The organism is Streptomyces sp. WG5, from assembly GCF_049974565.1.
Lineage (GTDB): Bacteria > Actinomycetota > Actinomycetes > Streptomycetales > Streptomycetaceae > Streptomyces.
In genome coordinates this window covers 1-56,359 of the sequence record NZ_JBNGGC010000022.1, presented here as the reverse complement: position 1 = coordinate 56,359, position 56,359 = coordinate 1, and the positions used below count along the sequence as shown (strand labels likewise).

Here is a 56,359-nt window from a genome sequence, read left to right as displayed (position 1 = left end):
ATCCGGCTCACCGTCATCGCCATCCTCATCGAGATCGTCCTCGGCATCGTCCTCGGCGTCGTCACCGGCCTGCGCCGCGGCCGCCCCGTCGACACCGGGGTCCTGCTGCTCACCCTGGTCGTCATCTCCGTCCCGACCTTCGTCACCGGCCTGCTGCTCCAGCTGCTGCTCGGCGTCAAGTGGGGCTGGATCGACCCGGCGGTCTCCACCGACGCCCGCGTCGGCGAGCTGATCGTCCCCGGCCTGGTCCTCGCCTCGGTCTCGCTGGCGTACGTCACCCGGCTGACCCGCACCTCCATCGCGGAGAACCGGAGCTCCGACTACGTCCGCACCGCCATCGCCAAGGGCCTGCCCCGCCACCGGGTCATCACCCGGCACCTGCTGCGCAACTCCCTGATCCCGGTCGTCACCTTCATCGGCACCGACATCGGCGCCCTGATGGGCGGCGCCATCGTCACCGAGCGGATCTTCAACATCCACGGTGTCGGCTACCAGCTCTACCAGGGCATCCTCCGGCAGAACACGCAGACCGTCGTCGGCTTCGTCACCGTGCTGGTCCTCGTCTTCCTCGTCGCGAACCTCCTCGTCGACCTCCTGTACGCCGTACTCGACCCGAGGATCCGCTATGCCTGAGCAGCAGCAGCCGTACGAGCCCGAACGCGCCGTCGCCGGCACCGGCATGGGCGGGACGATGGACCTCGGCGCCAGCGAGGCGGTGACGCTGGAGAAGACACCCGGCGGCCCGGACGGTCATGAGGGGACCGGATCGCGGGACAAGCCTCGCAGCCTCTGGTCCGACGCCTGGCACGACCTGCGCCGCAACCCGGTCTTCATCATCTCCGCCCTGGTGATCCTCTTCCTGTTCGTCATCTCGATCTGGCCGTCCCTGATCACCTCAGGCAGCCCCCTCACGTGCGACCTGGCCAAGGCCCAGGAGGGCTCCCAGTCCGGCCACCCCTTCGGCTTCAACGGCCAGGGCTGCGACGTCTACACCCGTACCGTCTACGGCGCCCGTACGTCGGTGGCGGTCGGCGTCCTCGCCACGCTCGGCGTCGCCGTCCTCGGCAGCGTCCTCGGCGGCCTCGCCGGCTTCTTCGGCGGTGCGTGGGACGCGATCCTGTCCCGGATCACCGACGTCTTCTTCGCGATCCCGGTCGTCCTCGGCGGTCTGGTGCTGCTCTCCGTCATCACCAGCAACACCGTCTGGCCGGTCATCGGCTTCATCGTGCTGCTCGGCTGGCCGCAGATCTCCCGCATCGCCCGCGGCTCCGTCATCACCGCCAAGCAGAACGACTACGTCCAGGCCGCGCGGGCGCTGGGCGCCTCCCACTCCCGCCTCCTGCTGCGCCACATCGCGCCCAACGCCGTCGCCCCCGTCATCGTCGTCGCCACCATCGCGCTCGGCACCTACATCTCCCTGGAGGCGACCTTGTCCTTCCTCGGCGTCGGCCTCAAGCCGCCCAGCGTCTCCTGGGGCATCGACATCTCCGCCGCCGCCCCCTACGTGCGCAACGCACCGCACGCCCTGCTCTGGCCCTCCGGGGCCCTCGCCGTCACCGTCCTCGCGTTCATCATGCTCGGCGACGCGGTGCGCGACGCCCTCGACCCGAAGCTGAGGTGAGCCGCCGCATGCTGCTCGAAGTGCGCGACCTGCACGTGGAGTTCCGCACCCGGGACGGCGTCGCCAAGGCCGTCAACGGCGTCAGCTACGGCGTCGACGCGGGCGAGACCCTGGCCGTCCTCGGCGAGTCCGGCTCCGGCAAGTCCGTCACCGCCCAGACGGTCATGGGCATCCTCGACACGCCGCCGGGCCGGATCACCGCCGGCGAGGTCCTCTTCGAGGGCCGGGACCTGCTGAAGCTGAAGGAGGAGGAACGCCGGAAGGTCCGCGGCGCCGAGATGGCGATGATCTTCCAGGACGCGCTGTCGGCGCTGAACCCCGTCCTCACCGTCGGCGACCAGCTCGGCGAGATGTTCACCGTGCACCGCGGCATGTCCCGCAAGGACGCCCGGGCCAGGGCCGTCGAGCTGATGGACCGCGTCCGCATCCCGGCCGCGAAGGAGCGGGTGCGGCAGTACCCGCACCAGTTCTCCGGCGGCATGCGCCAGCGCATCATGATCGCCATGGCGATGGCCCTGGAACCGAAGCTCATCATCGCCGACGAACCGACCACCGCCCTCGACGTCACCGTCCAGGCCCAGGTCATGGACCTCCTCGCGGAACTCCAGCGCGAGCTGCACATGGGCCTGATCCTCATCACCCACGACCTGGGCGTGGTCGCCGACGTCGCCGACAAGATCGCCGTGATGTACGCGGGCCGGATCGTGGAGACGGCGCCGGTCCACGACATCTACAAGGCGCCGGCCCACCCGTACACCCGCGGCCTGCTGGAGTCGATCCCGCGCCTGGACCAGAAGGGCCGGGAGCTCTACGCCATCAGGGGCCTGCCGCCCAACCTCACCCGCATCCCGCCCGGCTGCGCCTTCCACCCCCGCTGCCCGATGGTCCAGGACGTCTGCCGCACCGACGTACCGCCCCTCTACGACGTGACGGAGTCCGACGCTGAACGGGGCAGCGCCTGCCACTTCTGGAGGGAGTGCCTGCATGGCTGAGCCGATCCTCGAGGTCAGGGGGCTGGTCAAGCACTACCCGCTGACCTCCGGCATCCTCTTCAAGAAGCAGGTCGGCGCGGTGAAGGCCGTCGACGGCGTCGACTTCGAACTGGCCCGCGGCGAGACCCTGGGCATCGTCGGCGAGTCCGGCTGCGGCAAGTCCACGGTCGCGAAGATGCTGGTGAACCTGGAGCGGCCGACGGCGGGGGAGATCCGCTACAAGGGCGAGGACATCACCAAGCTCTCGGGCAGGGCCCTCAAGGCCGTACGCCGCAACATCCAGATGGTCTTCCAGGACCCGTACACCTCCCTCAACCCCCGCATGACGGTCGGCGACATCATCGGGGAGGCGTACGACATCCACCCGGAGGTGGCCCCGAAGGGCGACCGGCGCGGAAGGGTGCAGCACCTGCTGGACGTCGTCGGCCTCAACCCGGAGTACATCAACCGCTATCCCCACCAGTTCTCCGGCGGCCAGCGCCAGCGCATCGGCATCGCGCGGGGCCTCGCCCTGCGCCCGGAGATCATCGTCGCCGACGAGCCGGTCTCGGCCCTCGACGTGTCCGTCCAGGCCCAGGTGATCAACCTGATGGGCCGGCTCCAGGACGAGTTCGACCTCTCCTACATCTTCATCGCCCACGACCTGTCGATCGTCCGGCACATCTCGGACCGGGTCGGCGTGATGTACCTGGGCCGCATCGTGGAGACCGGCCGGGACGCCGAGATCTACGACCACCCGACCCACCCGTACACCCAGGCACTGCTGTCCGCGGTGCCCGTGCCCGACCCCGAGGCCCGGGAGCGCCGCGAGCGGATCATCCTGGCCGGCGACGTCCCGTCCCCGACCGACATCCCCTCCGGCTGCCGCTTCCGCACCCGCTGCTGGAAGGCCCGGGAACGGTGCGCCCTGGAGGTACCGGCGCTCGCCGTGCCCGCCGAGTTCCGTGCGGTCCCCGGCCCCGCGGCCCACGACTCGGCGTGCCACTTCGCGGAGGAGAAGCGGGTGGTGCCCCCCGAGGGGGAAGCGGAAGGCGGCGGAGGCGGTGGGCGCGGCAGCGGGCCGGGGTGACATGGCTCCCCGGCCCGCTCACGGCACCCGCACGGCCGCACGCCGACCAGCGTCGCGCGTCCGTATATCGGTGCCGATTCGGCGAAGTTGCCCGCGTGTTAAGTGGTGGGCGCATCCGTGCGGCGCTGTGCCAGCGACCGCTTGAGGAAGTCCACCTGGAGCAGCAGCAGGTTCTCGGCGACCGACTCCTGCGGGGTCATGTGCGTGACGCCGGACAGCGGGAGCACCTCGTGCGGGCGGCCGGCGGCCAGCAGGGCCGAGGACAGGCGCAGGGAGTGGGCGACCACCACGTTGTCGTCCGCCAGCCCGTGGATGATCATCATGGGGCGGTGCGGCTCGGCGGCGTCGACCAGGCCCCCGTCGTCGATCACCGAGTTGCGGCGGTAGACCTCCGGCTGCTCGTCCGGGTGGCCGACGTAGCGCTCCTGGTAGTGGGTGTCGTAGAGGCGCAGGTCGGTGACGGGGGCGCCCACGACGGCGGCGTGGAAGACGTCCGGACGGCGCACGGCCGCCAGGGCTGCCAGATAGCCGCCGAAGGACCAGCCGCGGATGGCGACGCGGTCCAGGTCGAGCGGGAAGTCGGCGGCGAGCGCCTGGAGTGTGTCCACCTGGTCCTGGAGAACGACGGCGGCGATGTCGTCCTTGACGGCCTTCTCCCAGGCGGGGGAGCGCCCCGGAGTACCCCGCCCGTCCGCGACGACCACCGCGAACCCCTGGTCGGCGAACCACTGCGAGGTGAGGTGGGCGTTGTGCGCGGCCACCACGCGCTGGCCGTGCGGGCCACCGTACGGGTCCAGGAGGACGGGGAGGGGGGTGTCACCGTGGTAGTCCCTTGGCATAAGCACGGCGCACGGGACACGGCGTGCGCCCCCCTGGGTGAGGGTCACGCGCGGGGACAGACCGGGGTCTTCGGCGTAAGAGGCGACGGTCGCCGCCGGCTTCCCGTCCCGCAGGACCTGGACCCGGGCGCCCGGCCGGTCGAGAGTGGCGGAGACGAGAACGGTCACGCCCCCGGCACGCACCGCCGCGTGCACGCCGGGCTCCTGCGAGACGCGCTCCACACCGAGCTCGTTCACCCGGTACACGTGCACTTCGCCCGTCTCCGGCTCGGCCGCCTCCTCGCCGGCCGAAGCGGAAACCAGCACGTCGTCGCCGGAGACGTCCAGTACGGCCCGCAGATGCAACTGGGCTCCGGTGAGCAGTCGTTCACCGACTGCCAGGACGCGCGCGCCGCCCTCGTCGGCGATCCGCACGAGCTGCCCGGAGGGGCTCCAGCAGGGGACGCCGGGGAAGAGTTCCAGCCAAATCGGATCTTCGTCGGCGTGCACCATCCGGGTCGCCCCGGACTCGGTGTCCACGGCCAGGAACAGCTGGCTGCGCTGGTCGCGCGCCTGTACGAGGAGGAGCGGCGCACCCGCCGCTGACCAGTGCACGCGCGCCAGATACGGATACCGCGCCCGGTCCCAGAGAACCTCCGTGCGCCCCCCGTCGAGCCCGATCGCGAACAGCCGCACGTCCGCGTTGGCGGTGCCCGCCGCCGGGTACCGCACGTGTTGTGGATCACGCTCGGGGTGGGCCGGGTCGGAGATCCACCAGCGGCTCACCGGCGTGTCGTCCACGCGCGCCACCAGCAGCCGGTCCGACTCCGGACCCCACCAGAAGCCCCGGCCGCGCCCCATCTCCTCGGCGGCGACGAACTCGGCGAGCCCGTAGGCGACGCCCTCCGCGTCCGGCTCGGCCAGTGCCCTGTCGCCGTCCCCCTCGGCCCCCACGACCCGCAGCGCCCCCTGGGCGACGTAGGCGATGTGCCGGCCGTCGGGGGAGGGGCGCGGGTCGATCACCGGGCCGGGGGTGGACAGTTCGCGTGCCGTACCGGCCCGCAGCTCGGCCGCGAAGAGCCGCCCTGACAATGCGAAAGAGGCCAGCTCGACGGCCGCGTCGGTGGCGTAGCCGACGATGCCGGCGCCGCCTTCGCGGCTGCGCTCGCGCCGTGCCCGCTCCTCGGGCGAGAGATGTTCCTCGGCGCCGCCCAGGAGGGCGCGCGGGTCGGCGGCGACGCGCTCGCCGCCCTCCTCGACATCGAGGACCCACAGCGAGTTGGCCCGGTCCGTGCCGGTGCCGGAGCGCAGGAAGGCGACCCGCGAACCATCGGGCGCCACAGTGAACGAACGCGGCGCGCCGAGCGTGAACCGCTGGGTGCGGGCGTGCCGTTTGGGGAAGGAGTCGGACTCGGTCGTCATGCCCTGACCATATTGGCCATGCGCCCCCTTGTGCGGCTGTGCGCCGAGAGATGCGCGCGCATGGATAGTTATGATCACTGGCGCATGGTGGGTATCAACCAGGTGCCCGCTGCGTGGATTTATCTGTCCCAAGGTTTCCTGCGTTCGACTGCGTCCGACCCCCCCATGTCCCTGGGCTTATTGGAGGTGAGCCGCCGTGGCACTCTCGATTTCGGCGGTTGTGCTGCTGGCGATCATCGTCTTCCTGCTGGTCAAGAAGTCGGGGTTGAAGGCGGGGCACGCCGTCGTGTGCATGCTCCTCGGCTTCTACCTGGCCTCGTCGACGATCGCTCCCACGATCAGTGAGCTGACGACGAACATCGCGGGGATGATCGGCAGCATCAACTTCTGAGGAGGCGGCCCACTCCCCTGAAGCGTGAACACTTCGGCATCTCTGTCCTTGAGTCGCTCATTTGAGCGCCTGGAGGACATTCGGCGGAATGCGTTCACGCTCTGAGCGGAGTGCGCCCTCCTCCGGGCCGGCAGTCGCCGGATCAGTTCTCGACCGCGTACGGCACCCCGACTGCCGTCCCACCGACTACGGATAGTGCCCGGTCACCGTCGGCGTCCACCTCCCGGCCCACCGGCATGCTCGCCCCTCCGTCACGCCGTGCCGTACCGCTGAACCCCGCGCCGGGGGAGCCGCTCGGCGGTCCGTCGCGGTCTCCGCCTCGCGCCGTACGTCATCGGCAGCACCCTCCGCGGCGAGGGCACCGACGCGCGCGGTGACCGGCTGCCCGCGCCGCGACCGCCGGATGCCCACCCGCCGCGGCCCGCGTCTGCGGCGAGGAGGTCACCGTCGCGAAGTGGACGATTCGCACGGACGGTCTCCCGCGTTACAGGGACGGGGCCGACGCCTCTTAGGGTGGAGCCCATGACGGAACTCCCCGCCCGGCGTCTGCTGCTGGTGCACGCGCACCCGGACGACGAGTCGATCAACAACGGCGTCACCATGGCCAGGTACGCCGCCGAAGGCGCCCACGTGACGCTGGTGACCTGCACCCTCGGTGAGCGTGGCGAGGTCATCCCGCCCGAGCTGGCACACCTGTCCGGAGCGGCCCTGGGCGGGCACCGCAGAGGGGAGCTGGCGGCCGCGATGCGCGCGCTCGGCGTCGACGACTTCCGGCTGCTCGGCGGGCCGGGCCGGTTCGCCGACTCCGGGATGCTGGGACTGCCCGACAACGACGACCCCGGCTGCCTGTGGCAGGCCGACGTCGACCGGGCCGCCGAGCTCCTCGTCGAGGTGATCCGCGAGGTGCGTCCGCAGGTCCTCGTCACCTACGACCCCGAGGGCGGATACGGCCACCCCGACCACATCCAGGCCCACCGCATCGCCATGCGCGCCGCCGAGCTGGCCGCCGAGGCGGGCTGCCCGGTCGCCAAGGTCTACTGGAACCGCGTGCCGCGCACCGTCGCCGAGGACGCCTTCGCCCGCCTCCGCGACGAGCTGCCCGGCCTGCCCTTCGAGAAGGCGGCCGGCGTCGAGGACGTACCGGGCGTCGTCGACGACGAACGGATCACCACCGAGATCCGCGGCGAGGGCAGCGCGAACGCCGCCAAGACCGCCGCCATGCGCGCCCACGCCACGCAGATCACCGTGGCCGGACCGTACTTCGTCCTCTCCAACGAACTGGCCCAGCCGGTCTTCACCACCGAGTACTACGAACTGGTCCGCGGCGAGCGGGCCGACGACGGCCACGGGCGCGAGAGCGACCTGTTCGCCGGAATCGAGACCGGGGAGGCGCCGTGAGCGGGCGTACCGAGCCGGCGACCTCCGCCCTGGCCCGGCCGCTGCACGCGCCGTCCCTCGGGCGGATCGCCCTCTACCTGGGGCTCTTCGTGCTCGGCGCCGTCGTCGGAGCGGCGGGGGCGCTGGTGCAGCCGGGATGGTTCCCGGGCGGGCTGCTGCTCGCGCTGGCCGCCGAGGCGGGACTCTGCCTCGGCGCGGGCCGGGCCGTCGGGCGCCGGGGCGGGGCCGTCGCGCCCGCCGTCGGATGGGGCCTCGCCGTGATCCTGCTGACCACCAGCCGTCCCGAGGGCGACTTCCTCTTCGCCGCCGGCGGCGGCACCTATCTTTTCCTGCTCGGCGGGATCGCTCTCGCTGTGATCTGCGCCACCCTCGCGCCGGTGCGGCAACCGGACGGCGACGCCGTCCGACTTCGCAAATGACGTACTACTTCGCCATGACGCGGGCGTGCGAGTCCGGTGTGGGTTTCCCCAACGGTCACGGGATACGCGTCAGAAGTGGCCAGTATGGTGGTGCGCGCCGCCGAGCCGCCCGCTGTGAAGGTGTGACGGGCGGCGGAGCCAACCGGGAGAACCTGCCTTGAGTCGTGAAACTGACAGTTCGTCCTCCGGGCCCCACGGGCGCGGCGGAGCCGCATACCCCTCGGGCACCCCGCCCTACGGGACACCCATGGCTTCCGACGCCGGTGCGGACGCGGGCCGTTCGGCCTCGCGGCCGGAGGACCGCAAGACCGAGACGACGGTGACGACCCGCATCCGGATCAACATCCCCGGATCACGGCCCATTCCGCCGGTCGTCGTGCGCAAGCCCGTCGCGGACGCCGAGGACGCCCCCGGTGACACGGAGACGACGGCCGAGTGGCCCGCGCCGGCGCCGAGCGCCGCCGCGCCGCCCCCGGGCGCCGTCGAGACGTCCGCCGAGCCCGAGCAGCACGCCCGGCCCGGCGAGGACAAGCCGACCAGCGACTGGTTCGCGCCGCGCAAGTCCGGCCCCGGCAAGGGCACTCCGGGTGGCGGCTCCACCAACGGCGCCGGTCTGCGCGCCGGTTCGGGTGTGACGACCGGTACGCCGGGTGCCGCTTCCGCGGGCCCGGGTGCCGGTGCGTCCGGTACCGGTAACGGTGCGCACCCGGGCGGCGGGAGTGCCCGTCCCGGTGGCGTCGTCGGCTCCATGAACGTGCCGGGCGGTTCCCGCCCCGGCTCCGCCAAGGGCGCCGGCCTCTCCGGGGCGACCGGCGGACCCGTGGCGCCCGGCCACGGCGGCGGCACCGGCTCCTTCGACGTCACCGAGGCACTGGCGGCGGGGCCGCTGGGCAACGGCAACGGCAGCCGCCCGGGTGCCGACAGCGGCACCGAACCGCGCCGCGACGACCCGTCGTTCTTCTCCGGGAACGGTCAGGGCGGCCGAGGCTCCGGTTCCGGCAGTGCGCACAGCGGCCCGACCGGGCAGTCCCCGTACGGCGACACCCGGGGCCCCGCGGGCCCGACCAGCGGCCCGGTCACCGGGGACAGCACGCTGGCGCCGCCCCCGGCCGGCGGTCTCGGCGGCCCCGGCGCGTCCGACGGACAGCGCGGGCCCGCATTCCACGGCCTGGGCGGTCCGGGTGGCCCTGGCGGCCCCGGTGGTCCCGGCGGCCCCGGTGGTCCCGGCGGTCCGGGTGGTCCCGGCAGGCCCCAAGGCCCCGGTGCCGGTCCCGATGCCGCCCGGCGCGGCCCCGGCGGCGGCCCGAGCGGCTCACACAGCGGCGGTCTCAGCGGCGGTCTCAGCGATGACACCGCGATCCTCACCCCGCAGAAGCCGGCCCCCGAGCCGGCCACCCCCGGCTACGGCAACCCGGACCACGTCTCCGGCAACACCGTCACCAGCGGCATCCCCGTCGTGCCGACCGACCGGAACGTTCCGTTCCAGGGCGCGTCCGCCGACGGACCGCGGCCGCACACGCCCCCGAAGCTGCCGGAGCCGGTCTCCGCGCCCCCGGCGGGCTCCGCCAAGCCGGCCAAGAAGAAGGGGCGCGGCAAGCTCTCCCTGCTCGTCGGCGGCCTGGTCGTGATCGCCGGCGTCACCTACGGCGCCGGCCTGCTCATGAACCGCTCCGACGTGCCGAAGGGCACCACCGTGCTCGGCGTCGACATCGGCGGCAGTACCCGCGACGACGCCGTCGAGAAGCTGGACGACGTCCTCGCCGCCCGCGCGAGCAAGCCGCTCAAGCTCACGGTGGGCGGCGAGACCGTCTCCCTGAAGCCGGACCAGGCGGGACTCCAGCTCGACACGCAGGCCACGGCCAGCGCCGCGGCGACGAGCGACTACAACCCGGTCTCCGTGATCGGCTCCCTCTTCGGGCAGCAGCGGGTCGTCGACCCGGTCATGCCCGTCGACGAGGAGAAGCTGCACGCCGCCCTGGAGGACGCCGCCGGCGGGGCCGGGTCGGTGACCGAGGGCACCATCGCGTTCGAGGCGGGCAAGGCCGTCCCGGTCTACGGCAAGGCCGGCAAGGGCATAGACGTCGGCAAGTCGACCGAGGCCGTGCAGGCGGCGTACCGCGCCCAGGTGGAGACGGGCACCGCCACCCCCGTGAACGTGCCGACCACCACCCAGCAGCCCACGGTCTCCAAGGCCGAGGTCGACCGGATGATGAAGGAGTTCGCCGAGCCGGCGATGTCGGCCAAGGTGACCGTGCGGACCGACGCCGCGCACTCCGTCCCGATGAGTCCGGAGAAGTCCCTGTGGAAGTTCCTCCGGGTCACCGCCGTCGACGGCAAGCTGGTCGACAAGCCCGACCTGAAGGCCCTCGAGGACCTCTACGGCGGAGCGTTCGACGGTGTGCTCATCACCCGCGCCAACGGTGAGAAGACGCCCGTCACCCCCGAGGACGTCTACGGCGCCCTGCGCCAGGCCCTGAAGAGCAAGACCGACCGCGTCGCGGTCATCGAGACCGACCCCAGCTGACGTCACTCACGAGGGGGCGCCCGGCGAGTGCCGGGCGCCCCCTCGGCGCAGGCAGGCGTTCGGTCCGTCGGTGGTCAGTTCAGCATCGCCCGGGCCGCCCGCGCCTCCCCCCGCACCTGCTCCGCGACCGCCTCGTCCACCGCCCCCACGACGTCCGCGTACGCCTCCAGCTCCCCGGCCCCCGCCGAGAACTCCCCCCGCTGCACCAGCAACCGGGCCCGCTCGTACCGCAATCGCGCCGCGTGCGCCGGCAGCAGCAACGCCAGCTCGATCGCCCACAGGGCGACGTCCGACCGCTCCGGCCGGGCCGCCGCCCACGCCCGGACGTTGTTCAGGATGCGCGACACCACCTCCAGCGGCGCCGCGGGCTCCAGCATCGACGGTTGCAGGGCGGCCCCCGTCGCCCCCGCTACCAGCACCTCCGCGTCGTTCCCGCTGAGCACCCGGCCCCCGTCGAACGGATCGGCGAGCACCCGCTCCTCCTCCGGCCTGAACTCCGGCCCGAACCCGACCACGAAGTGCCCCGGCAGCGCGACCCCGTACACCGGCGCCCCCGCCCGCCGGGCGACCTCCAGCCACACCACCGACAGCAGGATCGGCAGCCCGCGCCGGCGCCGCAGCACCTCGTGCAGCAACGACGACTCCAGCCGCCGGTAGTCCGCGGCGGCCCCGTGGAACCCATACCGCCCGCCGAGCAGGTCCCGCAGCGCCGCCGCCCAGGCCCGCGGCGTGCCCGGCCGGAACGGCAGCTGTCCGGCGAGCCGGTCGAGCTCCATCTGCGCCGCGTCCAGCCCCGCCTCGTCCAGCGCCCCGTCCGCCTCCGCGCCCACCAGCAGGCACAGCGTGGCCAGGTCGGGCCGCTCGGACCGCGCCTCTTCGGCGAACCGCCGCCGCAGCTCGGCGGAGCGTTCCGGGGACGGGGGACGGGGATGACGCATGGCTGGCTCGTGCCCTTTCACGGCGATCGGTTACCGGTCCGCCCCGGAATCCGTGGGCTCCCGGTAGTGGTGGTAGGCGTGGTGCGCGGCGAAGCCCATCCCGGCGTACAGCGCCCGCGCCCCCGCGTTGTCCGTCTCCACCTGGAGGCAGGCCGCCGACGCCCCCTCGTCGAGCGCCCGCCGGGCCAGGGCGGCCATGACGGTGGTCGCGAGTCCCCGGCGCCGCTGCGCGGGGTCGACCTCGACGGCCGCGAAGGAGGCCCACCGCCCGTCCACGGCACACCGCCCGATCGCCGCCGGGACGTCCGCCCCGGGCACCGTCGCGAACCACACCGATTCCCCACCGCCCAGTACCCTCAGGGCCACGTCACTCACGCCCTTGCGCCGGTACCGCGCCAGCCACGCCTCGTCCGCCTCCCGGGACAGGACCGCGCCGGTCCCCTCCGCCAGGTCGGCGACCGGAGCCAGAGCACCGGTCCACACCTCGGCCGTCACCTCCCGCACCCAGCCGCGCCGCTCCAGCTCCGCGCACAGCAGCTCCTGCGTGCCCGCGGCCCCGGTGGCGGTCTGGACGTACGCCGGCAGGCCGCGTGCGCCGTACCAGCGGCGTACGGCGGTCAGTGCCTCGTCGAGCGGCAGCCCCGGATCGCCGAGCGGCAGGACGGAGTTGGCCCGCCGGGTGAAGCCGGCGGCGGCCCGCAGCTCCCACTCGCCGAGCCGCTCGCTCTCCACCGGCCGCCAGGCCCGCGCGGCGACCCGCGCCAGCTCCTCGTAGGAGGCGGCGGGCCCGCGCCGGCGCGCGGGCGCGGGCGGCACGACCTTCCCGGCGACCAGCGCCGCCTCCGCGACACGCACGGACTCCCCGCTCTTCTTTGTGATCAGCAGCACACCGTCGTCCCATGATGTGAGAACGCCCACGGTGTCGGTGAACTTCTCACCCGGGGCACCAGCATCGCTCAAGCGCCGGACGGAGACTCGTTTGCCCACGTCAGAAGCGGTGATGCGGACCTCGAGGCGTCCTGCGGCAGAGATTTCCACGGGTCGGTTCACCCCTCCTGTTCGGATCATGCCCAAGAACGGAGATACTAGAGGCGGGCATCGACGACGCCGCGCTCCCGCGCGCCAGGCGGCGGAGCCTGAGGAGGCCCGCCAGCGCCCAATCGAGGAGGAACGACAGCGTGACCTACGTCATCGCGCAGCCTTGTGTCGACGTGAAGGACAAGGCGTGCATCGAGGAGTGCCCGGTCGACTGCATCTACGAGGGCCAGCGGTCCTTGTACATCCACCCGGACGAATGCGTCGACTGTGGTGCCTGTGAGCCGGTCTGCCCGGTCGAGGCGATTTTCTACGAGGACGACACTCCGGAGGAGTGGAAGGACTACTACAAGGCGAACGTCGAGTTCTTCGACGAGCTCGGCTCGCCCGGTGGTGCCAGCAAGCTGGGGCTGATCGAGCGCGACCACCCCTTCGTCGCCGCACTGCCGCCGCAGAACCAGTAGGAGCGGCCCGCGCCGCACCACCTCGGTCCCGTACGGCTGATCGCTCCCGATCGGTGCCGTGCGGGACCGAGGCGTTTCCCCGTGCCGACCGCGCAGGCCGCATCGAGAAAGTGAGCCAGTAACCGTGTCCGCAGTCTCCGACCCCCCGCCCGTCGCCCGCCGCCACCCTTCCACGGAGTCGCTGCGCGACCGCCTTCCGGCCTTCCCCTGGGACAGGCTGGAGCCGTACAAGAAGACGGCCGCCGCGCATCCGGACGGCATCGTCGACCTCTCCGTCGGCACCCCGGTCGACCCGGTCCCCGAGCTGATCCAGAAGGCCCTGATCGACGCGGCGGACTCCCCCGGCTACCCGACCGTCTGGGGCACCCCGGCACTGCGCGACGCGATCACCGGCTGGGTCGGGCGCCGCCTCGGCGCCCGCGACGTCACCCACCGCCACGTCCTGCCCGTCGTCGGCTCCAAGGAACTCGTCGCCTGGCTCCCGACCCAGCTGGGCCTCGGCCCCGGTGACAGGGTCGCGTTCCCCCGCCTGGCCTACCCGACGTACGAGGTCGGCGCGCGCCTGGCCCGCGCGGAGTACGAGGCGTACGACGACCCCACCGAGCTGGACCCGGCGGGCCTGAGGCTGCTGTGGCTCAACTCCCCGTCGAACCCGACCGGCAAGGTGCTGTCCCAGGCCGAACTGACCCGGATCGTGGCCTGGGCCCGCGAGCACGGCGTCCTCGTGGTCTCCGACGAGTGCTACCTCGAGCTGGGCTGGGAGGCCGACCCCGTCTCCGTCCTGCACCCGGACGTCAACGGCGGCTCGTACGACGGCCTGGTCGCCGTCCACTCGCTCTCCAAGCGCTCCAACCTCGCCGGCTACCGGGCGGCCTTCCTGGCGGGCGACCCGGACGTCCTGGGCCCCCTGCTGGAGATCCGCAAGCACGGCGGCATGATGACCTCGGCACCGACCCAGGCGGCCGTGGTGGCGGCCCTCGGCGACGACGAGCACGTCCGCGTCCAGCGCGAGCGCTACGCGGCCCGCCGCACGGCCCTGCGCGAGGCGCTCCTCGGCCACGGTTTCCGCGTCGAGCACAGCGAGGCCAGCCTCTACCTCTGGGCGACCCGCGACGAGTCCTGCTGGGACACGGTGGCCCACCTGGCGGAACGCGGCATCCTGGTGGCTCCCGGGGACTTCTACGGCCCGGCGGGCGGGAACTTCGTCCGCGTGGCCTTCACGGCGACGGACGACCGCGTCCGCGCCGCAGTCCGACGCCTGGGGGCCTGACGGCTGACGCCCGGCTGCCCGGCCAGGGCGCCGGGCAGCCCCGCCCACCGCACCGGCGCAGGCACGCGAAACGCCGGGGCCCAGGAAACGAACCCTGGGCCCCGGCGCCGTACGGACAGGCGATCAGCCGAGCGGCAGTCCCTGCACGGGCAGCCCGCCGTTGCCCAGCGCGCCCTTGCCCAGCGCGTCCGTCGGCAGTCCGCCCTTCGTGGCCGTCTGCGCCGTGTCGCCGATGATGTCCCCGGTGGAGCCCGCCGCGTCCCCGGCGGCCTTCTGCGCCACCGGCGTGGCCTTCTTGACGACCGAGCCACCGGCCTTGCCCGCGGCCGGCACGCCCTTCTGGACGGCCTTGCCGCCGGTCTCGCCCGCGGTCTCGGTGACGTTCTGGGCCGCGGAGTCGACGGTGTTGCCGACGTTCGCCCCGTCCAGGGCGGTCAGTCCCCCGAGGTTCGGGGTGGCCGGCAGTTCGGCAGCCGCGCTGGCGGAGCCGGCCGCACCGACCCCGGCAGCCGCTCCCGCTGCGACGAGCAGCGCGGCACGGGCGATCCGGCGGGTCAGGGGGAGGGACATGATGCTCCTTCGACGGAAGTCAGTGGTGAGGAAATCGACCGTGTCCGGTTGGTGATCGACCGGCTCGGACGCAGTGACTACCGCTCGAAGGCCCCGAAGGTTGCGGCGACCCGACGTAAAGAATTGGTAACGCGTCGCATTATCAGGTGCCCCGAAAAACGGGCAAAAAGGCTGCTGCCGGAAAGTCTGACGAATCCTTACAGCCCTTGATCCTCCTGGGCTCCGGCGGATTCCGGAGTGAGGGGGCGAAGGTGGCGCACCGCGTCGACGTGACGCCCCTGCGGGTAATTCCCCGGAGTGAAGGCTCGTACGGGTGAGCACTACCGTGCGGACGTGATCCTGACCGATCCCGCGGCCCGTTCCGCGCCCCGCGCACCGTCGGCGTCCGTCGGGTACCACTTGCTGTCGGTGTTCCCCGCGGTCCACTCCCGGCCCGCGTACGAGACCCGCTCGATGCGCAGTTGCGAGGCGTTGGCCACCGCCCAGTGCGCCAACTGCCAGCCGCGCCGCTCGGGATGCTCCTCCGCACCCGGGCCGGCGGTCACGGGCAGCGTCACGGTCCGCCCGCCGGAGCCGCCCGCGTCACCGGCGGGTCCCGAGGCGCCCGCGGACCGCGACGGCGAGGCCGGGGACGCCGCCGAGGCGCCGTCCACCGCCGCGCCGGCCGGCCGGAGCACGTCCTGCCCGAAGTCCCGCACGAGCGCCGCCCGGACCGCGCCCGGTCCCTGCGCCCGGGCCGCGGCCGGACGTCCCTCGCAGGTCAGCGTCGCCGCGGACCGCCCGGTCAGCGCGGCGGCGAGCAGCGTGGCGTCCGGTTCGTGCTTGGCGTACGCCTGGGGGAACCCGCTGCGCTGCACACGCTGGGCGGCGACGGTCAGCGGGAGGCGCGTGTAGCCGGGCACCTCGACCAGATGCTCGTAGAACAGGCCCGCCGAGTACGCCGGGTCCATGATCTCCTCCGGTGTGCCCCAGCCCTGCGAGGGGCGCTGCTGGAACAGGCCGAGCGAGTCGCGGTCGCCGTGGTCGATGTTGCGCAGCGACGACTCCTGCAGCGCGGTCGCCAGCGCGATCGTCACCGCCCGCTCCGGCAGGTTGCGCGCGGTGCCCACGGCGGTGATCGTCGCCGCGTTCGCCGCCTGCTCCGGCGTGAACTCGTAGGCGGCGCCGCCGTCCTCGCTCGAGACGACCTTGCAGCCCGGAGCGCCCGCGCCTCCGGTGACGTACTGCACCGCGAGGTAACCGGCGACCGCGAGCAGGGCCACCAAGGACGCCCCGGAACGGAGCAGGCGGCCACGGCGTTTACGGGTGGGTGACGGCTGAAGCACGCGTACAAGGTACTGGAGGGCAGGGTGTGGTGGACGCCGGGCACGAACCCTGCCCGAAAGGGCGATGGCGTTAGGGTCGGGGCCATGGCCGATACCCCGCTTGACCTCACGCTGGACGCCGCGGAGCTGACCGCGCGACTCGTCGACTTCCCCTCCGAGAGCGGCACCGAGGAGCCGCTCGCGGACGCCATCGAGAGCGCCCTGCGCGCCCTGCCGCACCTGACGGTCCGGCGGTACGGCAACAACGTGCTGGCCCGCACGGAACTGGGCCGGGCGGAACGCGTGATCCTGGCCGGTCACATCGACACCGTCCCGATCGCCGGCAACGTACCGTCCCGGCTGGACGAGGACGGGGTCCTGTGGGGCTGCGGCACCTGCGACATGAAGGCGGGCGTCGCGGTGCAGCTGCGCATCGCGGCGACCGTCCCGGCCCCCAACCGCGACCTCACCTTCGTCTTCTACGACAACGAGGAGGTCGCCGCCGAGCTGAACGGGCTGAAGCACGTCGCGGAGGCGCACCCCGAGTGGCTGGAGGGCGACTTCGCGGTGCTCCTCGAACCGTCGGACGGCCAGGTGGAGGGCGGCTGCCAGGGCACGCTGCGGGTGCTGCTGAAGACGACGGGGGAGCGGGCGCACTCCGCGCGTTCCTGGATGGGCTCCAACGCGATCCACGCCGCCGCCCCGATCCTCGCGCGCCTGGCCGCGTACGAGCCGCGCTACCCGGTGATCGACGGCCTGGAGTACCGCGAGGGCCTGAACGCGGTCGGCATCACGGGCGGGGTGGCGGGCAACGTCATCCCCGACGCGTGCGTCGTCACGGTCAACTTCCGCTACGCCCCGGACCGCAGCCCCGAGGACGCCCTCGCCCACGTGCGGGAGGTCTTCGCGGACTGCGGGGTGGCGGAGTTCGTGGTCGACGACCACAGCGGCGCGGCCCTGCCGGGGCTCTCCCACCCGGCCGCCGCCGCCTTCATCGAGGCGGTGGGCGGCACCCCGCAGCCCAAGTACGGCTGGACGGACGTGTCCCGTTTCTCGGCACTCGGCGTCCCGGCGGTCAACTACGGGCCGGGCAACCCGCACTTGGCGCACAAGCGCGACGAGCGGGTGGAGGTGGCGAAGGTCCTCGCGGGGGAGGAGCGCCTGCGGTCCTGGCTGACGGCGTGATCCGAACCGGGTTTGCGCCGCTGCGTGGCGGACATGCTGAGGTCCCTCGCACGTAACCCGCGTGGATCTACGCTGAGGTGGAAGAACCTGCAACTGGAGGGAGCGCGCATGGCTACTGGCAACCCCGAGGGCAAGAAGCGGCCACCGGAGGAGCAGCGCCTGGGCCCTGTCCTCCGGCGGCGGGGCCAGGTCCAGAAGAGCACCACGGACCAGCGCCTGCTGGACGAGCGTGCCCCGACCGACTGGGTCCACACCGACCCGTGGCGCGTCCTGCGCATCCAGTCGGAGTTCATCGAGGGCTTCGGCACGCTCGCCGAACTCCCGCCCGCGATCAGTGTGTTCGGCTCCGCCCGTACGGCGGTGGACTCACCGGAGTACGAGGCGGGCGTGCGGCTCGGGCGCGGCCTGGTGGAGGCCGGCTTCGCGGTCATCACCGGCGGTGGCCCCGGCGCCATGGAGGCGGCCAACAAGGGCGCCCTGGAGGCGAAGGGCACCTCGGTCGGTCTCGGTATCGAGCTGCCCTTCGAGCAGGGGCTCAACCCGTACGTCGACATCGGCCTGAACTTCCGCTACTTCTTCGTCCGCAAGATGATGTTCGTGAAGTACGCGCAGGGCTTCGTGGTCCTGCCCGGCGGACTCGGCACCCTCGACGAACTCTTCGAGGCGCTCACCCTGGTGCAGACCCAGAAGGTGACCCGCTTCCCCATCGTCCTGTTCGGCTCCGAGTACTGGGGCGGGCTGGTCGACTGGCTGCGCAACACCCTGGTCGCCCAGGGCAAGGCCGCGGAGAAGGACCTCCTGCTCTTCCACGTCACGGACGACGTGGACGAGGCGGTGGCCCTGGTCTCCAAGGAGGCGGGCCGCTAGCGCCGCTCGCACCGGGGCGCTGCCGACGCCGCCCGCCCGACGCCGCTCGCCCGGCGTCGGCCAGGGCGGCGCGGCGGGGCGTGGCGGGGCGACGGGGCGGGGTCCACCGGGCTCCGGCCCGCCCTGTCCCCGCCGGCCCCGCGTCCTGTCCGCGCCGCCCTCGCCCCGCCTACGCCAGCCCCCGCCGAGCCACCGCCGGCTCCCGGTGCCCGGCGATCGTCGCCACCATGTCCAGCACCTGCCGCGTCTCCGCGACCTCGTGCACCCGGTACACCCGCGCCCCCAGCCACGCCGACACCGCCGTCGTCGCCAGCGTCCCGAGCAGCCGCTCCTTCACCGGCCGGTCCAGCGTCTCCCCGACGAAGTCCTTGTTGGACAGGGACACCAGCACCGGCCACCCCGTCTCCACCATCTCCCCGAGCCGGCGCGTCGCCTCCAGGCTGTGCCGCGTGTTCTTCCCGAAGTCGTGGCCGGGATCGATCAGCACCGACTCCCGCGGCACACCCAGCGCCACCGCCCGCTCGGCCAGCCCCAGAGTCACCTTCAGGATGTCGGCCACGACGTCGTCGTACGTCACCCGGTGCGGCCGGGTCCGCGGTTCCGCGCCGCCGGCGTGCGTGCAGACCAGTCCGGCCCCGTACCGCGCGGCGACCTCCGCGAGCTTGGGGTCGACGCCGCCCCACGCGTCGTTCAGCACGTCCGCCCCCGCCTCGCACACGGCCTCGCCGACCTCGTGCCGCCAGGTGTCCACGCTGATCACGACGTCCGGGAAGCGCCGCCGGACCTCCGCGACGAACCCCACGGTCCGCCGCGCCTCCTCCTCGGCCGACACCTCGTCACCCGGCCCGGCCTTCACCCCGCCGATGTCGATGATCGCGGCGCCCTCGGCCACCGCCTGCTCCACGCGCGCGAGGGCGGGCTCGTCGTGGAAGGTCGCCCCCCGGTCGTAGAAGGAGTCCGGGGTCCGGTTCACGATCGCCATGACGACCGGCTCGTGCGCCGCGAATTCACGCCTGCCCAGCCTGAGCATCCCCTGTGACATCTCCTCGTCCATACCGTTCTCACGTCCCGCTCTCGGCCTGGGGGCCGGCCCCCGGACTCGGCCTCCGAATCCGGTCCTCGTGTGCGGCTTCGACCGCCTGCGGCCCCGACTGCCAGACTCGCATGGCACGATCGGACCCGACACAACCGACTCCGACTCCGATCCAACCAGCCACGCGATCCGCCGAAGCCTCGAGTCCTCGAAGCCTCGAAGCCGCGCGATCGCCACGCCCGACCCGACCATGGGGGCCCCAGCGATGGTCATGTTCCTGTTCCTCGTCATCGCGCTGGCCGTCGTGGTCGCCGCGGTGACGCTCGCCGTGGTGAGCGGCGGCGACAGCGGGCCGTTGCCCGACGCCGCCCCCGAGCGGCTGCCGGACTCCCTGCCCCCGGACCGCCCACTGGGCCGCGCGGACGTGGAACGCCTCCGCTTCCCGCTCGCCGCCCGCGGCTACCGCATGGCGGACGTCGACGACGCCCTCGGCCGCCTCGGCGCCGAGCTGGCCGAGCGCGACGCCCGCATCGCCGACCTGGAGTCCGCGCTGGCCGGCGCCCGGGCCGCCGCCCCTCAGCACGTCTCCCTGGAGAAGCCGGCCCAGGAGGAGGAGCAGTGAGCGCCGGGGAGGCCGTCGCGGGACCGGACGGCGCGCCGCGCTGCCCCTGGGCCCTGTCCACCGCGGACTACGTGACCTACCACGACCAGGAGTGGGGGCGCCCGGTCCACGGCGACGACGCCCTGTTCGAACGCCTCAGCCTGGAGGCCTTCCAGTCCGGCCTGTCCTGGATCACCATCCTGCGCCGCCGCCCGGGCTTCCGGACCGCCTTCGCCGCATTCGAGATCACCAAGGTGGCGGCCTTCACCGACGAGGACCGCGAGCGCCTGCTCGCCGACGCGGGCATCATCCGCAACCGCGCCAAGATCGACGCGACCCTCGCCAACGCGCGCGTGCTGACCGAGTGGGCCCCCGGCGAGCTGGACGAGCTGATCTGGTCCCACGCCCCGGACCCCGCCGGCCGCCCGGTCCCGAGGACCCTCGCCGACGTACCGGCCGTCACACCGGAGTCCACGGCGCTGTCCAAGGCGCTGAAGAAGCGGGGCCTGCGTTTCGTCGGCCCGACGACGGCGTACGCGCTGATGCAGGCCTGCGGACTGGTCGACGACCACCTGGAGACATGCGTGGCGCGCAGAAGCCCGTCCGGGGTCACCCTCTCCGGGCGGGCCTGAGGACGAGGCCGTTCAGGCGGGAGCGGGGCCCGGGCCGGCCGGCCCGGCGGTCCCGGGCCGGCCGCCGCAGCCGGCGGTCACCGGCTCACTTGCCGAGGTAGCGCGGCTTCTCCTTCTCGACGAACGCCCGCACCGCGATCGCGTGGTCCTCCGAGGAGCCGGCCCGGGACTGCAGCTCGTCCTCCTTCTCCAGCGTCTCGGAGAGCGAGTGCGTCAGCCCGTACGCCATCGCCTCCTTGAGCGCCGCGTACGCCACCGTCGGTCCCGCGGCCAGCGCCCGCGCCGTCTGCTCGGCCTCGGCGCGCAGGTCGGCGGCGGGTACCACCCGGTTGGCGATGCCCAGCTCGTACGCCTCCCGGGCGCCGATGCTGCGCGGGAAGAGCAGCAGGTCGGCGGCGCGTCCGGGGCCGACGACGCGCGGCAGCGTCCAGGAGACGCCCGAGTCGGCGGTGAGCGCGACCCCCGCGAAGGACGTGTTGAAGGCGGCGGTGTCCGCGACGATCCGGTAGTCCGCCGCGAGCGCGAAACCGAGGCCCGCCCCGGCCGCCACGCCGTTCACGGCGGCCACCACCGGCTTCCGGGCCCCGGCGAGCGCCCGCACGATCGGGTTGTAGTGCTCGCGCACCGTGCTCATGGTCCGGCCCGAGCCCGTCTCCCGGTCGGCGGCCAGCAGCCCGATGTGCTCCTTGAGGTCCTGGCCGACGCAGAACGCCCGCTCGCCCGCCGCGGTCAGCAGCACCGCCCGCACGGCGTCGTCCGCGGCCGCGGAGCGTGCGGCCTCCCGGAAGGCGACCTTGGTCTCGGTGTTCAGCGCGTTCATCGCCTCGGGGCGGTTCAGCGTGATCGTCGCGAGCCCGTCGCTCACCTCGTAGAGCACGGTGTCGGCCATGGAGATCCCCTCCGCGTCGTGGTGTGGGTCCTGGAGCGCGTCAGCCGGTCACCGCGGCGGTGCGTCCGGGCAGTGCGTCCTGGCGCGTCCGGAAGACAGCATGACGGAGATCACCGGCATCGGATCACTTCCGAGATGTGACCTGCGTCAAAGGATTACGGTCCCTCTTCATTCGGCCCACGTGGGCCGGGGCGCGCAGTATCGCAGTCACATCGCCGAATTGAGTGGTTTTGCTCGCGTGCGTTGCCCAAGCGATGCCGACCGATGTTGGTCATCGGGTCCTGGGATGCGGGATAATGGCTGGGAAGCAATGTGTTCGATGCCGGTGTCGCGCGTCCATGCCGGACTGCGCGTGCCCTCACGGGCCGTCGGCGGTGACGGTGAGCTGGTATCAGGAAGGGGAACGAGCATGGCGGCCATGAAGCCGCGGACGGGCGATGGCCCGCTCGAGGTGACCAAGGAGGGGCGGGGCATCGTCATGCGCGTTCCGCTCGAAGGCGGCGGTCGACTCGTCGTCGAGCTGACCCCCGACGAGGCCGACGCGCTCGGCGACGCCCTCAAGAAGGTCGTCGGCTGACGCGCGAGCGACCATACCCGTTCAGTCGCCCCGGTACCGAACATGGTGCCGGGGCGATTGTCCTCCCCGTTCCGCGTGCGGATCCGGGCTTCTCCGGGTGGCCCCGTGCCGGGGAGTCACCGCTTGACGGCACACAGCAGTCCGTCGCCCACCGGCAGCAGTGACGGCACCAGCTCCTGGCTCTCCCGCACCGCGCGCAGGACCTCCCGCAGCCGCAGCACCTCGGTGGGCTGCGGACCCGAGTCGATCGTCCGGCCGGCGCCGAAGACGCCTTCGAAGGCGACGAGGCCTCCGGGGCGCAGCAGACGCAACGATTCAGCGAGATAGTCCAGGTATTCCAGGCGGTCCCCGTCGCAGAAGACGAGGTCGTAACCGGCGTCCGCGAGCCGGGGCAGCACGTCCAGCGCCCGCCCCGGGATGAAGCGGGCCCGGTTGCTGGCGAAGCCCGCGGCGCGGAAGGCCTGGCGGGCGAACTGCTGGTGTTCCGGCTCCGGGTCGACCGTGGTCAGTACCCCGTCCGGCCGCATGCCCTGCAGGAGGTGGATCCCGGAGACGCCGCAGCCGGTGCCGATCTCCGCGACCGCCTTGGCGTCCACGGCGGCGGCGAGCAACCCCAGCGCGGAGCCCGTGCCCGGGGCCACCGAGCGCAGGCCCGCGTCACGGGCCCGGTCGCGTGCCCAGAGCAGCGCGTCGTCCTCGGCGACAAAGGCGTCGGCGAACGCCCAGCTCGTCTGCCGGTTGCCGGTAATGACCCTCTCCTGTCCCCGTCGTTGCCTCGGCGTGACTGTATCCGTTGGCGCCGGGAACCCGCAGATGGGACCAGTCGTTTGAAGGGGGGAGCAGAGAGACGACTGAGCGGCCGGGCAGAGACGGGGGCGGCGGATGGTCCAGTGCGCCGAGCAAGTGCTGACGCAGCCGTACGAGCCGTGCCGGTCCAGATCAAATTCTCGTAAAACCGCTTATCCGGAGCTAACGGGCGAGGTGGCTATGGTAGGGGCTCCACTGGACACCACCAGAGCCGACAGGGGAGGTGCGGCCGCACCCGCGGATCGCGGAGGAGTGCTGCGGCGCTTCCTCGGATCGGCAGGCAGGCCGAAATCCGTGAACGACACCGCTGCTGACCCCAGCCACGCAGGCGGTCCCACCACGGGACACACCCAGACCGCGACCTTCTCCAGCGACGCGGACGGGCAGGCGTGGACTCCGCCCACCTGGGAGGAGATCGTCAGCACCCACAGCGGCCGGGTCTACCGCCTCGCCTACCGCCTCACCGGGAACCAGCACGACGCCGAGGACCTGACCCAGGAGGTCTTCGTCCGCGTCTTCCGGTCGCTGTCGACCTACACGCCGGGCACCTTCGAGGGCTGGCTGCACCGCATCACCACCAACCTCTTCCTGGACATGGTGCGCCGCAAGCAGCGCATCCGCTTCGACGCACTCGGCGACGACGCGGCCGAGCGGCTGCCCAGCAAGGAGCCCAACCCGCAGCAGGTCTTCCACGACGCCCACTTCGACGCGGACGTCCAGCAGGCCCTCGACACCCTCGCGCCCGAGTTCCGCGCCGCCGTCGTCCTGTGCGACATCGAGGGTCTGTCGTACGAGGAGATCGCCGCGACCCTCGGCGTCAAGCTCGGCACCGTCCGCTCCCGGATCCACCGCGGTCGTTCCCAGCTGCGCAAGGCACTCGCGCACCGTTCTCCCAAGGCGCGTGCCGAGCGTCGCTCGTTCGCCGCCCGTATTCCCGCACTGGGAGGAGGGGGCACGAGCGCGTGAGTGGGTCACGGCCTGAATCCGAGGGACACCTCGCAGAGCAGCATCTGGGAGACCGGCTCTCCGCCCTGGTGGACGGAGAGCTCGGTCATGACGCGCGTGAGCGCGTACTGGCGCACGTGGCCACCTGCCCGAAGTGCAAGGCGGAGGTCGACGCGCAGCGACGGCTGAAGAACGTCTTCGCGAAAGCGGCCCCGCCGACGCCCTCGGAGAGCTTCCTGGCCCGCCTCCAGGGCCTTCCCGGGGGAGCCGACACGGACGGCGGCGGCTCGCCGCCGGGCGGCGACCGGCTCACCGGCGGCGTCGACGGAGTCTTCGGCACCGGACGGGGCGGGCGGTTCGAGTTCGACTACGTCCCCGCCCGGCCGCACTCCGCCGTGCTGTCGCCCTCCTCACCGGTGCGGGGATTCCGGATCCACGACGTGAGCCGGCACGAGCCGGAGCGGTCGTCCTCGCGCGGCCTGCGGTTCGCGTGCGCCGCCGCCGGTGCGGTGTCGCTGGCCGCGATCGCGCTGGGCGGTGTCACCGTCGGCATGCCGGACACCACCACGGAGGCGCGCGGCTCCGGCAGCGGCAGCAATGTGACGCCGACGCGTACGCAGGGCGCGGGAGCGGTCACGACCTCCGAGAGCCAGCGCCGTCGCGCGGGCGGCCCGATGCTCGGCCAGGGACAGCGGGCGCTCGGCGACACCCCCGTCGCGCCCACGGCCATGTCCGCGCCGCTGCTGCCCGGGGTGCCGGCCCCGACGGGCGCCGACCCGCGGCAGCAGGCCCTGCGTGCGCTGACCACTCCGGTGACGGCCGGTGCCGCCGCCATGTCCCCGCTGATACGTCCGCTCGAAGCGATTCCGCCGCTCGCGGCGGCCTCCTGGCCGACGGCCTCCGAGGTCAGGCCGCCCGGCCTGCTCGCCGCACCCGTCCCCGACCCGGTCCCGTCCTCCCGTCCGGCGGCCTCCCCCGTCACCTCCCACCGTCCGGTTCCCTGACCGGCGTCCGCGGGCCGGCCCGCGGACCTGATTGAATCCGGGGTGGCACCAGAGCCCTTGGAGCCGACGATCTGCGGCCAGCTGCGGGGGAGAACATGAACGAGGGGAAGCCCACGAAGGCGAAGTGGTGGAGTCGTCCCCGCTCGTCCGACGACCCGACCGACGGCGACTTCGAACTGGAACGCCCGCGCACGGTCCGCGCCACGGACACCGGTGACGACGTGTCCGACGGCGGCGACTTCGAACTCGAACGCCCGGCGGCACCCCGCGTGGCCGGCGACGGAGAGGGCGACTACGAGCTGGACCGCCCGGCGTCCGGAACGGCGACCGGGCCCGCGACCGGTGACGGAACCGCGGACACCGGCCCGCACACCGGCGGGAGCCCGTACGCGACCGCCGACGCGGGCCCGCACACGGGCGCCGGAGCCGACGCCGGACCCCGCGCGGACGCGGACGCCGATGACGCCGACGCACCGCTGACCGCGGCACCCGTCGCCGAGCGCGGCAAGCCGCTGCACGACCCGGACCCGTACAGCACCCCTCCGTACGGCGAGCCGGGGCCCTGGGCCCCCGCGCCCCCGGTGCAGCATCCGTCGGTGACACCCGCGCACGGCACGGTCGCGGCCGGGGCGGGGGCGCCTCCCGCGTCCGGTGTCCCGGCGGTCCCGTCGTCGTCCGCGCCCGCGGGTGCGGTCCCCGACCCGGCGTTGGCGGACGCCCCGCCCCCCGTGGCCCCCGCGCCGCCGGTGCCGCATCCGTCGGCGCCGCCTCCGCCTCTCGGGCCGGAGGCGTCGATGCCGCCCGGCCCGGGCGGCGACAGCCCGGGCACCGGCCCCTGGGGGCGCTACGACCCCTGGGCCGCCCCGGTCGTCGCCGCGCCTCTCCAGCACAGCGGTGCGGTCGCGTCGACGCGGGAGCAGCGGCGCAGGCGGACCAGGACGGTGATCGTCGGCGGGGCGCTGCTGATCGCCCTGGTGTCCGGCGGCGTCGGCGGCTCCATGGGCGCGTACCTGGAACGCAACGGCGGCGTGGGCACGGTCGAACTCCCGCAGGCCAGGAAGGAGACGGTCGAGCGGGCGCCGGACAGCGTCGCCGGGATCGCCGGCCGGGCGCTGCCGAGCGTGGTGACCCTGCACGTGAGCGGCAGCGGCGCCGCGGGCACCGGCACCGGCTTCGTACTCGACGACCGCGGCCACATCCTGACCAACAACCACGTCGTGGAGCCCGCAGGATCCGGCGGCGAGATAACCGTGACCTTCAACAGCGGCGACACCGCCGAGGCCACGGTCGTCGGCCGCGACGGCGGCTACGACCTCGCCGTGGTGAAGGTGAAGGGCGTCAGCGGCCTCACCCCCATGCCCCTCGGCAACTCCGACAACGTGCGGGTCGGCGACCCCGTCGTCGCCATCGGCGCCCCCTTCGACCTGGCGGGCACCGTCACCTCCGGCATCATCAGCGCCAAGGAACGGCCCATCACCGCCGGCGGCGAGGAGGGCGACGGCAGCGACGTCTCGTACGTCGACGCCCTGCAGACCGACGCGCCCATCAACCCCGGCAACTCCGGCGGCCCGCTCCTGGACGCCCAGGGCCGGGTCATCGGCATCAACTCCGCCATCCGGTCCGCCGGCAGCGGCGGCGCCGAGCCGGACGGCGGTCAGGCCGGCTCCATAGGGCTCGGCTTCGCCATCCCCATCAACCAGGGCAAGCGCGTCGCCGAGGAGCTGATCAACACGGGCAGGGCCACCCACCCGGTCATCGGCATCACCCTCGACATGAACTACACCGGCGACGGCGCCCGCGTCGGCACCCGGGGCAGCGACGGAGGCCCCGCGGTCACCACGGGCGGCCCCGGAGCCGAGGCCGGCATCAGACCGGGGGACGTGATCACCGCCGTCGACGGCCAGCGCGTGCACTCCGGCGAGGAACTCATCGTCAAGACCCGCGCCCACCGCCCCGGCGACCGCCTGGAGCTGACCCTGGAGCGCGACGGCAAGGAGACGAACGTCTCACTGGTACTCGGCTCGTCCGACGGGTGAACGGCCGCGCAGGTCCCGACAAGGGGCCAGGAAGGCAAACAATTCGGAAAGCGCCCGCATACACGCACTCGGGGCTCACGGGACGGTACCGGTCGGACGGGATCGGCGGGTACCGTGGTGGCGGCCCGGACATCCCAAGGAGCTTCAGGTGTTCAATGACATAGGCGCACTAGAGCTGGTGACGCTCGTCGTCCTCGCCGTGCTCGTCTTCGGTCCGGACAAGCTTCCCAAGGTCATCCAGGACGTGTCGCGCACCATCCGGAAGATCCGGGAGTTCTCGGACAGCGCCAAGCAGGACATCCGGCAGGAGCTGGGCCCCGAGTTCAAGGACTTCGAGTTCGAGGACCTGAACCCCAAGACGTTCATCCGCAAGCAGCTGGACAACGACGAGCTGGGGCTCAAGGAGATCCGCAACGGCTTCGACCTGAAGAAGGAGATGGCCGAGGTCACCGACGCGGTCCACGGCCGCGAGCCGGAGTCGTCCGGTACGCCCGCGTCCGGTTCCCCCTCCGCCGGCGGCCGGATCGACATGTCCAAGAAGCCCCAGGCCCCCGCCCTCGACGACCGCCCGCCGTTCGACGCGGACGCCACCTGAGCGTCCTCCGCGGGCCGGTCGGGCATCACGCGATCACCACCGGGTGAGGCCCGAGGGCCGCGGAATGCCGAAGCAGCCGGCTCCGTCGCCGCGTGTGACGCGTCTCACGCTCCGGACGGGGCGCGCAGGGCCCGAAGGCGGCGTCCGCGCGACCCACGCGCCGGGCACTTTCCCGGCTGCCGCCTGTGGTGTGGCTATGCTGCCCGAGTTGTTGTGCGGACCGGACGAGTGCGCCCGAAGGGGGGCGGGCCGTTTCCGGTCCGACGAGAGCTAGGAGGCGTCCGGGCACATGGAGACGACGAGTGGCGCAGTCGCGCAGGCGCCGGCCGCGGAGGACGGACAACAGGTCCCCTCCGCCCGGCGTACGGTCGACGGCTACCTGCGCGCGCCCTTCCCTTGGTACGGCCTTGACGAGGCCTTCACGGGGCGGCGCTGGCTGATGCAGGTCGGTGCGGCGGCCGACGGGGCCGTCGAGCACGGCTCGCTCGGGCACGGCGACGAGCCGTCGGTGCGCAACGAGCACGTGGCGGGCGACGAGCGGGACGCCAAGGAGAAGTTCGCGGTCGTGGTGACCGTCGCGGCCAACCCCGACCGGCGCAGCGCCGACGGCACCGGTCTGCTGGAGGCCACCTCGGTGTCCTCGGCGGCCTGGCTGGCCGGCGTGGGGCTGCTCTCCTTCACCTGGCCCGGCCAGATGGACCACTCGCTGCGCGACGACTGGCTGGAGCAGCAGACGGAGACCGCGTGGGTCCTCGCGGACGATCTAGACGGCGAGGACTGGACGAAACTGTCCCTCCCCGTGGACGGCGTGCCGACGTCCTTCCACTACCGGGAGTCCGAGTTCGGCTGGGTGCTCGCCGGTTCCACCGAGCAGGGCGTGCACGTGGGGGCGTACGGACGGGGCATGAGCGCCTACGGGCTGGCCTTCTCCGTGGTCAAGGACATCACCGCGTACGACGGATAGTCGGCGGGCGGGCGTACGACGGCTGTACGACGAGGGGCGCCGTCCCGGCGGACAGCGCCCCGATCCCGTACGTGCGGAGGGTCAGAACTTGTTCTTCGGGGTGATCCCCAGCGACAGCCCCGAAAGCCCACGCTGACGCCCGCCCAGCTTCCCCGCGATCGACCGCAGGGCCGCGCCCGCCGGGGAGTCCGGGTCGGACAGGACGACGGGCTTGCCCTCGTCGCCGCCCTCGCGCAGCCGGACGTCGATCGGGATGGAGCCGAGGACCGGGACCGACGCGCCCGTGGTGCGGGTCAGGCCGTCGGCGACCGACTGGCCGCCTCCGGTGCCGAAGACGTCGACCATCTCGCCGCAGTGCGGGCAGGGCAGGCCGGACATGTTCTCGACCACGCCGACGATCTTCTGGTGGGTCTGGACGGCGATGGCGCCCGCCCGCTCGGCCACCTCGGCAGCGGCCTGCTGAGGGGTCGTCACGACCAGGATCTCGGCGTTCGGCACGAGCTGCGCCACGGAGATCGCGATGTCGCCGGTGCCGGGCGGCAGGTCGAGGAGCAGGACGTCCAGGTCGCCCCAGTACACGTCGGCCAGGAACTGCTGGAGCGCGCGGTGCAGCATCGGGCCGCGCCAGACGACCGGCGCGTTGCCCGGGGTGAACATGCCGATGGAGATGACCTTCACCCCGTGGGCCGAAGGCGGCATGATCATGTTCTCGACCTGGGTGGGACGGCCGTCGGCGCCCAGCATGCGCGGCACCGAGTGGCCGTAGATGTCGGCGTCGACGACACCGACCTTCAGGCCGTCCGCCGCCATCGACGCGGCGAGGTTCACCGTCACCGAGGACTTGCCGACGCCGCCCTTGCCGGAGGCGACCGCGTAGACCCGGGTCAGACTGCCGGGCTTGGCGAAGGGCACCTCGCGCTCGGTCTGGCCGCCGCGCAGGGCGCTCGCCAGCTCCTTGCGCTGCTCGTCGCTCATCACGTCCAGCTCGACGTCGACCCGCGTGACACCCTCGACCCGCGACACCGCGTCCGTCACGCGCTGTGTGATGGTGTCCCGCATGGGACAGCCGGAGACCGTCAGGTACACGGCGACCGCGACCGCTCCGTCCGCGCCGATCTCCACCGACTTGACCATCCCCAGCTCGGTGATGGGCCGGTTGATCTCGGGGTCGTTCACCGTCGCCAGTGCTTCACGCACCGCGTCTTCCGTAGCCATAGGACGATGGTACGGCGCCGCCCACCGGGCACGGAAAGCCCCGTCACCGGTCGTGTACGTCACGCCCCGCGGACCGGTTCGCCGGGAATACCCCGCGGTCGGGGTGGTGGCCGTCGTGCCGCTCCTCCAGGTCCTTGATCACGTCCTGCAGCTCGGAGCGGATCCAGTCCCGGGTCGCGACCTCGCCGAGCCCGATGCGCAAGGCGGCGATCTCCCGGGTCAGGTACTCGGTGTCGGCGATCGACCGCTCGTTCTGCTTGCGGTCCTGCTCCAGGTTGACCCGGTCCCGGTCGTCCTGCCGGTTCTGCGCGAGCAGGATCAGCGGGGCGGCGTAGGAGGCCTGGAGCGAGAGCATCAGCGTCAGGAAGATGAACGGGTACTCGTCGAAGCGCAGGCTGCTGGGCGCGGACACGTTCCACACCACCCACAGGATGATGACGACCGTCATCCAGACGATGAACCGCCCGGTGCCCAGGAAACGCGCGACGCGCTCCGACAGCCGGCCGAAGGACTCCGGGTCCCACTCGGGCACCAGCCGGCGCCGCGGCGGGCGGGGCTGGTCCAGCCGGGCCCGGGTGCGGGAAGCCGCCGTGGCGCCCGACACCGCCCGCTCACGGGGTGTCGTCTCGCGCTCAGGCACCATCGGCCCGCACCTCCTCCGCCGTCGCTCCGGTCTCCTCGTCGAGGTGGTACTCGGTCTCCCGCCAGTCGTCGGGCAGCAGGTGGTCCAGCACGTCGTCCACAGTGATCGCGCCCAGCAGTGATCCGGAATCGTCCACGACGGGCGCCGCGACCATGTCGTACGTGGCGAAGAACCCGGCGACCACGGGCAGCGCGGCGTCCGGCTCCAGGGGTTGCAGGTCGTCGTCGAGGATCGAGCCGACCAGGGTGTACGGGGGGTCGCGCAGCAGGCGCTGGAAGTGCACCGTGCCCAGGTACTTGCCGGTCGGGGTCTCCTCGGGCGGCCGGCAGACGTAGACCTGGGCGGCGTGCGCCGGGGACAGGTCGGGGTTGCGGATGCGGGCCAGGGCGTCCGCGACGGTCGCGTCGGGCCGCAGCACGATCGGCTCGGTCGTCATCAGACCGCCGGCCGTGTGCTCCTCGTACGCCATCAGGCGCCGCATGTCGGCGGCGTCGTCGGGCTGCATCAGGCTCAGCAGCCGCTCCTTGTCCTCCTCGGGCAGCTCACCGAGCAGGTCGGCCGCGTCGTCGGGGTCCATCGCCTCCAGCACGTCCGCGGCGCGCTCCTCCTTGAGCTTGCCGAGGATCTCGATCTGGTCGTCCTCCGGCAGCTCCTCCAGTACGTCGGCCAGGCGGTCGTCGTCGAGGGCGGCGGCGACCTCGGCGCGACGCTTGGCGGACAGGTGGTGCAGGACGTTGGCGAGGTCGGCGGGGCGCAGCTGCTCGAAGGTCGCGAGGAGGTTCTCGGCGCCCTGGCCCTGCTCCTCCACGGAGAAGCCGGTGACGGCGGACCACTCGACGGTCAGTGTCTCGCCCTTGTTGCGCCGGAAGGCGCCGCCCTTCCTCCCCTTGCGGACGAAGACCTTGTCGATCTCCCAGTCCCGGCGGGCCGGCAGCTGCCGCACCGACAGGTCCAGGACGGTGACCTCCTCACCGGTCTCGGCGAGGGTGACCCGCCGGTCGAGCAGCTCGCCGAAGACGAGGCGCTCGGTGGGCCGCTGCTCGAAGCGCCGGACGTTGAGCACGCCGGTGGTGATGACCTGGCCGGTCTCGATGCCGGTGACCCGGGTCATGGGCAGGAAGATGCGGCGCCGGGTGGTGAGTTCGACGACGAGGCCGAGCACCCGCGGGGGTTTGCCGGCGACGCGGAGCATGACGACCAGATCGCGTACGCGTCCCACCTGGTCGCCGGTCGGGTCGAACACGGCGGTGCCGGAGAGATGGGAGACGAAGATCCGGGGGGCGCCCGCTGCCATGGCCGCGGCTCCTTTTCGTAAGCGTGCGTCAGCCTGCGTGAGAGCTGTTCCGTACGGTGTCTCTTTCCCGAATTGCCCGCTCGGACGGGCTTCAGGCTAGCCCGTCCCGAACGGCTCCGCTCTGGTGGGCGGTCCGGACGGACTGGCTCCGCTCGCCGTTCACGACCCCGGTACGCTGCCGTACGCCGCTTGGGCCCCTCTCAGCTCCTTGCCGAGCCCTCGCCGGCCCTGTCGGTCCTTGCCAGTTCTTGCCAGTCCTTGTCAGAAAGGCAGCCCCACCTGTGTCTGTGACTCCTCGGCGCCGAATCCGCAGGGCCGCGATGATGGGCGCGGTGTGCGCCCTGGCGGTGACCGGAGCGGGGCTGACGGGATGCAGTAGTGAGGACCCGGACGCCGGCACCAACGGCGTCGGCAAACTCCCGGCCGACAAGATCCACGCCAAGACGCGCACGGCCGCCGAGTCCGCCCGGGCGGTGCGCCTGCACGGGACCGTCGCCGCCGGCGGGGACACGTACACCCTCGACATGCGGCTGAAGCCCGACGGAGGGACCGGGTCGGTCGCCGCCGACGGGACGACCTTCGGACTGCTGCGCGTCGGCGAGCAGCTCTTCCTCAAGGCCGACGCCGGGTTCTGGAGCCACGACGGCGGTGACACCACGGCCGCCGAGAAGCTGGCCGGCAAGTACGTCAAGGTGCCGCAGAGCGACCCCGTGTACAAGAAGTTCAGTGGCTTCGCGGACAAGAACGTCCTCCTGGGCGGCCTGCTGACGCTGCACGGCACGGTGGAGACGGACGGGCGCCACGAACAGGCGGGCGTGCGCACCGTCCGGATCACCGGCGACGAGGGCTCCGGCGGCTCGCTGGACGTCTCCCTGGAGGGCACGCCCTACCCGCTGCGCCTGGTCCGGGCGGGCAGCGCGGGCACGATCAGCTTCTCGGACTGGAACAAGGACTTCGCGCTCACGGAGCCGGCGAAGGACGACACGCTGGACTACGGCAAGCAGCTGCCGACGTCCTAGGCGGCGCTAACGCCTCTTCCGGCGTTTCAGCAGCAGGCGCGGCAGTCCCGCCGGGAGCGGTCCGCGCGTCGTCGCCGGGCTCGGCAGCGGCGCCTCGGCCAGCGAACCGTCGGGCAGCGGTGCCGTCGCCCCCGTCGGTTCCAGGCGCAGCACCCGGCACTCGCGGGCCCAGCGGTCGGTCATCGCCTCGCCGTCCGGGGCGTTCAGCCGCTTGCCCTTGAGGTCGGCGACCGCGGCCTGCCACGCCTCGGAGCCGGACGGCAGCTCCACGACCCGGGCCGTCCAGGAGACCAGCCGGCCCCCCTTGTCCTTGCTGCGCACCGTCACCTCGGCCGCGGCCCCGTCGGCCAGCCCCGGCAGCGGCTGCTCGCCGGGGCCGTCGCCGATGACGCACGCCGCGCCCTCGTGCCAGACGTGCCAGAGCGGACGCGCAGCCGCCCCGGGCCCGCCGACCCAGATGAGACCGGACTTCTTCGTGGCCTCCTCGACGAGGGCCTGGTCGAGCAGCTCGCTTGTCATGCGGTCAGCCTATCCAGCCCGGCACGGCGGTACGGCTGCCCAGTCCGCACGGTCCCCGTCGGAGCCGGCCCGAGGCGGTCCGCGGGGGGAGGCCGGCCGGAGCCCGGCCGGTCAGAGCCAGCCGTTGCGCTTGAGCGTGCGGTGGATGCCCAGACAGATGCCGACCGTGATCGACAGGACCAGCGGGTAACCGAACTTCCAGTGGGTCTCCGGCATGTAGTCGAAGTTCATGCCGTACACCCCGCACACCATCGTCGGTACGGCGATGATCGCCGCCCACGAGGTGATCTTGCGCATGTCCTCGTTCTGCGCGACGGACGCCTGGGCGAGGTTGGCCTGGAGGATGGAGTTCAGCAGCTCGTCGAAGCCGACGACCTGCTCCTGCACCCGCGCGACGTGGTCGGCGACGTCCCGGAAGTACTTCTGGATCTCCGGGTCGATCAGCCGCATCGGCCGCTCGCTGAGCAGCTGCATGGGGCGCAGCAGCGGGGAGACCGCCCGCTTGAACTCCAGGACCTCGCGCTTGAGTTGGTAGATCCGGCCGGCGTCGGTACCGCGCGGCGTGCCCTTGCGGCCCGGTGAGAACACCTCCGTCTCGACCTCGTCGATGTCGTCCTGTACCGCGTCGGCGACCGCGATGTAGCCGTCGACGACGTGGTCGGCGATGGCGTGCAGCACCGCGGAGGGGCCCTTGAGCAGCAGCTCGGGGTCCTCCTGCAGCCGGTGCCGCAGCGCGCGCAGCGAGCCCTGCCCGCCGTGCCGGACGGTGATGAAGAAGTCCCGCCCGGTGAAGCACATGACCTCGCCGGTCTCCACCACCTCGCTGTTGGCGGTGAGTTCGTCGTGGTCGACGTAGTGGATGGTCTTGAAAACGGTGAACAGGGAGTCGTCGTAGCGTTCCAGCTTGGGCCGCTGGTGGGCCTGGACGGCGTCCTCCACGGCCAGCGGGTGCAGTCCGAACTCCCGGGCGATGCCGGCGAATTCGGCTTCGGTGGGCTCGTGCAGGCCGATCCACACGAACCCTCCGTCGCGGCGCACCTGGCGCATCGCCGTCTGCGGGCTCAGCGGGGCGTCCGTCTCGACGCGGGTGCCGTCGCGGTAGACGGCGCAGTCGACGACGGCGGTGGCGGTCGCCGGGTCGCGGGTGGTGTCGTAGGCGCCGCTGTCCTTGCGCAGAGAGACGCGGGACGGGCGGACCGCGGCGCGCAGGTCACGGATCATCGACATGGCAGGCTCCTTCGCGACGGGCAGCGAACGGCGCCGGTGGCGGGTGGAACCACCCGGAATGAGGACGTCCTGAGTACGTGTGTTCCGCACGTCCACAAAGCGGGGAGCACCGCACCGTCGCGGTGGCCGGCTTCGCTGCTGGTTTCAGCTGCTGGTTTCAGCTGCTGATACGGATCGATGCATCGACGAATCGATGAATCGACGGACCGGATCAGGCAAAACGAGACGACGTGCTCTTCCGCGTGAAGGCGCGCGGGTGATGGGAGGCGGCAGGGGCGGGAAGCCGGAGCAGCTGCATCAGCGGCCGGAAGAGCGGGTGGTACTGCACGGTCGACTTCGGTCCATGCCAGCCCCACCTCCTCCGGCCGGTCCCTCGTGAGGGACGATCGATTCCCTCTGTTTGGAGGGGTTCCCCGTAGGGGAGTCTTCATGGTGTCGGGGTCTTGATCGCGACGCGCTGCGTGCTGCCCCGAACCGCTGGGCCAGAGTACCAGTCACCCACGTGTCAAGGTGCCGCTTCACTACGGGTTCTATGCTCGCCGCATGGCTGATGTACTTCCTCTGGTCGAGGCCCGGTTGCGCAGCGCGCTGGGCGAGCCGGACGCACGCGCGGCGGTCACCTTCCTCGGTACCGACCGCATCGAGGTGCTCCGCTTCCCCGGCGGCGGCCAGGAGGGCGACATCGTCCGCTATGCCACCCTCGGCATGGCGGCGCAGCCCATGGCGGACCCCACGGCCGTGCTCGCCGATCCGCTCAAGGGCCCCCGGGCCGAGCTGGTCCTCTCCGTCCGGGCCGGTCTCGCCGACACCGGCAAGGTGCTCCGTCCGCTCGCCGTGCTGGCGGCGTCCCCGCAGGTCGAGGGCGTGGTCGTGGCGCCCGGAGCCTCCCTGGACGTGGGCGCGGCGCTGTGGCCCGGTGCGCCGTTCACCTCGGTGCTGGTGGCCGAGCCGGGCGGCCTGGTCGAGGACCTGGAGCTGGACGCCCCGCTGGACCCCGTACGGTTCCTGCCGCTGCTGCCGATGACGCCGAACGAGGCGGCCTGGAAGCGGGTGCACGGCGCGCAGGCCCTGCAGGAACGCTGGCTGACGCACGGGACGGACCTGCGCGATCCGTCCCGCGGATCCGTGCCGCTGGAGTGAGCGGACTCACCGCCGTCCGGTCCGCGTCCGTCGGTCGGCGAGGGCCGTGACGCCGTCCTCGTCGGCGTGCCGCGGCTCCGGTTCCGGTTCCTCCGCATTGCTCCGGCGCCGACGGGGAAGGGGGCGGGGGGTTGGCGTATGCACACAGTGCGTGGGTGTTGCTGAACAGTGCGAAGTGCACCTGGTTCCGGCCGGGTGGCCGTTTCGTCCGGATGAGTGACCGTCCTTGACGTGGGCGGGTGAGGGTAGGACCGTGGGGCCCTATGAGGGGCGAACCCAGTTGCCCGAAATGTGGTGGCCGGGTCAGGGCTCCCGGCCTCTTCTCCGATTCCTGGCAGTGCGACCTGCACGGCACCGTGTATCCGGTGCAGCCCGTGCTCCCGCCCAGCGTCGAGGCGCTCGCCGTCGTGGTGCACCGCACTCAGGTACCGGTCTGGATGCCGTGGCCGCTGCCCGTCGGGTGGCTGTTCACCGGTGTGGCGTGCGCGGGCGACGACCGCAGTGGCGGCCGGGCGACCGCCGTGGCCTGCTCCGGTCCCGGACCCCTCGGCGGCATCGGTGAGCTGATCCTGGTCGCCGAGGAACTCGGCGTCGGCCTGGGGGCGCGGTACGCGGGCATCGACGCCCCGGACCCCGGGCCGTACATGGACGTCGAGAAGCCGCCCCAGGCGAAGGTCCTGGCGGCAGGCCGTCCGACTCCCCTGTGGCACGTCTCCGGCGCGCCCGTCGACCGCGCCGTCTTCGCCGGGGAGGCCCTCGGGATGTGGCTGTGGGCCGTCGTGTGGCCGGAGCGTGCGGGCCTGCTGATGTACGAGGAACTGGTCCTGACCGACCTGCGGGACGCGGGCGCCGAGGTGGACCTGGTGCCGTGCGGGGCGCTGTCGCCGCGGCTGATCCAGCCGTGAGTGCCGCGGGGCCGGGGCGCTGAGGGCCGGGAGCAGGGACCGGGGCGGGGGTGCCGGCTACTGAGGGCACGAGGCAGGCGGGGGGCGGGTCGCCGGGGGCCGGGTGCGGGCAGGGGGCCGGGGGTGTCGCGGGGTCGGGTGCGCGTAGGGGGTGCAGGACCGCTGCGGGTGTGACAGTGGTGCGTGGAGTTCCGGTTATCCTTGAGCGTCCCCTTCCGTCCCGTCACCGCTTGGAGTCAGCGTCGTGCGCATCGATCTGCACACCCACTCCACCGCGTCCGACGGTACGGACACCCCGGCCCAGCTCGTACGCAAGGCCGCCACGGCCGGGCTGGACGTCGTCGCGCTCACCGACCACGACACCACGCGCGGACACGCCGAGGCTGTCGCCGCGCTCCCCGAGGGACTCACCCTCGTCACCGGCGCCGAACTCTCCTGCCGCCTCGACGGGGTCAGCATGCACATGCTGGCCTACCTCTTCGATCCCGAGGAGCCCGCCCTGCTCGCCGAGCGCGAGCTGGTCCGGGACGACCGGGTGCCGCGGGCCCAGGGCATGGTCGCGAAGCTCAACGCGCTGGGCGTGCCCGTCACCTGGGAGCAGGTCGCGCGCATCGCCGGCGACGGTTCGGTGGGACGGCCGCACGTGGCCACCGCCCTCGTCGAACTCGGCGTCGTGCCGACCGTGGGCGACGCCTTCACCCAGGACTGGCTGGCCGACGGCGGCCGGGCCTTCGTGGAGAAGCACGAGACCGACCCCTTCGAGGCGCTCCGGCTGATCAAGGGCGCGGGCGGCGTCGCCGTGTTCGCCCACCCGGCTGCTGCCAAACGAGGCCGTACGGTACCGCAGGCCGCGATCGCGGACCTGGCCGCCGCCGGGCTCGACGGCATCGAGGTCGACCACATGGACCACGACGCGGAGACGCGCGCACGGCTGCGGGGCATGGCCAAGGAGCTGGGACTCCTGGTGACCGGCTCCAGCGACTACCACGGCGCCCGGAAGACCTGCGTACTCGGCGAGTACACGACGGACCCCGAGGTGTACGGGGAGATCACGCGGCGGGCGTTCGGGGCGTTCCCCGTGCCGGGGGCCGGCGGGGTCTGAGTCCCACCCCGGCCACACCTTTCCTCCCCTCTCCCGCAAGGCCAGTAGCTCACCCATGTTCGACGTCGCCGTCTTCGGCTCTCTGTTCCTGACCCTTTTTGTCATCATGGATCCCCCCGGGATCACCCCGATCTTCCTCGCGCTGACCTCCGGCCGGCCCGCCAAGGTGCAGAAGCGGATGGCCTTCCAGGCCGTCTGCGTGGCCGGTGGCGTCATCACGGTGTTCGGTCTGCTGGGGCACCAGATCCTGGGCTACCTGCACGTGTCCGTGCCCGCGCTGATGATCGCGGGCGGGCTGCTGCTCCTCCTGATCGCGCTCGACCTGCTCACCGGCAAGACCGACGAGCCGAAGCAGACCAAGGACGTCAACGTCGCCCTCGTGCCGCTGGGCATGCCGCTGCTCGCCGGGCCCGGGGCGATCGTGTCGGTCATTCTCGCCGTGCAGAAGGCCGACAGCGTGACCGCCCAGGTGTCGGTGTGGGCGGCGATCCTCGCGATCCACGTGGTGCTGTGGCTGGTGATGCGGTATTCGCTGCTGATCATCCGGGTCATCAAGGACGGCGGCGTGGTCCTGGTGACCCGCCTCGCCGGCATGATGCTCTCCGCGATCGCCGTGCAGCAGATCATCAACGGCGTCACCCAGGTGATCCAGGGCACGTGAGGGGCACATGACCCCGGGCATGGCCAGGGCCCCGCACGGAACGCCGTGCGGGGCCCTGGCCATGTGCGCAGAGGGTCTGCGGAGTCTCCGCGCTACATGGCCGAGGTGTCGGCGGGGCGGATCCACAGGCGCTGCCCGATGGCGGCGGCCTGCTGAACGATGCGGTTCACGGAGGCGGCGTCCACGACGGTCGTGTCCACGGGGGTTCCGTCGACGTCGTCGAGTCGCATGATTTCAAAGCGCATGGGCCTCTCCCTTGATCTGGTCATCCTCCTGAGGAGAACTACTGGTGTGGCTCCTGGGTCGTCGGTGCCCGGGCTTCCGTAATGAGTCAACGGGTTGCCCGCTGCAAACATTCCCTACGCTAAGGAAATTTTTCGATCTGCTAACTAATGACTGGTGAGCGGCATGATCCGAGGTGGCAGGTGACCGGGAGAAGACTGATCGGGACCGGTTGTGTTCGCAGCGTGACCGCCGGGACAATGGAGGCGATGAACGACGACCTCGCGTCCCTGGACGCCCGCATCGATCGCACCAACGAACTGCTGCAGCGCATGCTCGCCGAGGTGGCCAAGACGCCCTCGACCCACGCGATCTTCGTCGACGCCGGGTACCTCTACGCGGCGGCGGGACGCCTGGTGGCCGGGACCGAGGACCGCCGGGCCTTCGACCTCGACGCCGAGGGACTGATCGAGGCGCTCATCGACAAGGCGCGCACCATCTTCGCGGACAGCCGCCTGCTGCGCGTCTACTGGTACGACGGCGCCCGGCGCCGCATCCACACCGCCGAGCAGCAGTCCATCGCCGAGCTGCCGGACGTCAAGGTCCGCCTGGGCAACCTCAACGCCAACAACCAGCAGAAGGGCGTCGACTCACTCATCCGCTCCGACCTGGAGTCCCTCGCGCGGCACCGCGCCATCAGCGACGCGGCCCTGCTCGGCGGCGACGAGGACCTGGTGTCGGCGGTCGAGGCCGCCCAGGGCTACGGCGCCCGCGTCCACCTGTGGGGCATCGAGGCGCCGGAGGGCCGCAACCAGGCCGACCCGCTGCTCTGGGAGGTCGACAGCCAGCGCACCTTCGACCTGGAGTTCTTCAAGCCGTACGTCTCCCGGCGCACGGCCCAGGCCTTCGACACGGCGGGCGTGGCCCGGCCGGCCCGCGAGGACGTCCGCTTCGTGGGCGCGCAGATCGCGGCGAAGTGGCTGGCGGCACGAGGCCGTGAATCGCTGGTGGAGCTGCTCCCCGGCCATCCCTATCTCCCCGGCTCGGTGGACCAGGACCTGCTGGTGGAGGCCGAGGGGCTGCTGCAGTACTCGCTGCGCGGCCAGCCCGACCTGCGCCGGGCGCTGCGGGACGGTTTCTGGGAGCACCTGCGGGCGCAGTACTAGGCGCAGTGCCGGGCGCGAGTGCCGGGCGCACGTTGCTGGGCGCGGTGCGGGGAGTACAGGAGGGTCTGCTCGCAGGGCCGGGCGCGGCTCAGTGCCACGTGCGGTGCCGGCGCTGCTAGGGGTCCGTCCGCGGCGTCCGCGGCCGGGTGAGGACGCCGTCCCAGAAGTCGGCGAGGGCGCGGGCGGTGGGCAGGGGCCGGTCGGTGTTGGGGGAGTGTTCGGCACCGGCGATCACGGTCCTGCGCGCGTCCAGCCGTACGGCCATCTCGTCCAGGAGCGGTACGGGCCAGGTGGCGTCGTACGCGCCCGACAGCACGTGGAACGGCAGCGGCACGGCGGCGAGCTCGGCGACGCGGTCCGGCTCGGTACACAACTGACGTCCCGTGGCGAGTAGTTGAGCGGGCCTGGTGCCCAGCCAGCGGCTGCGCAGCCGCTGCGGATCTCCGGGACCGACGGCGGGGCCGCCGACCTCCTCGGGCGGCTCCATCGTCTGGATCACCGCCCAGACCTCGGCCATCGTCATGGTGTCGAGCGCGTCCCGAAGGAGCTTCACCCGCTGCTGCTGGGAGACGGAGATCCGCGCCGGGCCCGAGGACATCAGCGTGAGGGAGGCGAAGGGGGCGTGGTCGAGCAGGACGGCGGCACGTGCGATCTGACCGCCGAGGGAGTGCCCGACGAGATGCACCCGGGTGGTCCCGAGGGCGGCCACCTGCGCGAGCACGTCCCGGGCCAGCTCGGTCTGCGCGTATCCGGCTTCGTCGTGCTCGGGTCCGTCGGACTCGTACTGCCCCCGCCCGTCGACGGCGACCGTACGGTACCCACGCGCCCCGAGCGGTTCGTGGAGCTGTGTGAAGTCCTCCTTGCTCCCCGTGAACCCGGGCAGCATCAGCACCGTCCCCTTCGCCTCGATCCCCCCGGCCACGGGCGAGTCGACGACGGCGAACTCACCACGCGCGGTACGCAGCCGGTATGCGCGGGCGCCGGAGGGCAGGGTGAAGGTGGCGTTACTGCTCACGGGCAGAGGTTATCGGGCGACACGGGTGACGGAGAGGGCGGCCGGCTGCCGGGCGTCGCTCGCCCCGCCCCCGCCGCTCCGAGTTTCCTGCTCCAGCACCCCGGCACTGGGCCTCCTGGTGGTCGGGTCGGGGGGAGGAGGCGAGGCGGGCGGGCCGGAGGCACCGGCTGGGCGGGGGACGGGCCGGGGACGGATGTGGGAACGCCGACGGCCCGGGCCCGCGTGGTGGCGGGACCGGGCCGACGGCCGGGTGAGCGGCGTGATCAGCTTTCGCCGGCCTCCGCGGGCTGCGTGGCGGCCGCGGCCGTCTTGCGGGTGCGGCGCGCCTTCGGCTTCGCCTCGGCCGTGCCGGCGGCCTCGGCGGGTGCCTCGACGGCAGCGGCTGCCTTACGGGTCCGGCGCCGCGGTGCGGCCTCCGGCTCCTGCGAGGCCTGGGCCGGGATGCCGGCGGTGGCCTCGGTGGCTTCGACGGGCTCGGCGGCCTTGCGGGTGCGGCGGCGCGGCGTGGCCTCCGTGGCCTCGGCCGTGTCGACGGCGGTCTCGGCCTTGGCTGCGGCGGTCTTGGTGGCGGCCGTCTTGCGGGTGCGGCGCGGCTTGGCCTCGGCGGCCTCCGGGGCCTCGTCGGCCTGTGCGGGCTCGACGGCTGCGGCCTTGCGGGTGCGGCGCGGTTTGGCCTCCGCGGTCTCCGTAAGGTCCGCGGCGTCCGTCGCGGTCGACGCCGTCGCGGCCTTCTTGCGGGTGCGGCGGGGCTTCGTCTCCGTGGGTTCGGAGGCGGGCTCGGTCACTCCCTCGGCCGTGTCGACCGCCGTCTCGGCGGGCGTGGTCGTGGTCGCGGCCTTGCGGGTGCGGCGGCGCGGCTTCTCCACGGGAGCCTCGGCCGCCGGGGCCTCGACGACCGCGGGTTCGACGACCGCCGGCACGTCCACCGTCGGCTCGACCACCGGTGTGGCTTCCAGCGGCGCGGCCGGCGCCTCGGCCGACTTGCGGGTGCGGCGGCGACGCGACTGCGCGGGCGCCTCGGCGATCTCGGAGGCCGCGAGCGTGGCGTCCGTCCCCGCCGAGGGGGCGTCGGTCGCCGTGGCCGTCACCGGCCGGCGCGACGGCTCTCCACTGCGCGTGCGGCGTCGGCGGCGCAGCGTGCGGGGAGCCGTGGCGGCGTCCGTGTCCGCGTCGGCCGCGCTGTCCGCAGGGCCGGCCACGGCCTCGGGTGCGGCGGTCGCGGAGGTGGCCGCGTCCACCGGTGCCCCACCGCGCATCCGGCGGCGACGACGCGGCGTCGTACGGGACGAACGCTCGCGCTCGGCGGAACGGGACTCGTCCCGGCCACCGCGACCACCCCGGCCACCACGGTCGCCGCGCGCGCGGCCACCCGGCTCGCCCAGGTCCTCCAGCTCCTCCGCCTCGAGCCCGGCGCGGGTGCGCTCCGAGCGAGGCAGGACACCCTTGGTGCCCTCGGCGATGCCGAGGTCGGTGTACAGGTGCGGGGAGGTGGAGTACGTCTCCGGCGGGTCGCTGAAGCCCAGGTCCAGCGCCTTGTTGATCAGCTGCCAGCGCGGGATGTCGTCCCAGTCGACCAGCGTGATCGCCGTACCCTTCGCGCCCGCGCGGCCGGTCCGGCCGATGCGGTGCAGGTACGTCTTCTCCTCTTCCGGAGACTGGTAGTTGATGACGTGCGTCACGCCTTCGACGTCGATGCCGCGGGCGGCGACATCGGTGCAGACGAGCACGTCCACCTTGCCGTTGCGGAAGGCGCGCAGGGCCTGCTCGCGGGCGCCCTGGCCGAGGTCGCCGTGGACCGCGCCGGAGGCGAAGCCGCGCTGCTTGAGCTGGTCGGCCAGGTCGGCCGCCGTGCGCTTGGTGCGGCAGAAGACCATGGCCAGTCCCCGGCCGTCGGCCTGCAGTATGCGCGCCACCATCTCGGGCTTGTCCATGTTGTGCGCGCGGTAGATGAACTGCTTCGTGTTCGCGACCGTCGCGCCCTCACCGTCCGGCGAGGTGGCGCGGATGTGCGTGGGCTGCGACATGTAGCGGCGGGCAAGTCCGATGACCGCGCCCGGCATGGTGGCCGAGAACAGCATGGTCTGGCGCCGGGCCGGGAGCATGTTGATGATCTTTTCGACGTCGGGCAGGAAGCCCAGGTCGAGCATCTCGTCGGCCTCGTCGAGGACCAGGCACTTGACGTGCTTCAGGCTCAGCTTCTTCTGGCCCGCCAGGTCCAGCAGGCGGCCCGGAGTGCCGACGATCACGTCGACACCCTTCTTCAGGGCCTCGACCTGCGGTTCGTAGGCCCGGCCGCCGTAGATCGCCAGGACGCGCACGTTGCGGACCTTGCCGGCGGTCAGGAGGTCGTTGGTGACCTGCTGGCACAGCTCGCGCGTCGGGACGACGACCAGGGCCTGCGGGGCGTCGGTCAGGGCCTCGGGGGCGGCGCGGCCCGCCTCGACGTCGGCGGGGACGGTCACGCGCTCGAGGAGCGGGAGGCCGAAGCCCAGCGTCTTGCCGGTGCCGGTCTTGGCCTGGCCGATGACGTCCGTGCCCGAAAGGGCCACGGGGAGCGTCATCTCCTGGATGGGGAAGGGAGTGATGATGCCGACGGCCTCGAGGGCTTCGGCGGTCTCGGGGAGGATCCCGAGGGATCGGAACGTCGTAGTCAGGGTGCTGCCTCTTCTGTGTACGTGGTGCGAGGCGAGCGCGCGGGTCGTGCCGGACCGTGTCGGGGACGTCGGCTGCCTTACGGGTGAGCCGTAGGACACGGGACCTCTGTCGACGCTCCAGCGCTCGTACCACTGAGGGTCCCCCTCCGGATTCCGTACGCAGTGTGGCGGACGGCAGGGAGGGCTGTCGGGTCGGAGCCGATCGGGCCACCGACCGGGCATCCTCATGCGTGCGGCCCGACGACGATGTCACGTACCCGTACGTCACATACTCGGCAGGCGCTTTACCACCATACCCCGGATTCGCGCACAGGCGATGGCCGATTTGGTCGCGTAGTTGTCGTCACACTGATCGGCCGGGGCGGACCGGGGGCCGACCTGCGCCGACGGGGGGCCTTCCGGCAGACGACAGGCGGGCTATTGTGCGCTGCATGACGAGCTCGGACAAGCCTGGCAACGCCGCAGACGCCCCCGCCGAAACCACCGAAGCCACCGGAATCTCCGGAACCACTGAAACCTCCGCAGCCACCGAAACCACGGGAGCCACCGGAGTCGCCGCCCTGGACTGGGCGACGGCAGCCGCCGACCCCCAGTACCGCGCCGCGGTCGTGGACCTGCTCGGTGCGCTCGCATACGGAGAGCTGGCGGCGTTCGAGCGGCTCGCGGAGGACGCCAAGCTGGCGCCCACGCTCGCGGACAAGGCGGAGCTGGCGAAGATGGCGTCGGCGGAGTTCCACCACTTCGAGCGGCTCCGCGACCGGCTCGCCGAGATCGGCGAGGAGCCGACGGCGGCGATGGAGCCGTTCGTGGCCGCCTACGACGGCTTCCACAAGCAGACGGATCCCTCCGACTGGCTGGAGGGGCTCGTCAAGGCGTACGTCGGTGACTCCATCGCCAGCGACTTCTACCGCGAGGTCGCGGCCCGCCTCGACTCCGACACCCGCGAGCTGGTGCTGGCCGTGCTCGACGACACGGGGCACGCCGGTTTCGCCGTGGAGAAGGTGCGTGCGGCGATCGACGCGGACCCGCGTGTGGGCGGGCGGCTCGCGCTGTGGGCGCGGCGGCTGATGGGGGAGGCCCTCTCGCAGTCCCAGCGGGTGGTCGCCGACCGGGACGCACTGTCGACGATGCTGGTGGGCGGTGTCGCGGACGGCTTCGACCTCGCCGAGGTGGGCAGGATGTTCTCCCGGATCACCGAGGCGCACACCAAGCGGATGGCGGCGCTGGGTCTGGCGGCCTGAGCGCTGCCGGGCACCCGGCGCGGGTCCCGTCGGGCGCTCACTTCCGGCGTGGACCCCACCGGCCGCGGCGACCGCTCTGGCGGTCGCCGATCGGCCGCGGAGTCTTCCCGCGGGCCGCAGCAGCAGCGACAGGGAGGCCGCGGAGAGGGCCGCCGAGCCCAGGAGGACCAGCAGCAGACCGCCGGCGCCCAGCGCGGTGTGGGTGACGAACGCACCGAACAGTGCCCCGGCGATCCCCGTCGGCAGGACCAGGACACGGTCCGGCAGACGGTGTGGCAGACGGCGGGCGGCGGCCCACGCCAGGGCCAGGCCGAGGATCGCGGCGCTGAGCGCTTCCAAGAGCATGTCGGGGGTCCCTCCCACATGGCCGGCCTGCCCGGAACGGTCACAGCCGTCTTACCCCTGACCTGCGGAATGCAACCCTCCCTCTGTGGGTGAACTGTGCTCCGTGTGTGAAACGGGAAGAACTCGCACGACGGGAGGGGCCCGGCGGCTGGTCACCGCCGGGCCCCTCCCGTTCTTCGTCCGTCGCCCTGCTTCCGCCGGCTACAGCGCGCCGAAGCCCACCTTGCGCGGCGCGGGCTCGCCGATCTCGACGTAGGCGAGACGGTCGGCCGGCACCAGGACCTTGCGACCGTGTTCGTCCACCAGGCTCAGCAGCGCCGACTTGCCGGCCAGTGCATCGGCCACCACCCGCTCGACCTCCTCGGCACTCTGACCGCTCTCCAGAACGATCTCGCGGGGCGCGTGCTGCACGCCGATCTTGACCTCCACGGCTATGTCCCTCCGACGGTCAGTGAAATGCGCGATCTTCCGCGCCGTACGCAGCACACATTAGCCCGGTGAGGGGACGTACACGCTGCGACGGAGAACGCCAGGAGCGAACAGCCGGCGGGAACAGGCCGTCGCACGCCCGCGGCCGCCCGGCGCACCGTGCCGGTCAGTGCTGCTCGCTGCCGTGCAGCGGGAAGCCGGCGATGCCCCGCCAGGCCAGTGAGGTCAGCAGCTGGACAGCCTGGTCGCGGGGCACGCTGCGGTCGCTGTGCAGCCAGGAGCGGGCCACCACCTGGGCGAGACCGCCCAGACCGGAGGCCAGCAGCATCGACTCGGCGCGCGAGAGGCCGGTGTCCTCGGCGATGACGTCGCAGATCGCCTCGGCGCACTCGTTCGTGACCTTGTCGACGCGCTCGCGCACGGCGGGCTCGTTGGTCAGGTCCGACTCGAAGACCAGGCGGAAGGCGCCGCCGTCGTCCTCGACGTACGCGAAGTAGGCGTCCATCGTCGCCCGCACCCGCTGCTTGTTGTCGGTGGTCGACGCGAGCGCGATCCGCACGGACTGGATCAGGGCCTCGCAGTGCTGGTCCAGCAGGGCGAGGTAGAGGTCGAGCTTGCCCGGGAAGTGCTGGTAGAGCACCGGCTTGCTGACGCCGGCGCGTTCGGCGATGTCGTCCATCGCGGCCGCGTGGTAACCCTGAGCCACGAACACTTCCTGTGCGGCGCCCAGCAGCTGGTTGCGTCGGGCTCGGCGGGGAAGGCGTGTGCCCCGCGGGCGTACCGCCTCTGTCTGCTCGATGGCTGTCACGCCGCCTCCCATAGTCGTCCTCGTGCGGTGTGCGCCGCGTCGCCATCGTACTTTTCGGTAACCGTGGTGTGTGCGCTGCGAGCGCAGAATTTCACGGACCGGACGGTGACGAAAGCAGCACAACAGGTTTCAAAAGGGTTCAGTCCGGGCAGAGATGGCCTCCTTCTGCTCGGCGGGCCTCTCCGGCGCCCCGCGGCGCCGCGTCTCAGCGGTAGTCGTCCTCGTCGTGGGAGACGACCCGGGCCTGTTCCACCAGGTCGGCCTCGTTGGCGCGGTCCGGTTCGACGCCGGTCAGCGGGTCGTCGCGCTCCGGGGCGATGTCGGCCTGCTGCTCGGCCGCGTCGGCGTCGGGTGCCTCGACGTCGAATTCCTCCGGTTCCTGTGCCTCGTCGTCGAAGGTCTCGGGGTCGGTCGGGTCGACGGTCATGCTGGGCTCCCTTCCTACGGACGTCCCTGAAGGTGCAGGGGCCACACGCGGGTGCCCACTCCACGAGCCTAGGAGACACCCGATCCGGACGCCATGCGTCGTCGGCTCCTGCCCCCATGCCGCGGGCTGACGCCGTGGGCTTCGCTGTGGGCCGTCTCCCGAGGGTTCTTCCGTGAGTCGTCTGCCGTCGTCGTCCCCCATGGGGCCGTCCCCTTCGCGGCGGCCCCATGGGGCCGCCGGTGTCGTCGGCATCCGTACCGGCTGTCGCGCCGCCGCACCCGCGCCTGTGACGGCGAACACATGAGCCACCGTGTGATCGTCTCGTAACATTGCCGCATGCCTTCGACCCAGCCGCCGACCGTGCCGCCCGCCAACGTGCTGCCGAAGGTCGCAGCAGTCAAGGTCGCGGCCGGTGAGCGGCTCAGGTCGGTGCAGCTGCCCGGCATCACCCTGACGGTGCGCTCGAGGCCTCCCGCGCGCGAGGGACTGCCGCCCGCGCTCTACGTCCACGGCCTCGGTGGTTCCTCGCAGAACTGGTCGGCGCTGATGCCGCTGCTGGAGGGCGTGGTCGCCGGCGAGGCCATCGACCTGCCGGGCTTCGGGGACTCCCCGCCACCGGACGACGGCGACTACTCGATCACGGGTCACGCGCGCGCGGTCATCCGCCACCTCGACGCGGCCGGGCGCGGCCCCGTCCACCTCTTCGGCAACTCGCTCGGCGGCGCCGTCGTCACCCGCGTGGCCGCGGTGCGGCCCGACCTGGTGCGGACGCTGACCCTCGTGTCGCCCGCGCTGCCGGAGATCCGCGTGCAGCGCAGCGCCGTGCCGACGGGGCTGCTGGCACTGCCGGGGGTGGTGTCGCTGTTCACCCGGCTCACCCGGGAGTGGACCGCGGAGCAGCGGGTCCGGGGAGTGACGGCGCTCTGCTACGGCGACCCGGGGAGAGTGACACCGGAAGGCTTCCGCAACGCCGTGGAGGAGATGGAACGGCGGATGCGACTGCCGTACTTCTGGGACGCGATGGCCCGCTCCGCGCGCGGAATCGTCAACGCCTACACGCTGGGCGGCCAGCACGGGCTGTGGCGACAGGCCGAACGGGTTCTCGCACCGACGCTGCTGGTCTACGGTGGACGGGACCAACTCGTCGGCTACCGCATGGCCCAGCGGGCTGCCCGCGCCTTCCGTGACTCCCGGCTGCTGACCCTGCCGGACGCGGGACACGTGGCGATGATGGAATATCCGGAGACCGTGGCCACGGCGTTCCGCGAACTCCTCGCGGACACCGGGGAACCGATGGTCGGCGAGAGGACCGAAGAGGCCGTCGACGACGAGCCCGCCAACCAGACCACAGGAGGCTGAGGCGCGACGTGGGACGCCACAGCCGCCGCGGACCCGCCCCCAAGGCCGACGCCGCGGACACCGCCGCGGCGCGGGAGGCCCGCCCCGGCCCGTTGGGCCGCCGCCGGGCCCCCGGTCCCCCGGCGGAGGAACAGGCACCGCAGGCGAACGGAACGCCCGGCACGGCCCCCCGTGGGGCAACGGACGGGGAGCCGGGCAGGGCGGACGGAACCCGAGGCGGGGTCCCGTCCGGCGGCCCGCAGGGACATGCGGGCCCGGGCCCGAACCCAGGCCCGACCCCTGGCCCACGGCATGCGGGCGGGATGTCGGCCCATGGTTTCGCGACGGCTGCGGACGGCACCCCGGCCGGTGGCTTCCCGCGGGCTGCGGACGGTACGCCGGCGCAGGGATATCCGCGGGTCGCGGGCGGTACGCCTGCACAAGGGTCTCCGCGGGTGGCGGGCGGTACGCCGGAACGGGGCGGCCCGGTGTTCCCCGACGGAACCCCGGCGCACGGTGCGCCGCGGGCCCGTGGTGGCCATCCCGAGCAGCGTGAACCCGGCGGTGGCTGGGGCGAGCTGAGCGGGCGGACCGGTGCCGGGCACGGCATTCCCGGCGGGCCGTCTGCAGCCGGCCCCGCGCGGCCCGCGCCCCCCGCGGCCTCCTCGTATCCGTCGCGGCCCGTGCAATCCGGGCCCCCCGGTCGGTCCGCGCCTCCCGGCCCCTCCTTCCCGCGGCAACGGCAGGCGGCGGCGGGAGAACCGCGGCAGGAGTACCTGGATGCCTTCGGCGAGGACGGCGACGTCTTCGCCGCCCGTCGTCCCCCGCGCCGCAACCCCGTCGCCGATCGCCCCGCCGACCCGTACGCCTCCGTCACCGACTGGAGCGCCGCCGACGGGGTCGGCGGTATCGCGGGCGGCGGTGCCGGAGGCGCCGCCACCGCCACCGGCACCGATTCCGACGACGCGCCGCCCGCCGGCCGACCCGCGCCGGTCAAGGGCGGCAAGGGCAGGACCTTCACCGGCATCGCCGCGGCCGCCGTCACCACCGTGCTGGCGGTCGTCGTGGCCGGGCAGGTCGCCGACGGGGCGGACGGCGAGGACGTGCAGTCGCAGTCCGCCGCCGACCAGGCCCGCGGCGTCCACGACTCCGCGTCGCGCGCGGACGGACGGCCGACGCCCTCGAAAACCGAGTCCGCGGCGCCGCTGACGTACGAGCAGAAGATGGGAAAGAAGTACCCGCTCAGCGCCACGCTCGAGGGTTCGGGGAAGTTCGACGCGGTCCCGGGCATCGCCAAGGGGCCGGGGACGGGGCAGAAGTACACCTACCGCGTGGACGTGGAACAAGGGCTCGGACTCGACGGGCAGCTCTTCGCCGATGCGGTGCAGAAGACGCTCAACGACGACCGGAGCTGGGCCCACAACGGCGCCCGCACCTTCGAGCGCATCCACTCCGGGCAGCCCGACTTCGTCATCACGCTGGCCAGCCCCGGCACCACCGCGGTCTGGTGCGCCAAGTCCGGCCTGGACACCACCCAGGACAACGTGTCCTGCGACTCGGCCGCCACCGAGCGCGTGATGATCAACGCCTACCGGTGGGCGCAGGGCGCGGAACCGTACGGGGACGACCTCCACGGATACCGGCAGATGCTGATCAACCACGAGATCGGCCACCGCATCGGCTTCAACCACGTCACCTGCGACAAGGACGGTGAACTCGCCCCGGTCATGCAGCAGCAGACCAAGTTCATCGACCACGACGGAATCGACTGCCGCCCCAACCCCTGGGCGTACCCCAACAGTTGACCGCGAGGCCCGGCCGTTCTCGTCGCTCAGGGTGACAGATCCATCCCTTAGCGCGACGGAACGCGCTCCAGGGCGGAAAGTTACGACCGTTCACCCCTTTTGGTGGCGTGATGGACAACCGTCCATCACGCCACCGCCTTGTCCGCATACGTTCGTCCCGCTGCGAGCCGCCGGGCCAACGACGGCTCCCCAGACGGGAGATCGGGGGTGCGCGCGTGCGCATCGGACTGCTTACGGAGGGTGGCTACCCGTATGTGAACGGTGCGGGCGGGCTCTGGTGCGACCGGCTGGTGCGCGGTCTCGAGCAGCACGAGTTCGACGTCTACGCGCTCAGTGACAGCGAGCGCCAGGAGGCTGACGGGTGGGTGCCGCTGCCGCCGCAGGTCAGCCGGGTCCGCACCGCGTCGCTGTGGGACGCCGTGGACGGCGGTGCCGTGCACGGACGGCGCGCTCGCCGGCGCTTCGCCGAGTGCTACGGGGAACTGGCCGCCGTCCTCTGCACGGGCACCCTCAACGACTCGTCCGGGGCCTCGCAGGAGGCGTCGGCCCTTGAGGCGGACCGTTTCGCCAGCGCACTGTACGGGCTCGCCGAACTTGCCCGCGACGAGGGCGGGCTGTCCGGCGCGCTCCGCTCGGAGACCGCCGTACGCGCCCTGGAACGCGCCTGTCGCGCGCCCGGCGCCCACCGCCCGGCCCGGGAGGCTCGCGTCCCCGATCTGCTCGCCGTCGCCGCGCGCCTCGAACGCCTTCTGCGCCCCCTGTCGCTCGACTGGTACGAGGACGACGGCCTCGGTGCGGTCGACCTGTGCCACGCCGCCTCCGGTGGCACGGCTGCGCTGCCCGGCCTGCTCGCCCGGCACTTCCGCGACGTGCCCCTGCTGGTGACCGAGTACGGGGTGCGGCTGCGGACGCACTACCTCACCGACCCCGACTCGCCACCCGCGACACGGTCCCTGCTGGCCGCCTTCCACAGCCGACTGGCCGCCGAGACCTACCGGCACGCGGCGGTGATCACGCCCGGCAACACGCACGCCCGCCGCTGGCAGGAGCGCTGCGGGGCCGACCGCGCCAAGCTCCGCACGGTCCACCCGGGCATGGACGCGGCCCCCTACGCCGAGGTGGGAGAGTCGCCGGACCGCGCCGACCCGCACACCCTCGTCTGGGTCGGCCGCGTCGAGCCCGCCAAGGACCTGGTCTCGCTGCTGCACGCCTTCGCGGAGATCCGCGAGGAGGAGCCGAGAGCCCGCCTCAGGATCATCGGTGCCCCCGACGGCCCCGAGGGCGCGGCCTACCTCGCCCACTGCAAGGGCCTGGCCGCGCAGCTCTTCCCCGACGAGGCCGACGGTCCGTACGCCGTCGGCCGCAACCCGGTGTCGTTCGAGGAGACCGGCGGACCGGAACTGCCGACCCGCGTCGACGCCTACGCCGCGGGCGCCGCCCTGGTGGTCCTCTCCAGCGTCGTCGAAGGGTTTCCGACCGGCCTGGTCGAGGCCATGCTCTGCGGGCGCGCGACGGTGTCCACGGACGTCGGCGCGGTGGTGGAAGCCGTCGGCGGCACCGGACTCGTCGTGCCGCCGCGTAATCCCCGGGCGCTCGCCGGGGCGTGTGTCGCCCTGCTGCGTGACCCCGAGCGCCGTGAGCGCCTGGGTGCTGCCGCGCGCGCCCGCGCACTGGAGCTGTTCACCGTCGAGCAGAACGTCGCGGCATTTCACGGCATTTACCTGGAGATCCTTTCCAGGGCGCCCGTACGCCGCGTCGTCCTCGGCGACACCCGCGAGCCGCTGCCGTTCGCCGTTCCTGCCGAGGCGCACGTCCTCGGCCGCCGGGCCGCACCCACGACTCGCGTCGTGTCCGGAGGCGGCGGCCCCGGCTGGGCGACGGACGCCCCCGTCCGGACCACGACCCCGGCCACCGCGACCGAGGGGGGCCGATGAGCGGCCTCGGCGAACTGGACCGCCCCCAGACCCCGCCCAGCCCGGGCGCCTGGGCCGAACACCCGCAGGAATTCCTGACCGCCGGGACGCCTGGCCCGGCAGCGCCTGCCGACCGGCGGTCGGCGGAAGACCGGCGGTCGGGTGAGGGCCCGTGGCCGCTCGAGAACCGGGACGGGCCAGGGCCGGACGCGGGGTGGTGCGCGGGCGACGACCAGCGCGCAGCCGAGAGTCGGCGGCCGGGGGAGAGCGGACAGCCGGGAGAGAGCGGACAGCCTGGGGAGAGTGGACGGCCGGACGAGGGCGGGGAGCCGGACGTACGCCGCCGGCCGAGCGGTGGCGGGGGAACGGGCGAGAACCGCTGTCCGGGGTCGGGCCAGGACCGCTGTCCGGGGTCGGGCGAGGACCGCTGCCCGGGGAGGGCCGCGCGCCCGCGCGCAGCCACCGACGGAAGAGCGGCGGACCGCGGCGGAGCGGCCGAGTACGGCGCGGTGGCAGCCGTCGGCGAGCAGCCGCCGTCCGCTGCTCGGCGCGCCACCGCGGACCCGGTGAAGGCCCTGCTGTACCAGCACCACGACCTCTGCGAACGCGCAGTGGACCCGCTGGAGATCGCGGCAGGCCTGGAGGCGCACGGCATCACCGACCGGACCGCCGCACGCTTCCGCCACCGGGACGTCTTCTCCCTGGCGGAGGAGATGTACGCCCGTGTCCCCCATGACGGAGACACGCCCCCGCGCCCTACGGACCTGTCGGCCCCCCGGGTGCGCGCCACCTGGATCGTGCTTGTCCTGCTGCCCGGCGCGCTGTGCGTCGCCGCCGTGGCCGGCCTGCGCCTCACCGACGGCCGACCGCGTCTGATCGCGGCCGTCGCCGGCACCCTCGCGGTCTCCCTGGCCCTGCGCGCGGCGCTGCGCCGGGGGCCGCTGAGTGCCGCGACGCGCACCACCGGCACCTGGACCTGGACCTGCTGGCTCGTGGGCTACGCCCTCCTCGGTGACGGACTGCTCGCCGCCGCGCTGGCCGGCGGTCCGGACGGGCTGCCCGACGGCACCACCGACGGTCCGTGGCCCGTCACCGTCGCCCCGGTACTGGCCCTCACCCTGGCTTGCGCGCCCGCAGCCGCGAGTGCTCACCTCTTCGCCGTGCGCGCCCGCCGCAAACTGTCGGACAGCCGCGGTCTGGCCGACTTCTCAGCCTCCGTACGCCCCCTCTTGCTCGGTGTGTTCGCCCTGTTCACGGGAGCCTTGGCAGCCCTGGTCGCGCTGACCGGCGCGGTCCTCGAAGAGCCCGCCGCCTACGCCCGGACAGTCACCCTGGGCGCCCTGCTCCTGCTGGCCCGCCTGCTCGCCGTGCACGGCTGCACCCACGCCCCCACTCTCGTCCTGTCCGCGGCGGCCACCGCTCAGGCGGCCGCCCTGGCCACGCTCTTCGCCGGCCGTCTCCCCGGCTGCGGTCTCCTGGCCGCCCCCGTGGAGGCCGTGGTCGCCGCCTGCGGCCCGGCCGGCGTTCCGACGATGGCCTGCGGCACCGGCGCCCTGGCCCTCCTGGTCCACGCCACTCGCCGCCTGACCAGGGCCTCGGCCCACGCATCGACGGAGCAGCCGCGATGACCTCACCCCCGGACAGCCCCCACACGTCCCCGTCACCCTCTGAAGGAGCCCCCAGATGACCACCTCCCGACCCGACGCCTCGGCACCGGGAGCCGCCCGATGAGAGTCCTGTTGATCGGAGCCAACGGCTACATCGGCCGCTTCGTCGCCGACCGTCTGCTCGCCGACCCGGCCGTCCAGCTCACCGCTCTCGGCCGCGGCGACGACGCCGACGTCCGCTTCGACCTCGCCACCGGCAGCCCTGGCGCCCTCACCCGCTTCCTCGACGCGGTCCACCCCGGCGTCGTCGTCAACTGCGCCGGGGCCACCCGGGGCGGCGCCCGCGAACTCACCCGGCACAACACCATCGCCGTCGCCACCATCTGCGAGGCCCTGCGCCGCAGCGGCTGCGGCGCCCGACTGGTGCAGGTCGGCTGCAGCGCGGAATACGGCCCCAGCCAGCCCGGCTCCTCCACCGCGGAGGACGCCGTGCCCCGCCCAGGCGGCCCCTACGGTGTCAGCAAACTCGCCGCCACCGAACTGGTCCTCGGCTCCGGCCTGGACGCCGTCGTCCTCCGCGTCTTCTCGCCCGCAGGCCCCGGCACCCCTGCCGGCTCCCCCCTGGGCCGCCTCGCCGAGGCCATGCGCCGCGCGATGCAGTCCGGCGACGGCGAACTCCGGCTCGGCGGCCTCGGCGCCCAGCGCGACTTCATCGACGTCCGCGATGTCGCCCGCGCCGTCCACGCCGCCTCGCTCTCCGCGGCGCAGGGTGTCATCAACATCGGCTCCGGCCGTGCCGTCCGCCTGCGTGACGCTGCCGCCACCCTCGCCCGCGTGGCCGGCTACGGCGGCGCCCTGCACGAACTCGACGGACCGCCCGGCGCGCTGCGGCCCGTCATCGGGCACCCCCGCACCGAATCCGTCGGCCACCGCGTCGAAACCCTTGGTCACCACCGCACCGACGGCCTCGGCCTGCACCGCCCGGAACCCCTCGGGCACCGCGGCGACACCGAGCACCCGGCCCCCGCCGTCCACCCCTACCCGGACGGCTGCGGCAGCTGGCAGCAGGCCGATGTGCGCACCGCCCGCGACCGTCTCGGGTGGCGACCCCGGATCGCCCTCGAAGAGTCTCTCGCCGATATCTGGATGGAGGCCGCATGCCGTATCTGACCGGCGTCGAAGCGGGCACCGTGAGCACCGGTGTCCGCACCGGCCTCGGCGTCCCCGGTCTGGCCCACCCCCTCGTCGCGCCCGGCGAGTGGGCCGACCTCGCCAGCCCGGGCGCACCCCTGCACTGGGTCGTCCTCAACGTCACCGACGGCCCCGGCGCCCAGCCCGACCCGAGTTGCCTGGAAGCAAGCGGCCGCCTGCGCAACGCGGGCGTTCGCGTCCTCGGCCACCTCGACCTCGGGTACGGGGCACGGAGCTTCGGCGCACTGGTCTCCGACGCGCACCGGTACCTCGACTGGTACCGGGTCGACGGCTTCCTCCTCGACCGCTGCCCGTCCGACCGGGCAGAGCTTCCCGGAGTCCGCCGCACCGTCACCACCGTCCGAGGGATGCGTGACGACGCCCACGTCGTCCTCGGCCACGGCACCCACCCCCACCCCGGCTATGCCGAGGACGCCGACCAGCTCGTCACCTTCTCGGGCGCCTGGAGCGACTACCGCTGGTCCCAGGCGGCCGAGTGGAGCGCCGGCTATCCGCCCGAGCGGTTCTGCCACCTCGTGCACGGCGTGCCCCGCGGGCATCTCGAGGAGGCGCTGCGCATCGCCCGCTGGCAGGGTGCCGGGACGATCTGGCTCACCGACCGCACGGACCGAGGAGGCCGAGTGGACCCCTGGGAGACCATGCCCGGCTACTGGGACGAAATCGTCTCGCGAGTCGGGACGGGTGTCTCGGAATGAAAAAGGCCGTGGCAGTGTTACGAGGAGAACAACCGTAATTACTGACCGACCAACGGAGTCCCCGTGTCGCTGCCACCCCTGGTCGAGCCGGCCCCCGAGCTCACCGTAGACGAGGTCCGCAGGTACTCCCGCCACCTGATCATCCCCGACGTGGGGATGGACGGGCAGAAGCGGCTGAAGAACGCGAAGGTGCTCGCCGTGGGCGCGGGCGGTCTCGGCTCGCCGGCCCTGATGTACATGGCGGCAGCCGGTGTAGGCACGCTCGGCATCGTGGAGTTCGACGAGGTCGACGAGTCGAACCTGCAGCGGCAGGTCATCCACAGCCAGTCCGACATCGGCCGCTCCAAGGCCGAGTCCGCCCGCGACACCATCAAGGGCATCAACCCGTACGTGGACGTGGTCCTTCACCAGGAGCGGCTCGAGGCCGACAATGTGATGGACATCTTCAGCCAGTACGACCTGATTGTCGACGGTACGGACAACTTCGCGACCCGCTACCTGGTCAACGACGCCTGCGTGCTGCTGAACAAGCCCTACGTCTGGGGTTCCATCTACCGTTTCGACGGCCAGGCCTCCGTCTTCTGGTCCGAGCACGGTCCCTGCTACCGCTGCCTCTACCCGGAGCCCCCGCCCCCCGGCATGGTCCCCTCCTGCGCCGAGGGCGGCGTCCTGGGCGTGCTGTGTGCGTCCATCGGCTCCATCCAGACCAACGAGGCCATCAAGCTGCTCGCGGGCATCGGCGAACCCCTCGTCGGCCGCCTGATGATCTACGACGCCCTGGAGATGCAGTACCGCCAGGTCAAGGTCCGTAAGGACCCCGACTGCGCGGTCTGCGGTGAGAACCCGACCGTCACCGAGCTCATCGACTACGAGGCCTTCTGCGGCGTCGTGTCCGAGGAGGCCCAGGCGGCGGCCGCCGGCTCCACGATCACTCCCAAGCAGCTCAAGGAGTGGATCGACGACGGCGAGAGCATCGAACTCATCGACGTCCGCGAGCCGAACGAGTTCGAGATCGTCTCCATCCCGGGCGCCCGGCTGATCCCGAAGAACGAGTTCCTCATGGGCTCCGCCCTCGAGAGCCTCCCGCAGGACAAGAAGATTGTCTTGAACTGCAAGACGGGTGTCCGCAGTGCGGAAGTCCTGGCGGTCCTGAAGTCCGCCGGCTTCTCGGACGCAGTCCACGTCGGCGGCGGCGTGATCGGCTGGGTCAACCAGATCGAGCCGGAGAAGCCCGTCTACTGACCGAACCCTGCTCCCCTTTCCCGGACGGCGGGGGGGGGGGGGGGGCCCCCCGGCCCCCCCCCCCCCCCCCCCCCCAAAAAAAACCCCCCCCCCCCCCCCCCCCCCCCCCCCCCCCCCCCCACGCAGGGGGGGGCCCCCCCCCCCC

At 72.8% G+C, this 56,359-nt stretch carries 53 protein-coding genes and 1 pseudogene (1 of these 54 cut by a window edge); 34 read left to right on the top strand and 20 right to left on the bottom strand.

The features are described from left to right. The 4 genes in view from ACP4IX_RS23185 to ACP4IX_RS23170 are tightly spaced (at most 8 nt apart) and all read left to right on the top strand, a layout consistent with a single transcriptional unit that may run on beyond the window. Positions 1-633, top strand: the 3' portion of a protein-coding gene (locus tag ACP4IX_RS23185) for an ABC transporter permease (protein ID WP_426523759.1). Its footprint begins 291 nt before the window's first position; only the last 633 of its 924 coding nucleotides appear in the window; its start codon lies off the left edge, out of view; it ends in the stop codon at positions 631-633. Beyond that, entirely contained in the window at positions 626-1,621 is a 996-nt protein-coding gene (locus tag ACP4IX_RS23180) for an ABC transporter permease (RefSeq protein WP_426556513.1), read from the top strand. The genes ACP4IX_RS23185 and ACP4IX_RS23180 overlap by 8 nt, the downstream gene beginning before the upstream one ends. Positions 1,622-1,629: 8 nt before the next feature. Then, positions 1,630-2,613 (top strand): ABC transporter ATP-binding protein, encoded by a 984-nt coding sequence (locus tag ACP4IX_RS23175; protein WP_426523761.1) that lies wholly within the window; start codon positions 1,630-1,632, stop codon positions 2,611-2,613. Then, on the top strand, positions 2,606-3,682 hold the full coding sequence (locus tag ACP4IX_RS23170) for an ABC transporter ATP-binding protein (protein ID WP_426556512.1): 1,077 nt from the start codon (positions 2,606-2,608) through the stop codon (positions 3,680-3,682). Before ACP4IX_RS23175 ends, ACP4IX_RS23170 begins: the two co-directional genes overlap by 8 nt. Before the next feature lie 98 nt (positions 3,683-3,780). Here ACP4IX_RS23170 and ACP4IX_RS23165 read toward each other — a convergent pair whose 3' ends face one another. Continuing rightward, a complete protein-coding gene (locus ACP4IX_RS23165; protein WP_426556511.1) occupies positions 3,781-5,922 on the bottom strand; it encodes a prolyl oligopeptidase family serine peptidase in 2,142 nt (713 codons plus the stop codon). A 196-nt stretch (positions 5,923-6,118) separates the two neighbouring features. Here ACP4IX_RS23165 and ACP4IX_RS23160 point away from each other — a divergent pair, with 196 nt between their 5' ends. The 4 genes from ACP4IX_RS23160 (at position 6,119) to ACP4IX_RS23145 (ending at position 10,654) form a co-directional block, all read left to right on the top strand. Beyond that, positions 6,119-6,313 (top strand): hypothetical protein, encoded by a 195-nt coding sequence (locus ACP4IX_RS23160; RefSeq protein WP_030145837.1) that lies wholly within the window; start codon positions 6,119-6,121, stop codon positions 6,311-6,313. 522 nt (positions 6,314-6,835) lie between these two features. Then, positions 6,836-7,711, top strand: a complete 876-nt coding sequence (mshB, locus tag ACP4IX_RS23155; protein ID WP_426523764.1) for an N-acetyl-1-D-myo-inositol-2-amino-2-deoxy-alpha-D-glucopyranoside deacetylase — start codon at positions 6,836-6,838, stop codon at positions 7,709-7,711. Then, positions 7,708-8,130 carry a DUF6113 family protein gene (locus ACP4IX_RS23150; RefSeq protein ID WP_426523765.1) on the top strand — a complete coding sequence of 141 codons (423 nt, stop codon included), beginning with the start codon at positions 7,708-7,710 and terminating at the stop codon, positions 8,128-8,130. The genes mshB and ACP4IX_RS23150 overlap by 4 nt, the downstream gene beginning before the upstream one ends. A 157-nt stretch (positions 8,131-8,287) precedes the next feature. Continuing rightward, positions 8,288-10,654, top strand: coding sequence for a hypothetical protein (locus tag ACP4IX_RS23145; RefSeq protein ID WP_426556510.1), 2,367 nt, complete (start codon positions 8,288-8,290; stop codon positions 10,652-10,654). Between the two features lie 74 nt (positions 10,655-10,728). Here the strand turns inward: ACP4IX_RS23145 and ACP4IX_RS23140 are convergent, their stop codons facing one another. Continuing rightward, the gene (locus ACP4IX_RS23140) at positions 10,729-11,592 is read right to left on the bottom strand and encodes a transglutaminase-like domain-containing protein (RefSeq protein WP_426556509.1); all 864 of its coding nucleotides are present in this window, start codon (positions 11,590-11,592) and stop codon (positions 10,729-10,731) included. A gap of 30 nt (positions 11,593-11,622) precedes the next feature. Continuing rightward, complete coding sequence (locus ACP4IX_RS23135) at positions 11,623-12,630, bottom strand: GNAT family N-acetyltransferase (RefSeq protein WP_426556508.1); 1,008 nt, start codon at positions 12,628-12,630, stop codon at positions 11,623-11,625. Positions 12,631-12,770: 140 nt separating this feature from the next. Between ACP4IX_RS23135 and fdxA the strand changes: the two genes are divergently transcribed. Continuing rightward, the gene (gene fdxA / locus ACP4IX_RS23130) at positions 12,771-13,091 is read left to right on the top strand and encodes a ferredoxin (protein WP_003973842.1); all 321 of its coding nucleotides are present in this window, start codon (positions 12,771-12,773) and stop codon (positions 13,089-13,091) included. A gap of 124 nt (positions 13,092-13,215) precedes the next feature. Then, on the top strand, positions 13,216-14,361 hold the full coding sequence (locus tag ACP4IX_RS23125) for a bifunctional succinyldiaminopimelate transaminase/glutamate-prephenate aminotransferase (RefSeq protein WP_426523769.1): 1,146 nt from the start codon (positions 13,216-13,218) through the stop codon (positions 14,359-14,361). A gap of 123 nt (positions 14,362-14,484) precedes the next feature. Here the strand turns inward: ACP4IX_RS23125 and ACP4IX_RS23120 are convergent, their stop codons facing one another. Both ACP4IX_RS23120 and ACP4IX_RS23115 read right to left on the bottom strand, forming a co-directional pair. Continuing rightward, entirely contained in the window at positions 14,485-14,931 is a 447-nt protein-coding gene (locus tag ACP4IX_RS23120) for an ATP-binding protein (RefSeq protein WP_426523770.1), read from the bottom strand. 320 nt (positions 14,932-15,251) lie between these two features. Beyond that, the gene (locus tag ACP4IX_RS23115; protein ID WP_426523771.1) at positions 15,252-16,256 is read right to left on the bottom strand and encodes a heavy metal transporter; all 1,005 of its coding nucleotides are present in this window, start codon (positions 16,254-16,256) and stop codon (positions 15,252-15,254) included. Between the two features lie 84 nt (positions 16,257-16,340). On the opposite strand from ACP4IX_RS23115, the gene dapE reads away from it, so the two are divergent. Both dapE and ACP4IX_RS23105 read left to right on the top strand, forming a co-directional pair. Next, positions 16,341-17,420: a succinyl-diaminopimelate desuccinylase gene (dapE, locus tag ACP4IX_RS23110; protein WP_426523772.1), complete on the top strand. Its 1,080-nt coding sequence runs from the start codon at positions 16,341-16,343 to the stop codon at positions 17,418-17,420. A 108-nt stretch (positions 17,421-17,528) separates the two neighbouring features. Further along, positions 17,529-18,287, top strand: a complete 759-nt coding sequence (locus ACP4IX_RS23105) for a TIGR00730 family Rossman fold protein (RefSeq protein WP_191884459.1) — start codon at positions 17,529-17,531, stop codon at positions 18,285-18,287. A 169-nt stretch (positions 18,288-18,456) separates the two neighbouring features. Here ACP4IX_RS23105 and folP read toward each other — a convergent pair whose 3' ends face one another. Further along, complete coding sequence (folP, locus tag ACP4IX_RS23100; RefSeq protein WP_426523792.1) at positions 18,457-19,317, bottom strand: dihydropteroate synthase; 861 nt, start codon at positions 19,315-19,317, stop codon at positions 18,457-18,459. A gap of 268 nt (positions 19,318-19,585) precedes the next feature. Here folP and ACP4IX_RS23095 point away from each other — a divergent pair, with 268 nt between their 5' ends. Further along, positions 19,586-19,942 (top strand): DivIVA domain-containing protein, encoded by a 357-nt coding sequence (locus ACP4IX_RS23095; protein WP_426523773.1) that lies wholly within the window; start codon positions 19,586-19,588, stop codon positions 19,940-19,942. Further along, the gene (locus tag ACP4IX_RS23090; protein ID WP_426556507.1) at positions 19,939-20,553 is read left to right on the top strand and encodes a DNA-3-methyladenine glycosylase I; all 615 of its coding nucleotides are present in this window, start codon (positions 19,939-19,941) and stop codon (positions 20,551-20,553) included. Before ACP4IX_RS23095 ends, ACP4IX_RS23090 begins: the two co-directional genes overlap by 4 nt. 85 nt (positions 20,554-20,638) lie before the next feature. Here ACP4IX_RS23090 and ACP4IX_RS23085 read toward each other — a convergent pair whose 3' ends face one another. Next, positions 20,639-21,442: an enoyl-CoA hydratase/isomerase family protein gene (locus tag ACP4IX_RS23085; protein ID WP_426523775.1), complete on the bottom strand. Its 804-nt coding sequence runs from the start codon at positions 21,440-21,442 to the stop codon at positions 20,639-20,641. Positions 21,443-21,851: 409 nt separating this feature from the next. Between ACP4IX_RS23085 and ACP4IX_RS23080 the strand changes: the two genes are divergently transcribed. Then, positions 21,852-22,019 carry a DUF3117 domain-containing protein gene (locus ACP4IX_RS23080; RefSeq protein ID WP_003966491.1) on the top strand — a complete coding sequence of 56 codons (168 nt, stop codon included), beginning with the start codon at positions 21,852-21,854 and terminating at the stop codon, positions 22,017-22,019. 116 nt (positions 22,020-22,135) lie between these two features. Here ACP4IX_RS23080 and ACP4IX_RS23075 read toward each other — a convergent pair whose 3' ends face one another. Next, a complete protein-coding gene (locus ACP4IX_RS23075; protein ID WP_426523793.1) occupies positions 22,136-22,834 on the bottom strand; it encodes an O-methyltransferase in 699 nt (232 codons plus the stop codon). A 286-nt stretch (positions 22,835-23,120) separates the two neighbouring features. On the opposite strand from ACP4IX_RS23075, the gene sigE reads away from it, so the two are divergent. The 5 genes from sigE to ACP4IX_RS23050 all read left to right on the top strand — a co-directional run bounded on the left by sigE (position 23,121) and on the right by ACP4IX_RS23050 (position 28,370). Further along, entirely contained in the window at positions 23,121-23,792 is a 672-nt protein-coding gene (gene sigE, locus ACP4IX_RS23070) for an RNA polymerase sigma factor SigE (protein ID WP_426523776.1), read from the top strand. Next, positions 23,789-24,775 carry a zf-HC2 domain-containing protein gene (locus ACP4IX_RS23065; RefSeq protein WP_426523777.1) on the top strand — a complete coding sequence of 329 codons (987 nt, stop codon included), beginning with the start codon at positions 23,789-23,791 and terminating at the stop codon, positions 24,773-24,775. Before sigE ends, ACP4IX_RS23065 begins: the two co-directional genes overlap by 4 nt. A 95-nt stretch (positions 24,776-24,870) precedes the next feature. Next, positions 24,871-26,811 (top strand): trypsin-like peptidase domain-containing protein, encoded by a 1,941-nt coding sequence (locus tag ACP4IX_RS23060; RefSeq protein ID WP_426556506.1) that lies wholly within the window; start codon positions 24,871-24,873, stop codon positions 26,809-26,811. A 148-nt stretch (positions 26,812-26,959) separates the two neighbouring features. Further along, positions 26,960-27,406: a sec-independent translocase gene (locus tag ACP4IX_RS23055; protein WP_426523779.1), complete on the top strand. Its 447-nt coding sequence runs from the start codon at positions 26,960-26,962 to the stop codon at positions 27,404-27,406. 289 nt (positions 27,407-27,695) lie between these two features. After that, positions 27,696-28,370: a hypothetical protein gene (locus ACP4IX_RS23050; protein WP_426556505.1), complete on the top strand. Its 675-nt coding sequence runs from the start codon at positions 27,696-27,698 to the stop codon at positions 28,368-28,370. An 81-nt stretch (positions 28,371-28,451) separates the two neighbouring features. Here ACP4IX_RS23050 and ACP4IX_RS23045 read toward each other — a convergent pair whose 3' ends face one another. The 3 genes from ACP4IX_RS23045 to ACP4IX_RS23035 are packed head-to-tail and all read right to left on the bottom strand — an operon-like array spanning position 28,452 to position 31,522. Continuing rightward, a complete protein-coding gene (locus tag ACP4IX_RS23045) occupies positions 28,452-29,585 on the bottom strand; it encodes an Mrp/NBP35 family ATP-binding protein (protein ID WP_426523781.1) in 1,134 nt (377 codons plus the stop codon). A gap of 43 nt (positions 29,586-29,628) precedes the next feature. Next, positions 29,629-30,228, bottom strand: a complete 600-nt coding sequence (locus ACP4IX_RS23040) for a DUF1003 domain-containing protein (protein WP_426523782.1) — start codon at positions 30,226-30,228, stop codon at positions 29,629-29,631. After that, positions 30,218-31,522, bottom strand: coding sequence for a magnesium transporter MgtE N-terminal domain-containing protein (locus ACP4IX_RS23035; RefSeq protein WP_426556504.1), 1,305 nt, complete (start codon positions 31,520-31,522; stop codon positions 30,218-30,220). The genes ACP4IX_RS23040 and ACP4IX_RS23035 overlap by 11 nt, the downstream gene beginning before the upstream one ends. Positions 31,523-31,803: 281 nt before the next feature. Here ACP4IX_RS23035 and ACP4IX_RS23030 point away from each other — a divergent pair, with 281 nt between their 5' ends. Continuing rightward, positions 31,804-32,541, top strand: a complete 738-nt coding sequence (locus ACP4IX_RS23030; protein WP_426523784.1) for a hypothetical protein — start codon at positions 31,804-31,806, stop codon at positions 32,539-32,541. Positions 32,542-32,547: 6 nt separating this feature from the next. Here the strand turns inward: ACP4IX_RS23030 and ACP4IX_RS23025 are convergent, their stop codons facing one another. Further along, on the bottom strand, positions 32,548-33,060 hold the full coding sequence (locus tag ACP4IX_RS23025; RefSeq protein ID WP_426523785.1) for a hypothetical protein: 513 nt from the start codon (positions 33,058-33,060) through the stop codon (positions 32,548-32,550). Between the two features lie 111 nt (positions 33,061-33,171). Then, positions 33,172-34,287 carry a magnesium and cobalt transport protein CorA gene (locus ACP4IX_RS23020; RefSeq protein ID WP_426523786.1) on the bottom strand — a complete coding sequence of 372 codons (1,116 nt, stop codon included), beginning with the start codon at positions 34,285-34,287 and terminating at the stop codon, positions 33,172-33,174. Between the two features lie 543 nt (positions 34,288-34,830). On the opposite strand from ACP4IX_RS23020, the gene ACP4IX_RS23015 reads away from it, so the two are divergent. From ACP4IX_RS23015 to ACP4IX_RS23000, 4 genes are all read left to right on the top strand, one after another. Next, positions 34,831-35,427 carry a suppressor of fused domain protein gene (locus tag ACP4IX_RS23015; protein WP_426523787.1) on the top strand — a complete coding sequence of 199 codons (597 nt, stop codon included), beginning with the start codon at positions 34,831-34,833 and terminating at the stop codon, positions 35,425-35,427. A 263-nt stretch (positions 35,428-35,690) separates the two neighbouring features. Then, complete coding sequence (locus ACP4IX_RS23010; RefSeq protein WP_426523788.1) at positions 35,691-36,332, top strand: DUF6758 family protein; 642 nt, start codon at positions 35,691-35,693, stop codon at positions 36,330-36,332. A gap of 244 nt (positions 36,333-36,576) precedes the next feature. After that, positions 36,577-37,434 carry a PHP domain-containing protein gene (locus tag ACP4IX_RS23005; protein WP_426523789.1) on the top strand — a complete coding sequence of 286 codons (858 nt, stop codon included), beginning with the start codon at positions 36,577-36,579 and terminating at the stop codon, positions 37,432-37,434. Positions 37,435-37,489: 55 nt separating this feature from the next. Then, positions 37,490-38,095, top strand: a complete 606-nt coding sequence (locus ACP4IX_RS23000) for a MarC family protein (protein WP_426523790.1) — start codon at positions 37,490-37,492, stop codon at positions 38,093-38,095. Between the two features lie 92 nt (positions 38,096-38,187). Here the strand turns inward: ACP4IX_RS23000 and ACP4IX_RS22995 are convergent, their stop codons facing one another. Then, positions 38,188-38,340: a hypothetical protein gene (locus tag ACP4IX_RS22995; RefSeq protein WP_426523791.1), complete on the bottom strand. Its 153-nt coding sequence runs from the start codon at positions 38,338-38,340 to the stop codon at positions 38,188-38,190. 237 nt (positions 38,341-38,577) lie between these two features. Between ACP4IX_RS22995 and ACP4IX_RS22990 the strand changes: the two genes are divergently transcribed. Then, complete coding sequence (locus ACP4IX_RS22990) at positions 38,578-39,483, top strand: NYN domain-containing protein (RefSeq protein ID WP_426556540.1); 906 nt, start codon at positions 38,578-38,580, stop codon at positions 39,481-39,483. Between the two features lie 115 nt (positions 39,484-39,598). On the opposite strand, the gene ACP4IX_RS22985 is transcribed toward ACP4IX_RS22990, so the two are convergent. Together ACP4IX_RS22985 and ACP4IX_RS22980 are read right to left on the bottom strand one after the other, a co-directional pair. Next, on the bottom strand, positions 39,599-40,498 hold the full coding sequence (locus tag ACP4IX_RS22985; protein WP_426556503.1) for an alpha/beta fold hydrolase: 900 nt from the start codon (positions 40,496-40,498) through the stop codon (positions 39,599-39,601). A gap of 263 nt (positions 40,499-40,761) precedes the next feature. Further along, the gene (locus ACP4IX_RS22980; RefSeq protein ID WP_426556502.1) at positions 40,762-43,059 is read right to left on the bottom strand and encodes a DEAD/DEAH box helicase; all 2,298 of its coding nucleotides are present in this window, start codon (positions 43,057-43,059) and stop codon (positions 40,762-40,764) included. 524 nt (positions 43,060-43,583) lie between these two features. On the opposite strand from ACP4IX_RS22980, the gene ACP4IX_RS22975 reads away from it, so the two are divergent. Further along, a complete protein-coding gene (locus tag ACP4IX_RS22975) occupies positions 43,584-44,393 on the top strand; it encodes a ferritin-like domain-containing protein (RefSeq protein ID WP_426526707.1) in 810 nt (269 codons plus the stop codon). Between the two features lie 78 nt (positions 44,394-44,471). On the opposite strand, the pseudogene ACP4IX_RS22970 reads toward ACP4IX_RS22975, so the two are convergent. The 4 genes and pseudogenes from ACP4IX_RS22970 to ACP4IX_RS22955 form a co-directional block, all read right to left on the bottom strand. Then, positions 44,472-44,738 (bottom strand): annotated as a pseudogene (locus ACP4IX_RS22970) (hypothetical protein); the annotation flags it as partial. A gap of 201 nt (positions 44,739-44,939) precedes the next feature. Further along, positions 44,940-45,167, bottom strand: a complete 228-nt coding sequence (locus tag ACP4IX_RS22965) for a DUF3107 domain-containing protein (RefSeq protein WP_426526711.1) — start codon at positions 45,165-45,167, stop codon at positions 44,940-44,942. 166 nt (positions 45,168-45,333) lie between these two features. Then, positions 45,334-45,975, bottom strand: coding sequence for a TetR/AcrR family transcriptional regulator (locus ACP4IX_RS22960; RefSeq protein WP_426526713.1), 642 nt, complete (start codon positions 45,973-45,975; stop codon positions 45,334-45,336). A 205-nt stretch (positions 45,976-46,180) separates the two neighbouring features. Further along, on the bottom strand, positions 46,181-46,402 hold the full coding sequence (locus ACP4IX_RS22955) for a hypothetical protein (protein ID WP_426526715.1): 222 nt from the start codon (positions 46,400-46,402) through the stop codon (positions 46,181-46,183). A gap of 336 nt (positions 46,403-46,738) precedes the next feature. On the opposite strand from ACP4IX_RS22955, the gene ACP4IX_RS22950 reads away from it, so the two are divergent. The 7 genes from ACP4IX_RS22950 (at position 46,739) to moeZ (ending at position 56,214) form a co-directional block, all read left to right on the top strand. Further along, positions 46,739-47,761, top strand: a complete 1,023-nt coding sequence (locus ACP4IX_RS22950) for an alpha/beta fold hydrolase (RefSeq protein ID WP_426526717.1) — start codon at positions 46,739-46,741, stop codon at positions 47,759-47,761. Positions 47,762-47,769: 8 nt separating this feature from the next. After that, positions 47,770-49,545, top strand: a complete 1,776-nt coding sequence (locus tag ACP4IX_RS22945; RefSeq protein WP_426556501.1) for a DUF3152 domain-containing protein — start codon at positions 47,770-47,772, stop codon at positions 49,543-49,545. A 215-nt stretch (positions 49,546-49,760) separates the two neighbouring features. After that, the gene (locus ACP4IX_RS22940; protein WP_426556500.1) at positions 49,761-51,479 is read left to right on the top strand and encodes a DUF3492 domain-containing protein; all 1,719 of its coding nucleotides are present in this window, start codon (positions 49,761-49,763) and stop codon (positions 51,477-51,479) included. A 488-nt stretch (positions 51,480-51,967) separates the two neighbouring features. Next, a complete protein-coding gene (locus ACP4IX_RS22935) occupies positions 51,968-53,086 on the top strand; it encodes a hypothetical protein (protein ID WP_426556499.1) in 1,119 nt (372 codons plus the stop codon). A gap of 99 nt (positions 53,087-53,185) precedes the next feature. Beyond that, positions 53,186-54,235 carry an NAD-dependent epimerase/dehydratase gene (locus tag ACP4IX_RS22930; protein ID WP_426526725.1) on the top strand — a complete coding sequence of 350 codons (1,050 nt, stop codon included), beginning with the start codon at positions 53,186-53,188 and terminating at the stop codon, positions 54,233-54,235. Beyond that, positions 54,223-54,972, top strand: coding sequence for a spherulation-specific family 4 protein (locus tag ACP4IX_RS22925; RefSeq protein ID WP_426526727.1), 750 nt, complete (start codon positions 54,223-54,225; stop codon positions 54,970-54,972). Before ACP4IX_RS22930 ends, ACP4IX_RS22925 begins: the two co-directional genes overlap by 13 nt. A gap of 63 nt (positions 54,973-55,035) precedes the next feature. Further along, a complete protein-coding gene (moeZ, locus tag ACP4IX_RS22920) occupies positions 55,036-56,214 on the top strand; it encodes an adenylyltransferase/sulfurtransferase MoeZ (protein ID WP_426526729.1) in 1,179 nt (392 codons plus the stop codon). Positions 56,215-56,359 lie beyond the last annotated feature (145 nt).

Bases quoted from the DNA above. Each gene is read 5' to 3' on its own strand.
- ACP4IX_RS23180 (WP_426556513.1), top strand. From the start codon at position 626: ATGCCTGAGCAGCAGCAGCCGTACGAGCCCGAACGCGCCGTCGCCGGC.
- ACP4IX_RS23175 (WP_426523761.1), top strand. From the start codon at position 1,630: ATGCTGCTCGAAGTGCGCGACCTGCACGTGGAGTTCCGCACCCGGGAC.
- ACP4IX_RS23170 (WP_426556512.1), top strand. From the start codon at position 2,606: ATGGCTGAGCCGATCCTCGAGGTCAGGGGGCTGGTCAAGCACTACCCG.
- ACP4IX_RS23165 (WP_426556511.1), bottom strand. From the start codon at position 5,922: ATGACGACCGAGTCCGACTCCTTCCCCAAACGGCACGCCCGCACCCAG.
- mshB (WP_426523764.1), top strand. From the start codon at position 6,836: ATGACGGAACTCCCCGCCCGGCGTCTGCTGCTGGTGCACGCGCACCCG.
- ACP4IX_RS23140 (WP_426556509.1), bottom strand. From the start codon at position 11,592: ATGCGTCATCCCCGTCCCCCGTCCCCGGAACGCTCCGCCGAGCTGCGG.
- ACP4IX_RS23120 (WP_426523770.1), bottom strand. From the start codon at position 14,931: ATGTCCCTCCCCCTGACCCGCCGGATCGCCCGTGCCGCGCTGCTCGTC.
- dapE (WP_426523772.1), top strand. From the start codon at position 16,341: ATGGCCGATACCCCGCTTGACCTCACGCTGGACGCCGCGGAGCTGACC.
- ACP4IX_RS23105 (WP_191884459.1), top strand. From the start codon at position 17,529: ATGGCTACTGGCAACCCCGAGGGCAAGAAGCGGCCACCGGAGGAGCAG.
- folP (WP_426523792.1), bottom strand. From the start codon at position 19,317: ATGCTCAGGCTGGGCAGGCGTGAATTCGCGGCGCACGAGCCGGTCGTC.
- ACP4IX_RS23095 (WP_426523773.1), top strand. From the start codon at position 19,586: ATGGTCATGTTCCTGTTCCTCGTCATCGCGCTGGCCGTCGTGGTCGCC.
- ACP4IX_RS23085 (WP_426523775.1), bottom strand. From the start codon at position 21,442: ATGGCCGACACCGTGCTCTACGAGGTGAGCGACGGGCTCGCGACGATC.
- ACP4IX_RS23080 (WP_003966491.1), top strand. From the start codon at position 21,852: ATGGCGGCCATGAAGCCGCGGACGGGCGATGGCCCGCTCGAGGTGACC.
- ACP4IX_RS23060 (WP_426556506.1), top strand. From the start codon at position 24,871: ATGAACGAGGGGAAGCCCACGAAGGCGAAGTGGTGGAGTCGTCCCCGC.
- ACP4IX_RS23050 (WP_426556505.1), top strand. From the start codon at position 27,696: ATGGAGACGACGAGTGGCGCAGTCGCGCAGGCGCCGGCCGCGGAGGAC.
- ACP4IX_RS23045 (WP_426523781.1), bottom strand. From the start codon at position 29,585: ATGGCTACGGAAGACGCGGTGCGTGAAGCACTGGCGACGGTGAACGAC.
- ACP4IX_RS23040 (WP_426523782.1), bottom strand. From the start codon at position 30,228: ATGGTGCCTGAGCGCGAGACGACACCCCGTGAGCGGGCGGTGTCGGGC.
- ACP4IX_RS23035 (WP_426556504.1), bottom strand. From the start codon at position 31,522: ATGGCAGCGGGCGCCCCCCGGATCTTCGTCTCCCATCTCTCCGGCACC.
- ACP4IX_RS23025 (WP_426523785.1), bottom strand. From the start codon at position 33,060: ATGACAAGCGAGCTGCTCGACCAGGCCCTCGTCGAGGAGGCCACGAAG.
- ACP4IX_RS23020 (WP_426523786.1), bottom strand. From the start codon at position 34,287: ATGTCGATGATCCGTGACCTGCGCGCCGCGGTCCGCCCGTCCCGCGTC.
- ACP4IX_RS23015 (WP_426523787.1), top strand. From the start codon at position 34,831: ATGGCTGATGTACTTCCTCTGGTCGAGGCCCGGTTGCGCAGCGCGCTG.
- ACP4IX_RS23010 (WP_426523788.1), top strand. From the start codon at position 35,691: ATGAGGGGCGAACCCAGTTGCCCGAAATGTGGTGGCCGGGTCAGGGCT.
- ACP4IX_RS23000 (WP_426523790.1), top strand. From the start codon at position 37,490: ATGTTCGACGTCGCCGTCTTCGGCTCTCTGTTCCTGACCCTTTTTGTC.
- ACP4IX_RS22995 (WP_426523791.1), bottom strand. From the start codon at position 38,340: ATGCGCTTTGAAATCATGCGACTCGACGACGTCGACGGAACCCCCGTG.
- ACP4IX_RS22990 (WP_426556540.1), top strand. From the start codon at position 38,578: ATGGAGGCGATGAACGACGACCTCGCGTCCCTGGACGCCCGCATCGAT.
- ACP4IX_RS22980 (WP_426556502.1), bottom strand. From the start codon at position 43,059: ATGACGCTCCCCGTGGCCCTTTCGGGCACGGACGTCATCGGCCAGGCC.
- ACP4IX_RS22975 (WP_426526707.1), top strand. From the start codon at position 43,584: ATGACGAGCTCGGACAAGCCTGGCAACGCCGCAGACGCCCCCGCCGAA.
- ACP4IX_RS22955 (WP_426526715.1), bottom strand. From the start codon at position 46,402: ATGACCGTCGACCCGACCGACCCCGAGACCTTCGACGACGAGGCACAG.
- ACP4IX_RS22950 (WP_426526717.1), top strand. From the start codon at position 46,739: ATGCCTTCGACCCAGCCGCCGACCGTGCCGCCCGCCAACGTGCTGCCG.
- ACP4IX_RS22930 (WP_426526725.1), top strand. From the start codon at position 53,186: ATGAGAGTCCTGTTGATCGGAGCCAACGGCTACATCGGCCGCTTCGTC.
- ACP4IX_RS22925 (WP_426526727.1), top strand. From the start codon at position 54,223: ATGCCGTATCTGACCGGCGTCGAAGCGGGCACCGTGAGCACCGGTGTC.